The organism is Pseudomonas sp. B14(2022), assembly GCF_012030485.1.
Lineage (GTDB): Bacteria > Pseudomonadota > Gammaproteobacteria > Pseudomonadales > Pseudomonadaceae > Aquipseudomonas.
Genome location: NZ_JAAUVM010000008.1, coordinates 230,687 through 273,399, shown reverse-complemented (window position 1 = coordinate 273,399; position 42,713 = coordinate 230,687). Strand labels below are relative to the sequence as shown.

Below are 42,713 nucleotides of genomic sequence, written 5' to 3'. Positions count from 1 at the left end.
AAGCCCCCTCCCACATTCAGACCGAGGCGTGTCAGCCCACGCCTACTTCAACCACGCGACTTTTGGCAGTCGCCCATGCGACCGAAATCTGCCGGATGTAAACAGCTCAACTGTGGGAGGGGGCTTGCTCCCGATAGCGGAGTTTCAGTCAACAGATTCATTAGCTGATCCACCGTCATCGGGAGCAAGCCCCCTCCCACATTCAGACCGAGGCGTGTCAGCCTACGCCTACTTCAACCACGCGACTTTTGGCAGTCGCCCATGCGACCGAAATCTGCCGGATGTAAACAGCTCAACTGTGGAAGGGGGCTTGCTCCCGATAGCGGAGTGTCAGTCAACAGATTTATTAGCTGATCCACCGTCATCGGGAGCAAGCCCCCTCCCACGTTCAGACCGAGGCGTGTCAGCCCACGCCTACTTCAACCGCGCGACTTTTGGCAGTCGCCCATGCGACCGAAATCTGCCGGATGTAAACAGCTCAACTGTGGGAGGGGGCTTGCTCCCGATAGCGGAGTGTCAGTCAACTGATTTATTAGCTGATCCACCGTCATCGGGAGCAAGCCCCCTCCCACGTTCAGACCGAGGCGTGTCAGCCCAGACCTATTTCCACCACTCCAGCATTCAACCGCACCGGCCACACCCGCAAACGCTGATGCGGTGCCTCCAGGCATTGGCCGTCGTGCAAACGGTAATGCTGCTTGTAGATCGGTGCAGCCACCACCATGTCGCCCTTGATGCTGCCGACCAGCCCACGACCAATCACATTCGCACCGGATTCCGGGTCGTGGTTGTCGATGGCGTACAGCGTCTGGTCCTGGGCGCCGGGCAGGTAGAACAGCGCGACTTGGGCGCCGTCCAGCCACACCACCACGCCGGAATTACTCACCAGGTCGGTCTCGTTGCACACGCTTTTCCAGGTGGCAAGGTTGCGCTGCGTGTTGGACTGGCTCATCAGGCAAGCTCCTCGGTGACGGGAATCAGGTTGAGTTCGGCGGCCATGATCGGCCGACGCTGGCCGCGTTCCTGGACAAAGTGGATGTCCGGGTCGGGGCGTTTGTCGTTGACGAAGGTGCGGAAGCGCTTGAGTTTTTCCGGGTCCTTGAGGGCGTTGGCCCACTCGCATTCATAGCGGTCGACCACCAGTTGCATCTGCGCTTCAAGCTCGGCGCCCAGGCCCAGGCTGTCGTGCAGGATCACGTCCTTGAGAAAATCCAGGCCGCCTTCCAGGCTTTCGCGCCAGACCGAGGTGCGTTGCAACTTGTCGGCGGTGCGGATGTAGAACATCAGGAAGCGGTCGATGTACTGGATCAGCGTGGCGTCATCCAGGTCGGTGGCGAACAGTTCGGCGTGGCGTGGGCGCATGCCGCCGTTGCCGGCGATGTAGAGATTCCAGCCCTTCTCGGTGGCGATCACGCCCACGTCCTTGCTCTGCGCCTCGGCGCATTCGCGGGTGCAGCCGGACACCGCGAACTTGAGCTTGTGCGGCGAACGCAGGCCCTTGTAGCGGTCCTCGATCAGCAGCGCCATTTTCACGCTGTCCTGCACACCGTAGCGGCACCAGGTGCTGCCCACGCAGGACTTCACCGTGCGCGTGGACTTGCCGTAGGCGTGGCCGGTTTCAAACCCGGCCGCGATCAGCTCGGCCCAGATGTCCGGCAACTCGTGCAGTTGCGCACCAAACAGGTCAATACGCTGGCCGCCGGTGATCTTGGTGTAGAGGTCGTATTTCTTCGCCACTTCGCCAATCACGATCAGTTTGTCGGCAGTGATCTCGCCGCCCGGAATACGCGGCACCACCGAGTAGGTGCCGTTCTTCTGCATGTTGGCCATGAAGGTATCGTTGGTGTCCTGCAAAGGCACCAGGGACGCGTCCATGATCGGCTGGTTCCAGCACGAGGCCAGGATCGACCCCACCGCCGGTTTGCACACATCGCAGCCGGTGTGGCCGCGGCCATGCTTGGCCAGCAGTGCTTCAAACGTGAGCACCCCTTCCACACGCACCAGGGCATACAACTCCTGGCGGGTATAGGCGAAGTGTTCGCACAGGCTCTTGTCGACGCTGACGCCACGGGCAATCAGCTCGTGCTCGAACACCTGCTTGAGCAACCCGGCGCAGCCACCGCAACCGGTGCAGGCCTTGGTCTGCGATTTGAGCAGGCCGAGGTCGCTGCAACCGGCGTCGATGGCCGAGCAGATCGCACCCTTGTTGACGTTGTGGCACGAGCACACCGTGGCCGAGTCCGGCAAGGCGCCTGGGCCGAGGGTCGGTGCGCCGCTGGACGATGGCAGGATCAGGCTGGCCGGTTCGGCCGGCAGCGCGATGCTGTTCTGCATGTATTGCAGCAAGGTGTCGTAGTAGCTGTTGTCGCCGACCAGCACCGCGCCGATCACGTGTTTGCCGCTCGCATCCACCACCAGGCGCCGATAGCTGGCGGTCGCCTCGTCGATGAACTGGTAGCTGCGCGCACCCGGTGTATGGGCGTGGGCGTCGCCGATGGAGCCCACGTCCACGCCCAGCAGCTTGAGCTTGGTGGACATGTCGGCGCCGACAAACGGCTCAGCGGTGTGCTCGCACAACAGCGCGGCGACGCCACGGGCCATCTGGTAACCCGGCGCAACCAAGCCGAACAGACTGCCGTTCCAGGAGGCACATTCGCCAATCGCGTAGATATGCGGGTCGCAGCTCAAGCACTCGTCGTTGATCACCACGCCGCCGCGCGGGCCAATGTCCAGGCCGGCCTGGCGGGCCAGGGCGTCCTGGGCGCGGATACCGGCGGAGAACACGATCAGGTCGGTTTCAAGGAATTCGTCATTGGCAAAGTTCATGCGGTAGCGGTACTGCTCGCCGGCACTGATCGATTGAGTGGCGCGGGACAGATGCACACCGACGCCCAGCCGCTCGATCTGGGCCTTGAGCGCCAGACCGCCAAAATCGTCCAGCTGCACCGGCATCAGGCGCGGTGCGAACTCCACCACATGGGCTTCCAGGCCCAGGCTTTTCAGGGCGTTGGCGGCTTCCAGGCCGAGCAGGCCACCGCCCACCACCACACCACGGCGCGCATTGGCGGCAGCGGTGCGAATGGCGTCGAGGTCTTCAAGGGTGCGATACACCAGCCGCGAGTCGCCTTCAGCGCCCTCGATCGGCGGCACGAACGGATAGGAACCGGTGGCCAGCACCAGCTTGTCGTAGCCCACGCAGCCCTGGGCGGTGATCACTTCACAGCGTTCGCGGTCGATCTCCAGCACCGGTACACCCAGGTGCAGGGTGACACCCGGCGTCTGGTACAACGCGGCGTCGGACAACGCCAGCGACTCGGCATCGCGGCCGGTGAAGTATTCGGACAGATGCACGCGGTCATAGGCACGCATCGGCTCTTCGCTGAACACGTGCAGCCGGTAGTGATCCAACGCGCCGCGTTCGATCAGTTGCTCCACGCAATGGTGGCCGACCATGCCATTGCCGACGACGATCAGGGTTTTCATCTGTTTGTTCATATCAAGCACCCGACAACGTTCATCACGGTTTAAAAAGCAAAAAAAAACGCCTGAAACCTTACGGTTCCAGGCGTCTTTGCCTGTTCTTATGCGGGATCGGATCGGCGACTGCGCCGGATCTACCGCTTTATGCCCCTGTTGTCGATCGTCGTTGACCGAGGTGGGTTGAGGGGGAGCTTGCAGGGTCTGTGCCAATTGGCCGCAAGCGAGCACTCGCGGCGGCGACAGGCAATCAACTGCACAAAGCACACCCAATTTCGCCTCCAACTGGTGCGCCTTGCTTCAAAAAAGCGCACGTTCAAAGGATCACAAATGCTTCTATGGTGAGCGGGACTGTTGTGGCGAGCGGGCTTGCCCCGCGTTGGGTGGCGAAGCCGCCCCATTACTGCCACTGCTTGCTTCCTGTAAGGACTGAGGTGCCTGGGTTTGGGGCTGCTGCGCAGCCCAACGCGGGGCAAGCCCGCTCGCCACAATTAACCTGCGCTTAAGAAATTGGCGCGTGACTTGCTAGGAACACACACAGAGCAGTCAACGCTGATTGCCCATTCACGACAAAGGCGCCGTGCAATCCCCGTTTCCAACGGAGGGTTGCAGGGCGCTTTTTTGTTGGCGGGCAGAAAAAGTTTCGAGGGTTACGGATGGCAAACCAAAGCGTACGCAGTGTGTGTCCCTATTGTGGTGTGGGCTGCGGCATCATCATGCAGGTCGAGCACAACAAGGTGGTCAAGGTCATCGGCGACAAGGCCCACCCCACCAACTTCGGCCGCCTGTGCACCAAAGGCACCACCTGCGGGCAGGCCATCGCCGAGTCCGGGCGGATGGAGAACGCCTACCTGCGTGAGAAGCGTGACCACGACCCGGTGCGCATCGCCATGGACACCGCCATCAGCGAAACTGCCGGGCGACTGCGTGGCATCCTCGACAACCACGGGCCGGATGCGCTGTCCTTCTATGTGTCCGGGCAAATGTCCCTGGAAGCCCAATACCTGATCAACAAATTGGCCAAAGGCTTTGTGCGCACCAACAACGTCGAGTCGAACTCGCGGCTGTGCATGGCCAGCGCCGGCAGCGGCTACAAGCTGTCCCTCGGTTCCGACGGGCCGCCGGGCTCCTATGAAGACTTCGACCGCGCCGACCTGTTCTTCGTGATCGGCGCCAATATGGCCGACTGTCACCCGATCCTGTTCCTGCGCATGATGGATCGGGTCAAGGCCGGGGCGAAGCTGATCGTGGTCGACCCACGGCGCAGCGCCACGGCGGACAAGGCCGGCCTGTACCTGCCGATCAAACCCGGCACCGACCTCGCCCTGCTCAATGGCCTGTTGCACCTGCTGGTCAAAAAAGGCCACACCGACCCGGCCTTTATTGCCGCGTTCACCGAGGGCTGGGAGGCCATGCCCGGCTTCCTCGAGGACTACCCGCCGCACACGGTCGCCGACATCACCGGCCTGGCCGAAGCGGATATCCGCCAGGCCGCCGACTGGATCGGCCAAGCCGCCGAGTGGATGAGCTGCTGGACCATGGGCCTCAACCAAAGCACCCACGGCACCTGGAACACCAACGCCCTGTGCAACCTGCACCTGGCCACCGGCGCCATCTGCCGCCCCGGCAGCGGGCCGTTTTCCCTCACCGGCCAACCCAATGCCATGGGCGGCCGTGAGATGGGCTACATGGGCCCTGGCCTGCCGGGGCAACGCTCGGTGCTGGTGGAGGCCGACCGCGCATTTATCGAAGACCTCTGGCAGATCCCCGCAGGCAGCCTGCCGCGCCAGGTTGGCAGCGGCACCGTGGCGCTGTTCGAGCAGATGAGTGCCGGGCAGATCAAGGCCTGCTGGATCATCTGCACCAACCCGGTGGCCAGCGCGCCCAATCGCCGCAAGGTCATCGAAGGCCTGCAAGCCGCCGAACTGGTGATCACCCAGGATGCCTTCCTCGACACCGAGACCAACCGCTACGCCGACATTCTGCTGCCCGGCGCGCTGTGGGCCGAGGCCGAAGGGGTGATGATCAACTCCGAACGCAACCTGACCCTGATGCAAAAAGCCGTCGAACCACCGGGCGAGACCTTGCCCGACTGGCAAATCATCGCCAGGGTGGCCTGCGAGATGGGCTTTGCCGAAGCCTTCACCTATGCCAGCGCCGCCGAGGTCTTCGACGAGATCAAGCGCGCCTGGAACCCCAAGACCGGCTATGACATTCGCGGCGCCAGCCATGAACGGCTGCGCGAGCAACCGCTGCAATGGCCCTGCTCTTCAGACGCGGGCGCGGACCGCAACCCGATCCGCTACCTGGATACAGGCAAGCTCAGATTCGCCACCGAAAACGGCAAGGGCCAGTTCCTGGCACGCCCGCATAGGCCGCCGGCAGAGATGCCCGACGCAGCCTTCCCTTTCGTGCTCAACACCGGCCGTTTGCAGCACCAGTGGCACACCCTGACCAAGACCGGCAAGGTCGCCACGCTGAACAAACTCAACCCCGGCCCCTTCGTCGAACTGCACCCCGAAGACGCCGCCAGCCTGGGCATCAAGGACAAGGACCGCGTGGAGGTGCGCTCCCAACGCGGGCGTGCCGTACTGCCTGCGGTGGTCACCGACCGCGTGCGCCCGGGCAACTGTTTTGCGCCTTTCCACTGGAATGATGTATTTGGCGAAAACCTGGCGATCAACGCGGTGACCAACGACGCGGTCGATCCGATTTCCCTGCAACCCGAGTTCAAGTTCTGTGCCGTGGCCCTGGCCCGGGTCGAGTTGATCGATCACCAGTTTCTCGATAGACCGGCCACGAATGACCTTTCCCCCTTAGCAGAGGACCTCGCCATGTCGCGCCTCGACGCCTTCGCCGATATCGCCGGCCTCCGTAACGTGCCAGCGCCGCCACTGAGCGACAGCGAGCGTACTTACCTCGCAGGTTTCCTCAGCGGTCTGCGCTCCGACGCCGGGCGCCAGGCCGCCGGTGTACCGGTGATGCCAAGCCATGCGCCGCTGGCCAAGGACACCCGACTGTGGCTGGACGGTTTGCTCGGCGGGCTGTTCAGCCGTGCAGAAGCCAGCGCCGTCGCAGCACCGCCCTCCCCGGCCGTCACCCTGTTATGGGCCTCGCAGACCGGTAACGCTGAAGCCCTGGCCGAGCGATTCGCCAAGCGCCTGCGCGACGCCGGCATCAGCGTGGAACTCAGCGCCATGGCGGACTTCCCGCCCAGCAAACTGCTGAGCACGCAAAACCTGGCGCTGATCAGCAGCACTTTCGGCGACGGCGACCCGCCGGACAATGGCGAAGGTTTCTGGCACAGCCTCAGTACCGCCGAGATCCGCCTGGAGTCGCTGCGCTTTGCGGTACTGGCCCTGGGCGATCCGAATTACGACCAGTTCTGCAAACACGGCAAACGCCTTGACCAGCGCCTGCTGGAGCTGGGCGCGACCCGCCTGCTGGAGCGCGTGGATTGCGACACCGAATTCGAAGAACGCGCCTATGCCTGGCTGGCACAGCTGCAACAGACCCTCAACCCGGCCAAGCCCGCGACGCTCGCCCCACCCGCCACCCCGGCGGGCAAAACCAAGCTGCATGGCTCACGGCTGCTGCTCAACCGGCACCTGAACCCGCAGAGCACCCACAAGGAAACCCGCCAGTTCGCCCTGGACCTGACCGACTCCGGGCTGAGCTATGAAGCCGGTGATGCCCTGGGAGTGATGCCGCGCAACTGCCCGGAACTGGTCAGCGAACTGCTCGACCTGACGCGCCTGGATGCCAGTGCCTGCGTGAACATCGACACCTTCGGCGATGTACCGCTGCACCAGGCATTGACCCAGCGTTTCGAAATCGCTCGCCCCAGCAGCGACACTTTGGCCTTTATCGCTGAGCGCAGTGCCAACCCAGGCCTTAAACGCCTGCTGAGCCCTGAGCACAAGGCCCAACTGCAGGATTGGCTGTGGGGCCGGCAACTGGTGGATGTGCTGCACGAGTACCCCATCGATTGCTCGGCGGACGAACTGCTCGGCACCCTCAAGCGCCTGCAACCACGTTTGTATTCAATCGCCTCCAGCGCCAAAGCCTACCCGCAGGAAGTGCACCTCACCGTCGCTGCCGTGCGCTATGGCAAGCGCAAGGGCGTGTCCTCGACCTTCCTCGCCGACCGCGCCGCAGACAGTGAGGTGCCGTTGTTCGTGCAGCCGTCCAAACACTTCCGCACACCCGCCGACGGCGCTGTGCCGATGATCATGATCGGCCCCGGCACCGGCGTGGCGCCATTTCGCGCGTTTTTGCAGGAGCGTCGGGCTCTGGGGCATCAGGGCCGCAACTGGCTGTTCTTTGGCGAGCAGCACGCGGCCAGCGACTTCTATTACCAGGATGAACTGCAAGGCATGCAGCGCGACGGCCTGCTCACCCACCTGAGCCTGGCGTTCTCCCGCGACCAGGCGCAAAAGATCTACGTACAGGACCGCATCCGCGAACAAGGTGCCGAGCTGTGGCGCTGGCTGCAGGACGGCGCGCAGCTGTATATCTGCGGGGATGCCAGCCACATGGCCAAGGACGTCGACCAGGCGTTGCGCCAGGTCGCGCAAACCCACGGCGGGCTTGGCGTTGAGGGCGCGATGGAGTACTGGCGCCAGTTGAGCGAACAGAAGCGTTACCTGCGTGATGTCTACTGATTGGATACAGAACAATAAGCACTTTGTATTGTGTACAAAAAACCCTAAAGATTTACCAGCATGGGGCCGAAACAGCGGTGATAGCAAATCGCCGCGCTGTTTTTCCTGAGCCGACGATTTGACCACCCTCTGCGCTGATGGTCGTCTCGATGAAAATAAAAAATAAGCTGGTGCTGGCATTTGTCTCTGTAGCGTTTATTCCGGTAAGCCTGGTGGCCGTGATCTCCGTGATGAACACACGGACCCAGGCGGTGGATCAGTTTATCGACGGCAGCACCCGGGAAATCCGCCAGATCGATGGCAATATTCGCCAGTTCTTCGACGGCACGCTGCAGAACGTCGATCAAATGGCGACCGATCCTGTATACACCTCCGTGGCCACGCTGAAGAACTACCAGCCCGCCGACGCGCCCAGCCAGCCGATGCCGGCGGCGGCGCAAGACGTGATCAACCGCTTTGCGCGCTTTGGCGCCACGCACCCGGCCGCCGCCATCCTGTCCATCGGCCTGGAAGACGGTACCTACGTCAAATGGCCGGATGATCCGCAACTGGCCAAGTACGACCCACGCACACGCCCCTGGTACAAGGCCGCGATGGCCAGCCCCGGCAAGACCGTGCGCACGCCGGCTTACTACTACGACAAAGACGATGTGGCGCTGGTGGGCACTGCCCGGGCGTTGCTGGATAGCGCCGGCAAAGCCAAGGGCGTGTTCGTGGTCAGCGTGTCGCTGAAGAACCTCACCGAACTGGTCAAGAGCATCAAGCTCGGCGAAAGCGGCTACGTGATGCTGATCGAAGACGGCGTGGTGCTGGTCGACCCGCGCGACGCCGCCCACAGCTTCAAGCCGCTCAAGGACCTGGGTGCCGCCTATGCACACTTGGCCGAGACCTCCCAGGGCTCTACCGAAGTGGAAATCAACGGCGTGCGCTACATGGCCAACGTGTGGACCTCCCCCGGCCTGGGCTGGCGCTATATCGGCCTGATCGAACACCGCGAAGTCATGGCCGAAGCCACGCGCATGACCTACCTCACCGCCATCATCGTCGGCGTGCTGGTGTTGATATTCGGCGTACTCGCCGCGGCGTTTTCCAAAGTGATCGTCAAGCCTATCGGCCAGGTCAGCAGCGGTTTGCAGTCGATTGCCGAGGGTGAAGGCGACCTGCGCCACGCACTGCAGGTGCAGGGCAAGGATGAAACCGCCGAACTCGCCGGCTGGTTCAACAAGTTCCTCGCCGCGATTCGCCAATTAATCCAGCACATCGGCGCGGCCTCGACCAATTTGCACAACGCCTCCAAGGTCAACAGCGAAGTGGCGCACAACATGAACGAAGCCGCCGGGCGCCAGCGCGAGGCGGTGGAACTGGTGTCCACCGCATTCAACGAAATGGTCGCCACCGCCAACGAAGTCGCGCGCTCCTGCAGCAGCGCGGCAGAGTCGGCGGAGAACGGCCATCGCCGCGTGGCCGAGGGCAAACAACAGATCGAAGTCACCACCGATAACGTCAACCGCCTGGGCCGCCGCTTGACCGAGTCGTCCGACGCCATGGTTGAGCTGGAGGCCGGCAGCCGCAGCATTAACCAGATTATCGGCACCATCCGCGCGATTGCCGAACAGACCAACCTGCTTGCACTCAACGCCGCCATCGAGGCCGCCCGTGCCGGCGACCAGGGCCGTGGTTTTGCCGTGGTCGCCGACGAGGTGCGCGCGTTGGCCAAACGCACCTCCGACTCCACCGGCGAGATCGAGCACCTGCTCGGCACCCTGGAAAACAAGACCCAGGAAGTCACGCAAAAAATGGGCAGTTGCCTGGACCTGTCACGGGCCAGTGTGTCGTCCATCGAAAGCGCGCGCGACAGCTTTGAAGGCATCCAGCTGTCGGTCAACGAGATCCGCGACCAGAACCTGCAAATCTCCGCCGCCGCCGAGGAACAACACAGCGTGGCCGAAGAGATCAACCGGCATATCCAGCAGATCTACGACGAAGCGCGGCTGGTGGAAAGCCTGGCCAACTCGGCGCAGGACGATTCGGGGCGTCTGTCGAATCTGTCGGATGAGTTGAATGGCCTGGTGGGGCGCTTCAAGTCCTGATGATTGTCGCCATCTGATACCCATATAGGCGCAGACGGCCTCCCCAGCAACCGTCGAGCCTCGCCAGGGCTCGACAGCTACGCAGTGGCTGCGGGTGAAGCCATCCAGTCCAGAAAAGCTCGAAGCCGCGTGGTGAAGTTTTCCATCGTGGCGCCAGGGTTCCTGGCCTCAAAGAGAAAGAATGCGATGTGAGTGACCCGCTGCGGATACCCCCGGACGAACATCGCCACATGCTCTTCGAGGGTCTGCGGCCATGTCGACGCCTCTTTCGAGCGCAGTACATGAGTGGACCTGATCAGTTTGCGTGAAGCCTCGCGCTGCAAGCGAAGCCGCTGCATCTCGGTATCGGCGCACGCGATGCGCGTGAGGTAGGTGCTCAATACGGCATGGAAATCGCCATTTACCGCCAGCGCGATGTCACGGGACGGCCGAAACCGCTCGAAACGCACTGATAGATCTTCGCCCCACACACAGCGGCACTGGTGCTTGAGCCAGAAGCCCCAACTGTTGCGGTTTTCAGCCGCCAGCACCTGCGCCCGGTGACCGATATCGAAATCTATCTTGGTGATATGGGGATGCCGCTGCTCCAGTGCACAGCGGACTGCCTCCAAGCGCGCCAATAGATCCGCGGTTGCCGGCTCGCGCAGCACCAGGGTGAGATCGAGGTCAGAAGCACCCGCAGTGGCGTCGCCCCTTGCGACACTGCCATAGAGATAGATGCCGTCCAGGCCCAGGTCTTCCGTCGAGAGCGACGCACAGACATCCGCAAGCAATGGCTGGTATTCACGCTGCACGGGGGTGTCGGCGACGGTGAGGATAAATCCGTCCGCGTCGATGCCTGTAGAAAGGGTATTCATGGGCGATGCACCTCAATCACCAGCCCCTCCTCCTCACTCGGCACGCAGAAATGCTGGGTGATCAGCTCAAACTCGGCATCGGTCGCCGCAAAATCGTGGTCGCCCCGGGCATTGCGCGCACGCAGCCTCGCGCGGCAGGTGGCGTCGTCCAGTTCGAGGTAATGCAGGCGGTGCGGCACCTCGGCGGCTTGCGCCAGCCCCAGCAGCCATTCGCGATTGGCCAGGGTGTTGGCCGGAAAATCCAGCACCACGTTGACGCCGGACTCAAGCAGGCTGACCACCAGCGGCCCCACCACCCCGCGAATCCGCTGGGCACAGCGCAGGTAGTCGGCGATCGAGAGGATTTCACCGGCGTACAACTGGGCGAGCCAGGTGTCTTCGCTGAGCAGGATGGCTGCGTGTTCGGCCACCAGGGTCTTGGCCAGTGTTGACTTGCCCGAGGCGATCTTGCCGCACAGCAGGTGCAGGGTTGGCATGGGGACGGCTCCTTATGTCAGGCGTTGAGCATGCCAGCTTTCAGGCTGACGCTTAATATTTCGACACGAATTATGCTGAACTATCTGACACGTAAGGCGTTCATTTCCTATGCGCAGCCCCGACCAGGGGCGTTGTACAACAAGGAGCCGCCTTACCATGACAACCCTTCCCGCCTACCGATACACGCCGGGGCCGCTGCATGCGACCTTGCTGGCCGGCACCGTGCCGCTGTTTCTTGGTGCCTTGCTCAGCGACATTGCCTACACCCAGACCTACCAGATTCAATGGGCCAACTTTGCGTCCTGGTTGATTGCCGGTGCTCTGGTTTTCTGTGGGCTCGCGTTCCTGTTTGCGCTGGTCAACCTGCTTCGCGCCGAGCGCAAGGCGGGGCAACCCACGCGGTATGTCCTACTGCTGTTAGCCACCTGGGTATTAGGGCTGGTCAATGCCTTTCAACATGCCAAGGATGCCTACGCCTCAATGCCTGCCGGGCTGATCATGTCGGCCATCGTCTTGCTGCTGACACTGGCGGCCACCTGGACCGGCCTGCGCTCAGGAGGTGCCAAATGAAAACGTCCCACACCCTGAGCGTATTGAGCGCCGCGCTGTTGCTGAGCGCCTGCGGCGGCGAAGGTGACAAGACCCAGGCCCGTGGCCCCGACCCCAAGTTGCCGGAGCAGCAAAGCAGCCTGTTGCCGAGCATGAAGATCGCCGAGCCCACCCCGTGGGGCGATCAGAAACCCAAGGTGCCCGAAGGCTACAGCGTCACGGCCATCGCCACCGACCTCGCCATCCCGCGCCAGACCCTGGTGCTGCCCAACGGCGACATCCTCATCGCCGAAGGCCGTGGCGGCAGCGCAGCCAAGCTCAAGCCCAAGGATGTGATCGCCAGCCTGATCAAGGCCGAAGGCAACACCAAGGTCAAGGGCGGCAACCGCCTGACACTGCTGCGTGATGCCGACGGTGACGGCACCTACGAGTTGAAGACGGTGTTCGCCGACAACCTCAACGCGCCTTACGGCCTGGCGTTTGCCGACGGCAAGCTCTACGTGGCCAACCAGGATGCGCTGGTGCGTTTCGACTACACCGATGGCCAGACCAAGGCCAGCGGCGCGCCGGTCAAAGTCACCGACCTGCCGGCGCAGATTAACCATCACTGGACCAAATCCCTGGCGGTGAGTGCCGATGGGCGCCAGCTCTACGTGGGGATCGGTTCCAACAGCAACGTCACCGAACGTGGCATGGAAGTGGAAATCGACCGCGCCATGGTCTGGCAGATCGATGCCGCGACCGGCGCGCACAAACCTTACGCCACCGGCCTGCGCAACCCCACGGCGCTGACCATTCAACCCGACTCCGGGCAACTGTGGACGGTGGTCAACGAACGCGACGAACTGGGTCCCGACCTGGTGCCCGACTACCTGACCTCGGTGAAAGAAGGCGCGTTCTACGGCTGGCCCTACAGCTATTGGGGCCAGAACGTCGACCCGCGCGCGCAACCGCAGAACCCGGCCAAAGTCGCCGCCGCGATCAAGCCGGATTACAGCCTCGGTTCCCACGTGGCCGCACTCGGCGTGGATTTCTCCATCCCGGCCATGGGCGAGCAATTTGCCGACGGCGTATTCGTCGGCGAGCACGGCAGCTGGAACCGCGACAATCCTGTGGGCTACAAGGTGATCTTCGTGCCGTTCAGCAATGGCAAGCCATCCGGTGAGCCGATAGATTTCGCCAGCGGTTTTCGCGGTGACGACGGCAAGACCCGTGGGCGCCCGGTGGGGGTGACGGTCGACCCGAAAGGCGCGCTGATCATCGCCGATGACCTGGCCAATACCGTGTGGCGGGTGACGCGTAACCCATAGCGGCACATGACAGGGGCGGTGTCGCCCCTGTCAGCCCTCATCCTGCAATTGCACCTCCAGCCAGTCGAGCAATGCCGTGATCTCGGCTCGACTGCCTCCTCCCTGCTGCCTATACACCGAAATGGCCTCCGGCAAATGCACGCTCTCGGTACAGGGCCTGACCAGCGCCCCCGTTTCAATCAACTTGGTCGCGGTACGCCGCCAGCCCATGGCAACACCGTGCCCCTCCACCGCAGCCTGCAACATCAGCGGGTAACTGTCGAAGGTGACTCCACGCGTATCCCCGGCCACGGCCTGGCCGAATACCTGCAACCAGCGGTCCCACTCCATCAAGTGCGGAGGATGGGAGCTGTGGTGCAACAAGGTGCACGCCTGCAACCCCGCGAGCGACAGCGGTGGTTTCGTGCCCAGATAGCCGGGGCTGCACACCGGGAACACTTCGTCAGCCGCGGTGAACATCAGCGGATGGGCGCCACTGGCGCGCCCGGTACTTTGCAAGGCCACGTCGAAATGGTCGGTGAACTCGGTCAGGGGGCGGGTGGAGGTCACCACCTGGATTTCGATATGCGGGTATTGCTGGTGGAACGTCGACAGGCGCGGCATCAGCCAATAAAACGCTTCGCACAACTGGCACAGCAGCACCACGCGATGACTGTGCGGTGACACCCGCAGGCTGGCGGCACTTTCACTGATGCTGCGCAGCGCCTCGCCGACCACCCTGCCCAGTTCCCGCCCCTCTTGGGTCAGGAACACCGCTCGGTTGCGCCGACTGAAAAGCTTCACGCCCAGGTTGTCTTCCAGCCCGCGAATCTGGCGGCTGATGGCGGCCTGGGTGATGTGCAGCTCATCGGCAGCCTTGGAGAAACTGCCCAGGCGTGCCGCTGCTTCAAACGGCAACAGACTGGCCAGGGGCGGTAGGGTCTTGCCGAGTGTATTCATAATCTGAGGTTATATATCCAGGGCCGAGAACTCGTTTGTAGCACACCCACCCGACTGGGCACCATGGATCCATTACCTGAATGGATGCCCCAGATGAACGCTGCACAGACCTCTATTGCCGCCGGCGTACTGCTCGCGGTTGTTGCGACATTGGGCTGGGCGTTGAACTTCATCACGCCCTACGTCACCGGCGACTACAGCCTCTATGACTTGATGGCCGTACGATTTCTGGTCGCCGGCATATTGGGTGTCATGGGGGTGATCCTATGCCGGGCACAGTTGCACATGCTCGGGCCCGGCCAGCGATGCCTCGCCGCAGCGCTCGGGGCGTTGGGGTGCCTGGGCTACGGCGTGTGCATCGCCGCAGGCGTGATGTTCGGCGGGCCGGTCATGACCCCGGCGTTTGTCGGCACGGTGCCGGTGTTGTTGGCCCTGGTGGGTAACGCCAGCACCAGGACCGTGCCGTGGCGCCGGCTGGCAGCCCCCTTGTCATGCCTGACGGTGGGCCTCTTGCTGTCGAACATCAGCAGCGTTCATCAACCTTCATTGGATACAAACGCCTGGTGGGCGGGGCTGTTTTTTTCCCTGAGTGCAGTTGCCCTCTGGTTGTGGTTCAGCGTGATCAACCAACGGCAACTGACACACCTTGCGGCGCAGGCAACCGGCCTTTGGACCGCACTGATGATGGTGGGCAGCGGTGTCGCCACCCTGTGCCTGCTGCCGTTCATCCATGAGCTTGGCGTGTTCAAGCTGCCGACGCTCGGCTTCGGCCTTTCCCAGGCAGGCCCGCTCTATGCCTGGAGCCTGGTGATCGCGGTGATGTCCACCATGGTCGGCGCCTGGGCCTGGAACGCCGCGACCCGACGCCTGCCGATGGTACTGAGCGGCCAATTGATCGCCCTCGAATCACTCTTCGCCACCCTGCTCGGCCTGTGGTTTCACGGGCGGTGGCCCACGCTCATGGAAGCCGCGGGCCTGGGCGCGGTGCTGATCAGCGTGGTCATGGCGATTCGGATCATATTGACGAACCCTCGGGCGACGGCCTGCCCGAACCCCAACAGCAGCCACTGACCGACGGAAGAGGAGCCCACCTTGAGTTTCGGCCAGCAATTGGTCAGCCAGACCTGGGCACGCGCGTTGTAGAAAAGGCGCTTGAAGGAATGGGTCTCGACACAACGTTATGGGTGATTCGACGGACCTGTGGCGAGCGGGCTTGTCCCGCGTTGGGCTGCGCAGCAGCCCCAAAACCAGGCGCAGCGGAGTGTCTGATGCACCGCATTCGTCTTTATTAGGGGCGCTTCGCACCCCAACGCGGGACAAGCCCGCTCGCCACAGAGGTAGTGGGGTCTGGGTTTACAGGTCAGTGATTTCCTTGTGGCGCGGCACCAGCGTCTTCATCACGCTCCAGGCCACCAGGTACGCCAGCGCGCAGATCGCGAACATGATCATGTAGCCGGTGTGAATATCATTGATGGACTTGTAGTAGTCGAACACCCAGCCGCCGATCTTGGTCATCACCACGCCGCCGATACCGCCGGCCATGCCGCCAATGCCGACCACCGAGGCCACGGTTTTCTGCGGGAACATGTCGGACACGGTGGTGAAGATGTTGCACGACCACGCCTGGTGCGCCGAGGCACCCACGCCGATCAGCAATACCGGCACCCAGAAGCTGATGTAGCCCAACGGCTGCGCCAGCAACACCACCAACGGGAACAGCGCGATCACCAGCATGGCTTTCATGCGGCCGTCATAGGGTGCGTCGCCACGGGCCATGAAGTAACTGGGGAACCAGCCGCCGCCGATGCTGCCGACCATGGTCATGCTGTACAGCACGGCCAGGGGCATGACGATATCGGCGCCTTTCATGCCGTATTGCGCCGACAGGTAGGTGGGCAGCCAGAACAGGAAGAACCACCACACGCCGTCAGTCATGAACTTGCCAAAGGCAAACGCCCAGGTCTGGCGGTAGGTGAGCAACTTGAACCACGAGACTTTCTTCGCCGCCGCACCTGCGGGGGCCGCAGTCAACGGCTGCGCGCTCTGGTCGCTGCGGATATAGGCCAGCTCTTCGGCCGACAGGCGTTTTTGCTGCTCCGGCTTTTCATACACCGCCGCCCACACCGCCACCCACACAAAGCCCAGCATGCCGATGACCATAAAGGCCGCTTCCCAGCCCCACATCCCGGCGATCAGTGGCACACAGATCGGCGCCAGGATCGCGCCGACGTTGGCGCCGGAGTTGAAGATCCCGGTGGCCAGCGAGCGTTCTTTCTTGGGGAAATACTCGGCGGTGGCCTTGATCGCAATCGGGAAGTTACCCGCCTCGCCAATCGCCAGCACCGCACGGGACAACATGAAGCCGGCGATGGACACCGGGATCACCGCCAGGCCGATCGCACCGCTGAGCGCGGCGATGCCCTCGCCCATCGGCACCGAGAACGCATGCATGATGGCGCCGGTAGACCAGATCGCAATCGCGATCACGTAGGCGGCCTTGGTGCCGATCTTGTCGACAAACCGACCGGCGAAGAGCATGGAAATCGCATACACAAACTGGAACACCGCCGCGATATTGGCGTAATCGGTGTTGCTCCAGCCAAATTGCGTCGACAACTGCGGCGCGAGCAGGCTGAGCACCTGACGGTCGAGGTAGTTGACGGTGGTCGCGAAAAACAACATCGCGCAGATGGTCCAGCGATAGCTGCCTACCGCTTGGCCAACGCGCTGGGCGTTGATGGGCTCGATCAAGTTCATGGCATCACTTTTTATTTTTGTTAGGTAGGACATATGTAACGTCATATGTCGTCGTACAACTGTGGCTTTTATATCGGGCTACCTACCCGCTGTCAATGTGAAAAGTTACGGCTTTTGCAGGCTATCCGACGGATGTGAAAAGTGTCAGGTGCGGCTAGGTTGTAGGACGACAAACGCGCATGACCCGGCTCGGCGCTTTGCCGGGCACATCATCGAGTACACCGAACGGCTGCATGCCGACCTTCTCCAGCACGCGGATCGACGCCGCGTGGTCAGGGCGCACCAGGCCGAACACTTCCGGCAATCCGAGGGTGTCAAACGCCAGCGCCAGGGCATCGCGTGCCAACTCAGTGGCGTAGCCCTGCCCCCAGGCCTCCACCGCGAAGCGGTAGCCCAGGTTGATGCGCGGTTGCGTGAGGTAGTTGAGCGGCGCAATACCGCCGAAGCCGATGATGCAGTCCGGGGCTTGCTGATGGGCAATTGCCCACCAGCCATAGCCGTGGGTGGCCCACTGTGCGATCCACTGGTCGAGCAAGCGCTGGGCAGCGGACAGACTGGGCATGGGGCCCGAGGGATTGAAGAGGTTGGTCTGCGGGTCGCCGAAGATCGCGAACAATCGCTGTACGTCACTCGGGAGTGGCTGACGGTAGATAAGACGCGAGGTGGTAGCCGGCATCGGGATCATTCCTCTTTAGAACTGTGGCAAGCCCGCTCGCCACAGGGTAGGTGCTCACCCCGAAAACCCAGGCGATTGCTGGCAAACTGCGCCCCAAGCAAAAAAACGCAAATAGTGGTGAATTATTTCATGTCCGCTTGTATCTGAACTGACAGAGCGGTGCCATTGCAACGATGGCACCTCCCCTGTTCTGTTTTAGAGTGGTCCGCATGAAATTACGTAAGAAAGGCGTCAAGCCCATCGGTTTGAAAGACATCACCATTGTTGACGATGCCAAGATGCGCAAGGCGATCACCGCCGCCGCACTGGGTAACGCCATGGAATGGTTCGACTTTGGTGTCTACGGGTTTGTCGCCTATGTATTGGGCAAGGTGTTCTTCCCCGACGCCTCGCCCAGCGTACAAATGATCGCGGCACTGGGGACCTTCTCCGTGCCGTTCCTGATTCGTCCCCTGGGCGGCCTGTTCTTCGGCGCGCTGGGCGATAAATACGGACGCCAGAAAGTCCTCGCCGCGACCATTGTGATCATGTCGCTGAGCACCTTCGCCATCGGCCTGATTCCCGGATACGCCTCCATCGGCATCTGGGCGCCGATCCTGTTGCTGCTGTGCAAGATGGCCCAAGGCTTCTCGGTGGGCGGTGAATACACCGGCGCCTCGATCTTCGTCGCCGAATATGCGCCGGACCGCAAGCGCGGCTTCCTCGGCAGTTGGCTGGACTTCGGCTCCATCGCCGGTTTCGTGCTCGGTGCCGGCGTCGTGGTGCTGATCTCCAGCGTGCTGGGCGAAGCCGACTTCGAGGCCTGGGGCTGGCGCCTGCCGTTCTTCCTGGCCCTGCCCCTGGGCATGATCGGCCTCTACCTGCGCCATGCGCTGGAAGAAACCCCGGCGTTCCAACAGCATGTCGAAAAGCTCGAACAGGGAGACCGCGAAGGCCTGACCCATGGCCCGAAAGTGTCGTTCAAGGAGATCGCCACCAAGCACTGGCGCAGCCTGCTGACCTGCATCGGGATCGTCGCGGCCACCAACGTGACCTACTACATGCTGCTCACCTACATGCCCAGCTACCTGTCGCATAACCTGCACTACAAAGAAAACAGCGGCGTACTGATCATCATCGCGATCATGGTCGGCATGTTGTTCGTGCAGCCGTTCATCGGTTTTGTCAGCGACAAGATCGGCCGCAAGCCCTTCATCATCGCCGGCAGCATCGGCCTGCTGTTCCTGTCCATCCCGGCATTCATGCTGATCACCAGCGGCAAGATCGGCCTGATCTTCGCCGGCTTGCTGATCCTGGCCATCGTGCTTAACTTCTTCATCGGCGTCATGGCCTCCACACTGCCGGCGATGTTCCCCACACACCTGCGCTACAGCGCGTTGGCCAGTGCGTTCAACGTTTCGGTACTGATCGCCGGTGTCACCCCCACCGTCGTGGCCTGGCTGGTGGAGAGCACCAACGACCTGTACATGCCCGCCTACTACCTGATGGTGTTTGCGGTGGTCGGCCTGATCACCGGCCTGACCATGAAGGAAACCGCCAACAAACCCCTGCGCGGCGCAGCACCGGCGGCGTCGGATATGGCAGAAGCGAAGGAATTGCTGCAGGAGCATCACGACAACATCGAGCAGAAAATCGAAGACATCGACGCCGAAATTGCCGAACTGGAAGCCAAGCGCCAGAACCTGGTGCAGCAGCATCCGCGTATCAATTAAGACCTGACCAAGCGTGGCGGCAAGGGCCGCCACGCCACTGGAGTGTTCAACCATGCTTCCAAGCTTCACCGCCGCACACGCGTTACTCAGCGCCGACGAACGCGCTGCCATCGCCGAAATCGAAGCCACCACCAGCATCCTGCAATTGGTCACCCGCCTGACGGGCATGCGCTTTGCTGGCATCGCCAAGTTCACAGACCTGGAATGGATCGTCTGCTCGGTGCACGACACTGCCGACATGGGTATTCACGTCGATGACGTGCTCGACCTGGAAACCACCCTGTGCAGCGAGTTCTGTATCAACCCCCAGACCTTGTTCATCCCGCATGTCAGCGACAATGGCCGCTTCGCCTCACGCCCGGTGGTCAAGCAATACGCCATCGAGAGCTACGCCGGCGCGCCGATCTTCCTGCCTGACGGCCGCCTGTTCGGCGCACTGTGTGCGCTGGATTCCCGGGCAATGCTGTTTGACGACCCCAACCTGCCGGAAACCCTCAGCCTGTTTGCGCGGCTGATCGGCTGCATCTTCTACGCTAACTTGACGCCCGCGGATCAGTGACAGGCGCCTTGCCGCGCAGCGCGGCCATATCGCGCTTGGGCGGCACGCCAAACAGCCGGCTGTACTCGCGGCTGAACTGCGACGGGCTCTCATAGCCGACCTTGAACGCCGCGCTGGACACGTCCCGGTGCTCGTTCAACATCAAGCGCCGCGCCTCGTTGAGGCGCAGCCACTTCTGATACTGCAACGGGCTCATCGCCGTGAGTTGACGAAAGTGATGGTGAAAGGTCGCCGCGCTCATCTGCACGCGCGCGGCCAGTTCTTCCACGCGCAGAGGCACGTCGTAATTGAGCTTGAGCCAATCGATCGCCCGCGCAATCCGATAACCCTGCCCGTCCACGGAACAGATCTGGCGCAATCGGCCGGCCTGGTCGCTATGCAACAGCCGGAAGTGAATCTCGCGCTGGATCAAGGGCGCGAGCACCGGTATCGCTTCGGGCTCATCAAGCAATTCAACCAGGCGCGCAAATGACGCGAGCATGGCGCCGGTCACGACACCAATCCCCACGCCTTTCATCACCGCCCGCTCCCGCGTTGGCGGCAACGCCCCCTGGGCGATCAGTTCGGCGAGGATGCGCAGGTCCAGCTTGAAGGTCAGGCCCAGGCACGGGCGAGTCGGGCTGGCCACCAGCACTTCAGAATTGGCCGGTATATCCAGCGACGTGACCAGGAATCGTGCCGTGTCATACGGGTACCCCTCGCCGCCGACCCACAACCGCTTCTCACCCTGGGCAACCAGCACGATGCTCGGCTCGACCATGCACACCACGGGTGTCGCGGGCTGCTCACGCCGATAAAAGCCCAGGCCGGGGATGGGCATGGGGTAGTCGCCGGGTACGCAGACCCTTGAGCCGATGGCGTGGACCAGCACGTCCAGGGGCGTTTGATTGATCTTCATAAAGGGCCCTTTTCTCTGATCGCTGGACTTTACCCCGACCGGCCCGCTTGCGTCCCCGGCAACCCGACAGACTCAGAGGATCAGGCAAGTAATCCAGTGGAACGCACTACAGAACCCTGGGCCACGCCGGGAAAATGTGCCGACCCCCTTCTCAAGGATCCATCCATGAAAAGCCTCTTGCTCACCCTGAGTCTGCTGGTGATTTCGTTCTCTTCTCTGGGAGCCGACATGTCCAACGGTGCAAACAACTTCTACACAAGCGACAAGGTGACCGTCGAAAATGTCACCTTCAACAATCAATACGGCATGCCGGTGGCGGGCAACCTGTTCGTGCCCAAACAGCTCGCCCCGGCCTCGAAAAATGCCGCGCTGATCGTCGGCCACCCGATGGGGGCCGTCAAAGAACAGAGCGCCAACCTCTACGCCACCAAAATGGCCGAACAGGGCTTTGTCACTTTGTCGCTGGACCTGTCGTTCTGGGGCGAAAGCGCAGGCCAGCCGCGCAATGCGGTGCTACCCGACCTCTACGCCGAAGACTTCAGCGCCGCCGTGGACTTCCTCGGCATCCGGCCGCTGGTCGATCGTGAGCGCATCGGCGTGATCGGCATCTGCGGCAGCGGCAGCTTTGCCATCGCGGCGGCCAAGATCGACCCACGCCTCAAGGCCATCGCCACGGTCAGCATGTACGACATGGGCGCCGCCAACCGCAACGGCCTCAAGCACGGCATGACAGCGGAGCAACGCCGGCAGGTGCTGGTGCAGGCGGCCAACCAGCGTTACGTGGAATTCCAGGGCGGCGAGACCCTATACACCAGCGGCACGCCGCTCAAGCTGACCGGCAACCCGATTGGCGATGAGTTTTTCGATTTCTACCGCACACCGCGAGGCGAAGTCACACCGGCCGGCGCCTCGCCGCAGACCACCACCATGCCCACGCTGACCAGCAACGTGAAGTTCATGAACTTCTACCCGTTCAACGACATCGAGACGATTTCGCCTCGCCCGCTGTTGCTGATTGCCGGTGCCGATGCGCACTCCCGCGAGTTCAGCGAAGACGCCTACAACCGGGCCGCCGAGCCCAAGGAGCTGGTGATCATCCCGAATGCCGGCCACGTGGACCTCTACGACCGGGTCAACCTGATCCCCTTCGCCAAGCTCACCAGCTTCTTTAAAAGCAACTTGAAGTGATCTCGATAAATCCTCACGCGCCCCGCTGGGGCATAGGCTTTGGTTCAACGCTGAACGCCCAGCAGATAGGGCTGTTGTGGCGAGCGGGCTTGTCCCGCGTTGGGGTGCGAAGCGCCCCTGATGAAGACGAATGCGGTGTATCAGACACTTCTCTGCGCCTGGTTTTGGGGCTGCTACGCAGCCCAACGCGGGGCAAGCCCGCTCGCCACAGGAAGCAGATGCAGGAGTGGAGCGAGTACGGCGACAGCGTTCCGGTGAAGCCAAACCCTCGGGGGCGCACGGCGCTGAAGCGCTAATTATTTTGCCCAGACAGCCGATACCCAGGCATATCCCCTACTTGCAGCGACGTCCTGCGGGAAATATGCCGAACTCTCTCGCCCCCATTGTGCGCAAGCTCTCCAATCGCACCAGCCTGTCGCTGGCACGTACATCGCTGTTCAATTTCGTGGCGTTGCTGGCCCTGGTCTTTGCAGCCGCCGCCTACTCCCTGGTGTACCTTGCGCGCGAACTGGACCATTCCGAACAGGAGGAAAGCGCGTTCTATACCCGCAAAGCCATGCAGTCCCTGGAAAAATCCCTACGGGTGACCGTCAAGGACTACGCCTTCTGGAGCGATGCCTACAAGCACCTGCACATGACAGTGGACAGCGATTGGGCCTACGCGCGCGGCAACGTCGGCGCCACGCTGTATCAGGACTTCGGTTTCCAAGGCCTGTTTGTGGTCAACAACGATAATCGAACGGTTTACTCGGTGATCAAGGGCGAGCAGCAAAGCATCGAGCTCTCGCAGTGGCTCGACCAACCCTTGACCGAGATTATCGAGCAGGCGCGTGCCGGGGCTGAAAACGAAACACCGGTCACGGCGTTCATCAATGTACGCGGCAGCCCGGCACTGGTGGCCGCCGCCGCGATCACGCCCGGCACCGATCCTACGGTAGAGCCCGATGGCCGGCCTGCCTCGGTGTTGATCTTCGTCGACGTCCTCAACAGCGCCAAGCTGAGTGCAATCGGCGCTGACTTCGGCGTGGGCAAGCTGCATGTGGCCACGCCCGACGACATCGGCAAGACCCTGGTTTTCCCTCTGGGCGATAACGGCGCGGCCGGCAGCCTGCGTTGGGAACCTGCGCGACCCGGCCTGCGCTTGATGAGCGTAGGCTTGCCGCTGCTGGGGCTGGCCGCGCTGCTGGTGTGCCTGATGACCTGGGTGATTCTGCGCCGCGCCACTGCCGCCGCCCTCGCCCTGGATGCCAGCCACACCTCACTGCTGGACAGCCAGAACGCCCTGGCCACCAGCGAAGCACGCTTTCGGGATGTGGTGGAGGCAAGTTCCGACTGGGTCTGGGAAATCGATGCCGATTGGCGTTTTACCTACCTGTCGGAACGCTTCGAAAACGTCACCGGCCTGGCCCGGCAAGCCTGGCTCGGGGCCGCGATGAGCGACCTGCTGGACACCGAAGCCGGCCTGCTGTCGCAATGGCTGAGCACCCCGGGTCGGCGCGTGGACGTCAGTGTGCAGTGCCGCTATATCGATGCCCAGGGACAGGAGCGCACCACCCGGCTGTCGGCGCGGGAAATGCCCTGCGGCGGGTTTCGCGGCACGGCCACCGACGTGACTGAAGAAGTCGAAGCACGTCGGCGCATCGAGTACCTGTCTCAACACGACGCCCTGACCGGGCTGCCCAACCGCACACGCCTGCAGGCGTTCCTGGACGGCAAACTCAAGGCCCTGCCCAGCGCCGAGCAGCCGCTGGTGATGCTCAGCCTCGACCTGGACCGCTTCAAGCCGGTCAATGACCTGCTCGGCCACGCCGCCGGTGATCGGGTGCTCAATCAAGTGTCCGGCCGCCTGGCCGCCTGCGTGCGCCACGGTGACCTGGTGGCCCGTATCGGCGGCGATGAGTTTGTGCTGATCCTCAGCGATGCAGGCAGCCAGGAGGAAGTCGAAAGCCTGTGCCTGCGCTTGATCGAGTCCATCGAGCAGGCAATCAGAATCGACGAACAAGAGGTGTTTATCAGCGCCAGTATCGGCATTGCCATGGCGCCCACCGATGCCCGCGATGCCACCGAACTGCTGCGCTACGCCGATATCGCGCTGTATGAGGCCAAGGCGGCCGGGCGCAATACCTGGCGCTTTTACTCCGGGGAAATGAATACGCGGATCATCGAACGGCGGCGCCTGGAGAGCGATCTGCGCTTTGCGATCAAGCACGCTGAACTGCGCCTGCACTTCCAGCCGCGCTATCGCATCGCCGACGGGCAGATGGTCGGGGCCGAAGCACTGGTGCGCTGGCAGCATCCGGTACGCGGGCTGATCGCCCCGGACACCTTTATTCCGATTGCCGAAGAATCGGGGTTGATTCTGTCGCTGAGTGACTGGGTACTGGAAACCGCTTGCGCATGCGCGGCGCAGTGGCCGGACACGCTGTTCGTCTCGGTGAACCTGTCACCCACCGAGTTCAAGCGCGGCAATCTGGTGGAGCGCGTGCGCCACGCCCTGGACGCCTCGGGTATCGACGCTGCGCGCCTTGAGGTGGAAATGACCGAAAGTGTCATGCTCGAGGACGCCGTCGGTGCGCTTGAGGTGATGCGCACGCTCAAGCAACTGGGCATCCGCATTGCCATGGATGACTTCGGTACCGGCTATTCGTCCCTCAGCTACCTGCGTGCGTTCCCGTTCGACGGCTTGAAAATCGACCGCAGCTTCCTGACCCGGCTGGAGGAAAGCGAGGATGACAAGGCGATTATCCAAGCCATTGTCGGCTTGGGCCGTGCCCTTGCCCTGACGGTAACGGCCGAAGGCATTGAAACCGCTGAACACCTGGCCATGCTCAAAAGCGTGGCGTGTGAGGAAGGCCAAGGCTACTTCCTCAGCCGACCGCTGGATATCGACGCATTCAACAGCTTGCTGGACGACTACTGCGCCGACGTCAGCGGAAAAAATGACTCGGGGTCTTGCCAAACTGTTTCTTGAACATGCTGGTAAACGCACTCGGGCTTTCGTAGCCCAGCTCCAGGGCCACATCGATAATCTTCTGTCCCACCGCGATACGCTCCAATGCCAGCAGCAGCCGCGCCTGCTGGCGCCATTGGCCGAAGGTCATGCCGGTATCCTTGCGGAACAGGCGCTGGATGGTTTTCTGGTCGAGCGCCAGGCGCTCGCTCCAATCCGCCACGGTGGAGGCATCGCCCGGGTCATCCTGCCACGCCAGGCAGATCTGGTTGATACGCGGGTCGGCGGGCTGCGGCAGCGACAGCGGCAAAGCCGGCAATAGCGCGAGTTCGTCGAGGATCAGGTGCATGATCCGCGCATCGCGGGAGTCTTCGGCATAGGGCGGTTTCAAGCTCACGGAGGCCTTGATCAGCTCGCTGAGCAACGGCGAGATACTCACCGCCTTGGTCTCGGTCGGCAGGTTGGGGAAGCTGTCGGGGCGAACAAACACGCTGCGCATTTTCAGGGCGCCCACGCAGCGCAGGGAGTGCACGTGCCCGCAGGGCATCCAGAAGCCGCGATTGGGCGGCACCGTCCATTGGTTGTGCGCCGAATGCACCACCATCACGCCTTCGGTGGCGTAGAGTAATTGATGCTTTTCGTGGCTGTGCTCGGGTATCACCCAGTTTTCCGGATAATCGGTGGCCGAACTGATGACAGCCCAGTCGCCCTCATCGATCTCCTGCAGAAATTTATCCAGTGATTTGATCATTTCGCCCTTTTTACGATGGTTGCCTCCCGAATTACGCGAGACAGGCATTCTTGGCGAATCTAGCATAAGCTCTGAAACAAATTGAAATGGGCAGCGAGCTTAAGTACTCGCTGCCCCAGTTCGCTGCCTTGTATGGAATGCCTGTATGTCGACCTTGACCGCATCATCTGCTGCCACCTCGAGTCCGCCTCAAGTAAGCCCGTTAGTCATGCGCATCCTCGGCGCCTGTGCCCTGGCGCACCTGATCAATGACCTGATCCAGGCCGTATTGCCGTCGATCTACCCGATGCTCAAGGCCAATTACGGGCTGAGCTTTACCCAGGTCGGCCTGATCACCCTGACCTTCCAACTGACCGCGTCCCTGCTGCAACCCTGGATCGGCTACCACACCGACCGGCATCCCAAGCCGTGGCTGCTGCCGGCAGGCATGGTCTGCACCCTGGTCGGCATCCTGATGCTGGCGTTTGTCGGCAGCTTCCCGGCGATCCTGCTGGCGGCAGCCCTGGTGGGCGTCGGCTCATCGACCTTCCACCCGGAAACCTCGCGCGTCGCGCGCCTGGCCTCCGGCGGGCGCTACGGCCTGGCGCAATCGACCTTCCAGGTCGGTGGCAACGCCGGCAGCGCGTTGGGGCCGTTGCTCGCGGCGGCGATCATCATTCCCTATGGTCAGGGCAACATCGCCTGGTTCGGGCTGTTTGCCGTGTTCGCGATCCTGGTGCTGTATGGCTTGAGCCGCTGGTACCGCAACCACCTCAACCTGTTCAAGCTCAAGCAAGGCGGCAAAGCCACCCACGGCTTGTCCAAAGGCCGCGTGACGTTTGCCCTGGTGGTGCTGGCGGTGCTGGTGTTCTCCAAATACTTCTACATGACCAGCCTGACCAGCTACTTCACGTTTTACCTGATTGAAAAATTCCACCTGTCGGTATCGAGTTCCCAGATGTATCTGTTCCTGTTCCTCGGGGCTGTGGCCGTGGGCACCTTCGCGGGCGGGCCGATCGGCGACAGGATCGGGCGCAAGAAAGTCATCTGGTTCTCGATCCTCGGTGCCGCGCCGTTCACCCTGGCCCTGCCCTACGTCGACCTGTTCTGGACCGCCGTGCTCAGCGTGGTGATCGGTTTTGTTCTCGCCTCGGCGTTCTCGGCCATCGTGGTATTTGCCCAGGAACTGGTGCCGGGCAATGTCGGCATGATCGCCGGGATCTTTTTCGGCCTGATGTTCGGCTTCAGCGGTATCGGCGCGGCGCTGCTCGGCCTGCTCGCCGACAGCCACGGCATTGAGTACGTCTACACACTGTGCTCATTCCTGCCGCTGGTGGGCATCCTGACGATACTGCTGCCGTCGACCAAAGGCGTCTGAACCGCCGATCATCGAATAGCTGTATGCCACTACCTTTTGTGTTCTGAAAACCCTGTGTGTGCGCTTACAATTCCGGTTTAAACGCACACCCAGGCAGACCCGGCACGAAATGACGCTCGACCCTCCTACGATTCTGGCACTCACCGTTGCCCTGGCCGCCGCTGCTGCCCTGTACCTGGCCATAGAATGGCGCAGCGTACGCGAACCTTCGCTGCTGTTCTGGAGCGCCGGTTTCGCCACCATCACCGTCGGTTCCACCCTGGCCCTGCTGCGCATCAATGGCTATTTGCTCATCGGCATCTGGTTTGCCAACGGCTTGCTGGTGAGCGCGCATGTCCTGTTTTTGCTCGGTGTCGCGCGCTTTACCCACGTGCGCCTGTCACCACTGTGGCTGCTGATGCTGGCCGTGTGGCTGGGCATGCTGATGCTGCCGACCGACCTGCCGTGGTCCAAAGCCATGCTCGGCGTGCAGTCGCTGCTGGTCGCACTGCCGACCTTGCGTGCGAGTTTCCTGCTGCGGCCCCACGGCCGGTCATTGAGCATCGGCGCGGTGCAACTGCGTTATGTGCTGCTGGTCCACGGGAGTTTCTACGTGGCCAAGGCGCTGTCGGTGATGATCCCCGGCACCTTGATCGACCTTGCGGCATTCAAGGGCGAGATCATCCAGGTGTCCCTGGTGGAAGGCGCGATGGCGATCATGCTGATTGCGCTGTCGATGACCGGCTCCGAACGCTACCGCCGCGAACAGCAGATCGCCCGCCTCGCCGCCCGCGACCCGCTCACCGCCCTCTACAACCGCCGCGCCCTGGACCTGCGCGCCCCGCGCCTGCTGGCCCAGGTGTCGGCGCAACAACCGGGCGCCCTGCTGCTGATCGACATCGACAACTTCAAGTCGGTCAACGACCTCCACGGCCATACCGCCGGCGACCGCGTGCTGATCGCCTTGAGCGAGATGATTCGCGCAGTCGTGCCCCGAGGCGCGCTGGCTGCACGTTTGGGCGGTGATGAGTTTGTGATCCTGCTCAACCCGGCCTCGACCGAGCAGATCGTCGAACTGGGCAGCAGCCTGCGCGAGCAGTTTCAGCAACTGGCCGCGCAGACGTTCGCCACGCCCGCGCCCGTGACCCTGAGCATCGGCGCCACCCTGTTCGACCAGCCGCCGGCCAGCCTCGCGGCGCTGATCGAACAGGGGGACACCACGCTGTATGAGTCCAAGCGTGGCGGGCGGGATAGCATTCGGTTGGTGGATCGGACGGGGTCTGGTTCCTACAGCGAAAGGTCGTAATTGACCGCCACACTGCACCCCGTCATTGCGCCCAGCCCGAACAGGCACGCCACCCCCAGCCCATACGCCAGCGTGCGCCACGGCTGCCATCCCGCCAGATACATCAGCGTATGGGCCATCCGCGCCAGGGTGAAACCGCCGAACAACCAGGCTGTGGGCGCACCGGCAGTGCCCAGCGCCACACACAACCCGCCGAGCACGAAGAACAACGGGATATTCTCCAGGTCATTGGCCCAGGCCCTGGACGCCCGACTCACCTGGGGTAACTCCACGGGATGTGCAGCACGCTTGAAGACTGCCGCATCTTCGCGGTTGGTGAAGGCCAGCCCGCGAAGCCGGAAAAAACCCTGATAGCAGGAAATGCCAAACATCTTCAGGCACAGCACCAGCACGCACAGGGCGTAGATGTTCAACAGCTCATTCATCCCGAAATCCCTTCAGCACGATGTAGAGCAACGGCCCCACCGAGACGAACACCGCCGTCAGCAAGAAGTACGGCAGCACCGACGCCAGCGACCGTCCCCGCGACCGTGCATCCCGGTACATCCACACACAGGCCAGCACGGCCATCAGGTACAGGTCGGTTACTACCTGCGCGGTGTCCGGGCGCGATACCAACTCTCGTCCGAAGGCCAGCAACGATTGCTCGGCCGTGAGCAGCGTGAACAGGGTGTACAGCGAAAAGCCCAGCAGAGCGGCGAGTGCCAGATAAGGTTTGTGCATGGTCTGTTCCTTGACGTGATCAAGGCCCACCCTAGTGATAAGGTTGCCTTCCTCGCAATGACCTCGGAGGTCATCGTCACGCCATGGATACCCCCGCTACTGCCGGCGAACACTTGCGCCAGCTACGCCGACAGGCTGGCCTGAGCCAACTTGACCTGGCCCTGATCACCGGCGTTTCCCAGCGCCACCTCAGTTGCCTCGAAACCGGCCGCGCCAAGCCGAGCCCAGGTACGTTGCAGCACCTGCTAACCGCACTGGAAACACCGCTGGAACAGTGCAACCGCGTGTTCCTCGCCGCCGGCTTCGCGCCCCGCTATACCGCTACTCCGCTCGCCGCGCCGGCCATGGCTGCGATTCGCGAGGCGGTCAGCCATGTACTGCACGCCAACAACCCGGCCCCGGCGATCCTGCTCGGCAGCCACTGGGAAGTACTGGCGGCGAATGCCAGTACTGGTGTGCTGTTGGGGCTCGTGGGGGTCACGCCGCCAATGGAAGGCCTGAACCTGCTGACCACCCTGCTGCAACCCGGTGGCCTGGGCGACCACCTGATCAACGCCGAAGAAATCCGCACCCTGGCCTGGCAACGGGCAAGCCGCGAAGCGTTGGGCAACCCCGTATTGGCCGCGTTACTGGCGAGCTTGCCCGCCCCCGCCCACGCTGCGCCGCCCGCTGAAATGCCGCCGCTGGTGGTGACCCGCCTGCACTCCAGTCGGGGCGAACTGAGCTTCCTGTCCACCTTCACCACCTTTGGCATGCCCCAGGACATCACTCTCACCTCCCTGCGCATCGAACATCTGATTCCCGCGGACGACGCCACCTGGCAGGTGATGCGTGCCGCCTATGGGGAAAATGCCGCACTGGTTTTGTGAAATATCTGTACGTAGACTGCCGCCATACCTCAACTTAAGGCGGCGAAGAAAACGTCATGCAAGTTACCGAAGTCTCCATTGCCCAATTGCGCGCGGCGCTCGAATCCGGCCAGACCACGGCCGTTGAACTGGTGCACGCTTACCTTGCGCGGATCGATGCCTACGACGGCCCGCAGACCGCTACCGCACTCAACGCCGTCGTCGTGCGTAACCCCGAAGCCCTGAAGGAAGCTGAGGCTTCCGATGCACGCCGGGCCAAGGGCACAACCTTGGGACCACTGGATGGCATTCCCTATACCGCCAAGGACAGCTATCTGGTCAAAGGGCTGACCGCCGCCTCCGGCAGCCCGGCGTTCGCCAAGCTGGTCGCCCAGCGCGATGCATTCACCATCGAGCGTCTGCGCGCCGGTGGCGCCATCTGCCTGGGCAAGACCAACATGCCGCCGATGGCCAATGGCGGCATGCAGCGCGGCGTGTATGGCCGCGCGGAAAGCCCGTATAACGCCGACTACCTCACCGCGCCGTTCGCCTCCGGTTCATCCAACGGTGCCGGCACCGCCACCGCCGCCAGCTTTGCCGCCTTCGGCCTGGCGGAAGAAACCTGGTCCAGCGGCCGTGGCCCGGCGTCCAACAACGGCCTGTGCGCCTACACCCCGTCCCGTGGGGTGATTTCGGTGCGCGGCAACTGGCCGTTGACCCCGACCATGGACGTGGTGGTGCCCTACGCCCGCACCATGGCCGACCTGCTGGAAGTGCTCGACGTGGTGGTGGCCGACGACCCGGACACCCGTGGCGACCTGTGGCGCCTGCAGCCGTGGGTGCCGATCCCCGACGTCGCCTCGGTGCGCCCGGCGTCCTACGCTGAACTGGCGGTCAACACTGAAGCCTTGGCCGGCAAACGCTTCGGCGTGCCGCGCATGTACATCAATGCCGACCCCGAAGCCGGCACCAGCGAAAAGCCCGGCATCGGCGGGCCGACCGGGCAGAAGATCAACACCCGTGACAGCGTCATCGACTTATGGAAAGACGCCCGCCGGGCGCTGGAAGCCGCCGGCGCCGAGGTCGTCGAGGTGGATTTCCCGCTGGTGTCCAACTGCGAAGGCGACCGCCCCGGCGCGCCGACCGTGTTTACCCGTGGCCTGGTGTCCAAGGAATTCCTGCACGATGAACTGTGGGAACTGTCGGCCTGGGCCTTCGATGATTTCCTGCGCGCCAACAATGATCCGGCCCTGAACCGCCTGGCCGATGTGGACGGGCCGAAGATCTTCCCCCACGACCCCGGCACCTTGCCCAACCGTGAAGACGACCTCGCGGCCGGCATGGACGAATACGTGCGCATGGCCGAGCGTGGCATCACCCCGTGGAACGAGATCAGCACCGTCCCCGATGGCCTGCGTGGCCTTGAGCAAACCCGGCGGATCGACCTGGAAGACTGGATGGACGGCCTCGGCCTTGACGCGGTGCTGTTCCCGACCGTGGCCGATGTGGGCCCGGCGGATGCCGATGTGAACGAAGCCAGTGCCGATATCGCGTGGAGCAATGGTGTATGGGTGGCCAACGGCAACCTCGCCATCCGCCATCTGGGCGTGCCTACCGTTACCGTGCCCATGGGCGTGATGGCGGATATCGGCATGCCGGTCGGGCTGACCTTTGCCGGGCGGGCCTATGAGGATTCGGCATTGCTGCGGTTTGCGGCGGCGTATGAAGCCACCGGCAGCAAACGCCTGATCCCGCCGCGCACGCCGCCGCTGGCGACAAACTAACTGATTCACTGTGGGAGGGGGCTTGCTCCCGATGAGGGAGTGTCAGTTGATGCATCTGTGGCTGAACTACTGCCATCGGGAGCAAGCCCCCTCCCACATTTGGATCTGCATATATCAGGTAGATCTCGGTCTGCTTTTGCTCTGGCTTTTGCAGTCTTCGAGCCGACCGGAGTTGTGACTGGTGTACTCGGTTAAGTGTGGGAGGGGGCTTGCTCCCGATGAGGGAGTGTCAGTTGATGCAACTGTGGCTGACCCACTGCAATCGGGAGCAAGCCCCCTCCCACAGTTCTAACCGCATTTCAAGTCAGGCCATATAGGGCACGGCAATCAGCAGGATTACCGTGCCATGGCAGGCCGTTGCAGCCAACACGCCATGACGCATACGCACCAGCGCGCAGGCCAGCCCTTCGATCAGGGGTAAACAGCAACACCGGCCATCCCAGTTGGGTCACGCTCAAGGCCAGGAAGGCATGGCAGGCGGCAAACACCACGCCACTGATCATCAGTCGCGCGCGACCGCAATCATGTCGATCTCCACCGCCGCCGACTTCGGCAACTGCATCACCCCCACCGACGTGCGCGTATGCACCCCGGCACTGCCGAGGATCTCGTGCAACAGGTCGGACGCGCCGTTGGCCACTTCACTCTGCTGATCGAAGTCCTCGGCGCTGCGCACATACACGGTGATACGCGGGATGGCCTTGACCCGGCCCAGCGAACCGAGCGCTTGCTTGAGCAGGCCCAGGCAGCGCAATGCACTGATGCCGGCAGCGATTTGCGCCTGGGCCAGGGTCAAGGTGTCACCGACTTTACCCGGCAGCACGATCGTGTCGCCGACGCGAGGAATCTGCCCGCTGATGTACAGGTGGTTGCCGTCGCGCACCAGCGGCGTGTAGTTGCCGCCGACTTTGAACTCATCCAATTGATAGCCAAGGCGTTGTTGCACGGCCTGGTATTTTTCATCCGGTGTCATGGGCGCGAGTCCTCGTTGCGACGCTGCCACTCATCCACCACGTCGCCCATCGTCTTGGGTGTTGGGTTGCGAATCCAGGCCATGAAAGGCCGGTCGAACTTGAACCCCGCGCCGCAGTGCTCACGCATGAAACGGCGTACGTTCTGGGTGTTTTTGTAGTGTGAAGTGACAGGCGTGCTGCGGGTGATGGGGGCGCTGTGCCAATCGAAGTCCATTTGCGTAACGCTCTGATGTTTCGGGAGCACGCAGCATAGCGCTAAATGGCCACTGTGAACGCCGGTGAACCGACGCTGACAGTGGATCTTTTTCAGCGCCTATCAGGCGAAATCCGCCCCTCGGGTATTGACGAACAACGCGTAGATCGAATGGCTGCCGGCCATGAACAGGCGGTTGCCTTCGCGGCCGCCAAAGCACAGGTTGGGGCAGCGTTCCGGCAGCGAGATATGCCCGATGGCCTTGCCCTGGGGATTGAATACGCGCACGCCGTCGAGCTTCTCCAGGTCGGCCTTGGGGTCGCCATTGCCGCCCCAGCCGCACCAGAGATTGCCGCTCTCGTCGCACTTGATGCCGTCCAGCGCTGCGTATTCAAAGCCTTCGATATGCTTTCGCCGCTCTCCCAGGGTGCCGTCGTCCTTGACGTCAATAGCCCAGATCAGCCGATTGGGCTTGGCCCGCCCTTCCACCACGTAGAGGGTCCTTTCATCCGGCGCAAAGCACAGGCCGTTGGGACCGTTGAGATCGTCGATCACCCGCGTGACCTTGCCGCTTTCAGCGTCGATGCGGTACACGCCATGGGGTTGGGTGGGGGTGATCTTGTGGCCTTCGTAGTTGTTGCCGGTCTGGAATGGCGGGTCGCTGAACCACACCGAACCATCGCGCTTGCACACGATGTCGTTGGGCGAGTTGAAGGGCTTGCCGTCAAAGCTGTCCGCCAGCACGGTGATTCGGCCGTTGTGCTCGGTGCGGGTAATACGCCGCCCCTCGCCAGAGGTGGTCGAACCTTCGCACACCAGCAGGCGACCCTGACGATCGCGGCACATGCCGTTGGAGAAGTTGGCGTTTTCGCGGTACACCGACAGGCTGTCGGTCACCTCATCCCAACGCACGATGCGGTTGTTGGGGATATCACTGAGCAGCAGGTAGCGGCCATCGCCGATCCACACCGGCCCCTCGGCCCAGCGCAGGCCGGTCGCCAGGCGCTCAACGCTGGCATTGAACAGGCGCAGCTCGAGGAAACTGTCGTCGAGCACCTTGATCAGCGGGTCCGGATAACGCTGACTCAACGGCTCGGCAGCGTCTGCCAGGCGAGGCAGGTTACCCAGCACCGCCACCGACGCGGAAACCGCCAGGGATCGCTTGAGAAAGCCCCGGCGGCTGTGTTCGGGCCGGGCAGGCGAAGGGGGAAAATCCATAGGTATCTCCGTTATTTTATTGTTAGATGGGAGACTAGTTTTAACCTGTGATGAGACATCGTACAAGATTGAAAATCTCATCCAACCCTTACAAACCAAGGAACTGCGCAATATTCTAAATTTTACTTTCCAAACCCCCTGCGACTATAGCAATGTTGTACGATGACACGTTCGGTAACGTGTTGCCCGCACACCACCCCAACAACAATAAGGAAACACCCATGCAAAACGTCAAAGTGCTGATCGGTTTTCTGTGCCTGTTCAGCGGGTATGTGGCCGCTGCCCCTGCCGCCGACAAAGACGTCGCCCAAGCGGTCGACCACCTGACCCAGGCGATGCTGCATAAAGACCTCAAGCAGCTCCAGAGCTTGACCGCCGAGAACCTCACCTACGGCCACTCAAGCGGCAAGATCCAGAACAAGCAGGAATTCATCGCCGACATCGAGACCGGACGCAGCGGCTTCAAGACCCTCGAAATGCAGAAACAGACCATCACCTTGAGCGGCGACACTGCACTGGTACGCAACCACTTCTCCGCCCTGGCGGTGAACAGTGGCAAAGAAGTGCCGACCGAAATCGAGAACTTCCAGATCTGGCAGAAGCAGAAAGGCCACTGGCTGCTGATCGGTCGCCAGGCGTTTAAATTCTGATGGCTAGCGGTGAGCCATCAGGCTCACCACTGCACCACCTTGCGCACCTTCACCAACGCCTCGCGCAGCGCCGGCATGTCCACCGAGCCCAAGGCCAGGCGCAACGCGTGGGGCACGTGGGCCGAAACGGCGAAGGGCTCGGCGGTGGAGACGGAAATACCGTCGCGCTGCAAGGTCATGGCGACTTGATCGGCGCGGGCCTCTTCCGCCAGGGGCAGCCACAAGAAATACGATGACGGGTGGCTGGTGTAGGCCACCCCCTTGAGCACCTGCGCCGCCAAGGCTTGCCGCGCCCGCGCATCCTGGCGCTTTTGGGCTTCCAGTTGCGCCACCGTGCCGTCCTCGATCCAGGCGACCGCAATCGCACTCATCACCCCCGGCACGTTCCAGGTGGTGGCCATGATGGTGCGCTCCAGTGCTTTCACCCAACCCGAAGGGGCAGCGATAAACCCCACGCGCAGGCCGGTCGCGACACTTTTGGACAGCCCGCCCACGTAGACCGTGCGCTCCGGCGCCAATCTCGCCACGGGCAGCGGCACGTCCTCGGCCAGGAACGCATAGGCCGCATCCTCGATGATCATCAGGTTGTGCTGACGGGCAATCGCCACCAACTGCTCACGCTGCGCCAGGCTCAGCACCCAGCCCAACGGGTTATGCAGGGTCGGCATGCTGTACACGGCACGCACCGGGCGCTTGCGACACAGGCTTTGCAGGTGATCCAGGTCCGGGCCGTCGGCGGTGACCGGGACGGCGACGATCTCCAGGTGCAGCGTCTCGGCCAGCACCTTGAACCCTGAATACGTCAAGGCGTCGACGGCGATCACATCACCGGGCTTGAGCAAGGCCATCATGGTCACGGCCAACCCGTGCTGGGCGCCGCTGACCACCAGCACCTGTTCGGCCTCGACCGTCAGCCCTCGGCTCAACAGGTGCCGCGCGACGGCGGCGCGCTCATGCGGGCGACCGGCGTGGGGCTGGTAACGCAGCAGCGCTTCAAGGTCGCCGGACAGCGCCAACTGGCGCAATGCGGTGCGCAGCAAGTCGGCCTGGCCCGGCAAGGACGGGTAGTTGAAATTCAGATCGAGCATGCCCGCCGCCACACTCATCTGCCCGCTGCCCTGCCCCGGCGGCAGCGAGATTTCGCGCACAAAGGTGCCCCGGCCTGTCTCGCCACTGACCAGGCCCATGGCCTCCAGCTCGGCGTACACCCGGCTGGCGGTGACCAGCGCCAGGCCATGCTCGGCGGCCAACTGGCGGTGGGTCGGCAGCCGTGTGCCGGGGGGCATGCTGCCTGAGCGAATGGCCTCGGCAAAGCTGTCGACCAACGACTTGTAGCGGGCGCGGGGCATAAGCGATGTATCCATGACAATTTTTTGATTGTCTTTATCTTCGACCCTAGGATGCCTCCCACGCAACTCATCCTTTTCGGGCGCCCCTCATGGAACGTACTTCTCCCCTCAGCACCCTGGATACCCGCACTCAAGGCTGGATCAACGGCTTCATCGGCGTGGTGATCTTCAGCGGCTCGTTGCCGGCCACGCGCCTGGCGGTGATGGAATTCGACCCGGTGTTCCTCACCCTGATCCGCGCTGCCATTGCCGGCCTGCTGGGGCTGGTCTTGCTGGGTCTGTTCAAGGAAAAACGCCCCGCGCGCCATCAATGGATGCCCCTGGCCATCGTCGCCCTTGGCGTGGTGATCGGTTTCCCCCTGCTCACTGCGCTGGCGCTGCAATACGTGACCTCCGCACACTCCATCGTCTTTATCGGCCTGCTGCCGCTGGCGACCGCCGTGTTTGCTGTACTGCGCGGCGGCGAGCGTCCGCGCCCGGTGTTCTGGCTGTTTTCGATCCTCGGCAGTGCGCTGGTGATGGGGTACGCCTTTGCCCAAGGCGTGAGCGCCGCACCGGCAGGTGACGTGCTGATGCTGCTGGCAGTGCTGGTGTGCGGCCTGGGGTATGCCGAAGGCGCCAAACTGTCGCGCAGCCTGGGCGGCTGGCAGGTGATCTGCTGGGCGCTGGTGGTGTCGTTGCCAGTGGTGGTGCCGCTGAGCCTGGCGCTGGCACCGTCAAGCGTCAGTGGCATCAGCCTGCCGGCCTGGCTGAGCCTGGGCTATGTGTCACTGTTCAGCATGTTGATCGGTTTTGTGTTCTGGTATCGCGGCCTGGCCCAGGGCGGCATCGCTGCCGTTGGCCAATTGCAACTGCTGCAACCGTTCTTCGGTCTGGCGCTGGCAGCGGGCTTGCTGCATGAACAGGTCAGCCTGGGCATGCTGCTGGTGACGATTGCGGTGATCGGCTGCGTGGCCGGGGCCAAGCGGTTCGCGCGCTAACGCTGGGGCGCGACCATCTTGAACTTGATGTTGATGTCGTTGGACACCACGCTGTTGCCGGCCCATTCGCCTTCACCGATCCTGAAGTCGCCGCGCTTGAGGATGAACTCACCGTCGAACACGCCAATGCCATCCAGCTCCTTGAGCACTACGTTGACCGCCACCGGGCGCGTGGTGCCCTTGATCGTCAGGTTACCGCTGATGTTGAAGCGGTTATTCCCCAAGGCCGTGACACCGGTGGACTCATACACGCCCACCGGATAGGTCGCGGTATCGAACCACGAGGCCCGTTGCAGCTCATCGTTCGCCTCCGGGCTGCCGGCATCGATACTCGCCAGCTGGATCTTGAGCAAGGCATGGCCGGTTTCGGGCTTTTGCGTGTCAAAGCCCAGCGTGCCTTCAAAGTCGCCGAAGGTGCCATACACCCGCTGCCCCAACTGCGTATAGGTAAAGCTGATCTGGCTGGCGGTGCGGTTGACGTCGGTGTACTCCGCCGCCTGGGCACAGCCGATGACACCCAGGGCCAGGGCCAACGTGAGAATTCGACGCTTCATGCCACGCTCCGCAAAAAAATGGATGTATTCCCATCAGGTGCCGGTCCTGCTAAACAGGCTAGTCGCTTACAACAATAAGGACGCTGCATGCCCACCCCTTCTCTACAGGACATCACCGCGCCGGAAGGCATCTGCTACGGCTGCGGCGGCAGCAATCCGCATGGCTTGCACATCAAGAGCCGCTGGGACGCCGATGGTGTCCATGTCGTCGCCGAACATCATCCCGAGGCAAAATACAGCGGCTGGCCCGACCTGGTCTACGGCGGCTTGATCGCCATGCTGGTGGACTGCCATTCCAACTGGACCGCCATGGCCTACCACTACCGTGCCGAACAGCGCGAACCCGGCAGCCTGCCGCGCATCGACTGCGTCACCGGCAACCTGGGCATCAAATTTATCAAGCCCACACCGATGGGCGTGCGCCTCACGTTGCGCGCTCGGGTCGAAGGCGAAGTGGGCCGCAAAAGCCGCGTGGTCTGCGAGGTGTACGCTGGAGAGGTGCTCACGGCAGTCGGCGACTCGCTGTTCGTGCGCGTCGACACCCGCGAACTGGCTGCAGCCGCCCATGGCCGTGAAAGCTGATCCTGGTCTACATTGACTGGCACCGCTAATCGAGGACCGAACCGATGACTCGTCTCACCGCGAAAGACTTTGCCCCCGAACTGCTGGAACTCTACGACGGCTATGCCCACGGCAAGATCAACCGCCGCGAATTTCTCGACCGCGCCGCGCTGTTCACCTTTGGCGGCCTCACCGCTTCGGCCCTGCTGGCGGCCCTGAGCCCCAACTATGCCCTGGCCGAACAGGTGAAATTCACCGACCCGGACATCGTTGCCGACTACATCACCTACCCCTCGCCCAAGGGCAACGGCACCGTGCGTGGCTACCTGGTGCGCCCGGCCAAGGCCGCCGGCAAGCTGCCGGCCGTGGTGGTGGTCCACGAAAACCGTGGCCTCAACCCCTACATCGAAGACGTCGCCCGGCGCCTGGCCAAAGCCGGGTTTATCGCCCTCGCGCCGGACGGCCTGAGCTCGGTGGGCGGCTATCCCGGCAACGATGAAAAAGGCGTGGCGCTGCAACAGGCAGTCGACCCGACCAAGCTGATGAACGACTTCTTCGCCGCCATCGAATGGCTGATGCGCCACGACAGCAGCACCGGCAAGGTCGGCATCACCGGCTTCTGCTATGGCGGCGGCGTGACCAATGCAGCGGCGGTGGCTTACCCGGAACTGGGCGCGGCGGTGTCGTTCTACGGGCGCCAGCCGCAAGACAAGGACGTGCCGCGCATCAAGGCGCCGATCATGCTGCATTTCGGCGAGCTGGATACGCGGATCAACGAAGGGTGGCCGGCGTATGAAAAGGCCCTGAAGGCTGCCGGCACGACTTATGAAGCGTATATCTACAAGGGGGCCAATCATGGTTTCCATAACGATTCGACACCGCGTTATGACGAGGCGGCGGCGAATCTGGCGTGGGAAAGGACGCTGGGCTGGTTCCGTAAATACCTGGCCTGAATGCAGTCAACATGTGGGAGGGGCTTGCCCTGATGCCTGTCAGTTAAGGAGTAGAAAGTTTGATAAGCGCTTGCCCCCTCCCACAGTGATCGTTCCCACGCTCCTCCAGCAACCAGTCCTTGAATGCCAGCATCGCCGAGGTCTCGGCCCGCGACTGCAAGCGCGTCAGCCAGTAGCTGCCGGTGCTGATGCCGACGTCGAAAGTCTGGCGAATCACATCACTCTCCAGTTGCCGCGAAAACATCAGCGCCGGCGCCAGCGCGACGCCTATGCCTTGCAACGCCGCTTCCATCATCGCCAGCGACGAGTCGAACACGATGCTGCGCGGTACCAGGGTGTCGGCGGGCAACCCGGCAGCCTGGAACCACAGGTTCCACTCATCGGCGCGGTAGGAGCGCAGCAGCGTGTGTTTCAACAGGTCGGCCGGCGTGTGCAGCTGCTCGGCAAGCGCGGGCACGCACAATACGCTCAGCGGCGCCTCAAGTAAGTGGCAGGCATCGGTGCCGTGCCAGGCACCAGCACCGAAGCGAATCGCGTAATCCAGGCCTTCGGCCGCCACGTCGACACGGTTGTTGTGGGTGGACAGGCGCAGGTCGATGAACGGGTAGCGGCTCTGGAAGTCCGGCAGTCGTGGCAGCAGCCAGCCGACGGCGAAGGTGCCAACCGCTCCCACCGTGAGCACCTCGCGGTAATGCCCGCCCTCGAACTGACCTAAGGTATGGGCAATGCGGTCGAACGACTCGCGCACCACCGGCAGCAGGGTTTCACCTTCGCGGGTGAGCATCAGCCCGCGCGGCAGGCGCTTGAACAAGGTGACAGTGAGCTGCGCCTCCAGGCTTTTGACCTGATGGCTGACCGCCGCCTGGGTCACGCACAACTCGATGGCAGCGCGGGTAAAGCTCAAATGCCGGGCGGCCGCTTCGAACGCGCGCAAGGCGTTCAACGGTAAATGGGAGCGGAGCATATCGACCCTAATATTTCTAATGGCTGCTGCGAGATATCATCGTTTGCCCAGGGCTGGCGAACTGCCTACATTTGCCTCGCCCGCGCAGGCTCTTCATTCAATCGATCATTCTCATGGAAGCGTTATCATGCCCCAACATTTATTGTCTGGCGTGCGTAATTTCACCGCCCTCGCGGTCTTTATCGCCGCCGGCAACTGCCTGGCCGCCACCGACCTGCAGGCGGTGGTGGATGCCAATGTAAAACCGCTGATGCAGCAGCAGTCGATTAACGGCCTGGTGGTCGGCGTGGTGCGGGACGGCAAGGCGCAATACTTTAACTACGGCGTCGCGGCCACCGACACCCGCCAGCCGGTCAGCGAAAACACCCTGTTCGAAGTCGGCTCGGTGAGCAAAACCTTCACCGCCACTCTGGCCGGTTATGCCGTGGCCACCGGCGCACTCAAGCTTTCCAACCCGGCCAGCCACTACCTGCCGGCACTGGGCGGCGGCAAGTTCGACCACATCAGCGTGCTTAACCTCGGCACCTACACCGCAGGCGGCTTGCCCCTGCAGTTCCCCGCTCAGGCGGATAACAGCCAGCGCATGATCAGCTACTTCCAGCACTGGAAACCCGACTTCGCTCCTGGCACCCGGCGCCTGTATTCCAACCCGAGCCTGGGGTTGTTCGGCTATCTGGCGGCGCAGAGCCTGAAGCAGCCGTTCGATCAGGTGATGGAGAAAACCCTGTTGCCCGCACTCGGGCTCAAGCACACCTTCATCAAGGTGCCGCAGAGCCAGATGAGCCTGTACGCCCAGGGCTATGGCAAAGATGGCAAACCTGTGCGCGTCGGCCCCGGCGCCATGGACAGCGAGGCCTACGGCATCAAGACCAGCGCTGCGGACTTGCTGAAGTACGTTGAGGTGAACATGCACCCGGCGAATCTGGATAAAACCTTGCAACAGGCGATTACCGTGACTCACACGGGTTACTACAGCGTGGACGGCATGATCCAGGGCCTGGGTTGGGAAATGTACCCCTACCCCATCCAGCTCGATGCGTTGATTGCCGGCAACTCCACACCCATGGCAATGGAGCCGCACACCGTCGACTGGCTGACGCCAGCGCAAGCGCCCCACGCCGACACCCTGGTGAATAAAACCGGTTCCACCAATGGGTTTGGCGCCTACGTGGCGTATGTGCCGAGCAAAGGTTTGGGCGTGGTGATATTGGCGAACAAGAACTACCCGAATGCCGAACGGGTAAAAGTCGCCCATGCAATCTTGAGTGCGATGGACCAATAGAGCCGGACGCAAAACCAATGTGGGAGGGGCCCTGTCCCTCGCACCTGTTGACCCTGGATGGCACCAGTGAGATGGGCATCATCACCGGCCCCGTGGAAGCAGCGGGGTTGCAGGGACTGCACTTCAGCACCGATAAGCTGGTGCGTGAGCCGCAAGCGCTGCCGGGGACGATCCGCGCACTGATCGCGACCTTGATGCCGGAAAACGCCTAAGCTCAATAGTCACTTTGCCAGAGGAGACTCCCCATGCAACTCGAAGGATCCTGCCACTGCGGCGCCGTGACGTTCAGCCTCACCAGTGCCCATCCCTACCCTTACCAGCGTTGCTATTGCTCGATCTGCCGCAAGACCCAGGGCGGCGGCGGTTACGCGATCAACCTGGCCGGCGACTCCAAGAGTTTGCAGGTGCGCGGACGCAAACAGATTTCGATCTACCACGCCCGGCTCAAGCCGGAGGGCGCCAGCCGTGCGCATGCGAGTAGCGCCGAGCGGCATTTCTGTTCGCAGTGCGGCAGTGCGCTATGGCTGTTCAGCCCGGAGTGGCCGGAGCTGATCCACCCGTTTGCCTCGGCCATCGACACGCCGTTGCCGGAGCCGCCGGCGCATACGCACCTGATGCTGGGCTCGAAGGCGCCGTGGGTCGAAGTCAGCGTGCCCAAGGGCGATCTGCAGTTTGATGAATACCCCGAAGAATCCATCGCACAGTGGCATGAACGCCATGGGCTCAGCCGTTAACAGTCTTTGACAGTTTCCCGACAAAGTTCGCAAAGATTGTTGGACGGCCCTTCCCTAGCATTCGAGCATCCAAACAGCCATTCGGGTGCTCCTCATGTTTCGCAGATTGCGCGGTATTCCGCTGCTGGGTTGCCTGCTGGGCAGCCTCGGTTGCCATGGGCAACCGCCGGCACCGCCGCCCATTCAGAAGGGTGACTACGGCGCGATCATCCGCTACCTGCAAGCCCGCATTCCCCGGGCGATCGCCCAAGAGCATATCGCCGGCCTGTCGATTGCCCTGGTCAATGGCCAGGAGCTGATCTGGGCCCAGGGCTTCGGCCTGGCCGACAAGGCCAGGGGCGTACCGGTCACGCCCAACACGGCGTTCCGTGCCGGTGGCATTTCCAAGCTGCTCACCGCCACGGCCGCGCTGCAATGTGTGGAACAACAACGGCTGGCGCTGGATGCGCC

The 42,713-nt window shown here is 62.7% G+C and carries 37 protein-coding genes and 3 pseudogenes (1 of these 40 cut by a window edge); 22 read left to right on the top strand and 18 right to left on the bottom strand.

Annotated features, from left to right (window positions below; all coding sequences use genetic code 11):
- Positions 1-589 precede the first annotated feature (589 nt).
- Together nirD and nirB are read right to left on the bottom strand one after the other, a co-directional pair.
- Entirely contained in the window at positions 590-952 is a 363-nt protein-coding gene (gene nirD, locus HCF10_RS15000) for a nitrite reductase small subunit NirD (RefSeq protein ID WP_167655862.1), read from the bottom strand.
- Positions 952-3,495 (bottom strand): nitrite reductase large subunit NirB, encoded by a 2,544-nt coding sequence (gene nirB, locus HCF10_RS14995; protein WP_167655861.1) that lies wholly within the window; start codon positions 3,493-3,495, stop codon positions 952-954. The genes nirD and nirB overlap by 1 nt, the downstream gene beginning before the upstream one ends.
- A gap of 638 nt (positions 3,496-4,133) precedes the next feature.
- Here nirB and HCF10_RS14990 point away from each other — a divergent pair.
- The 3 genes and pseudogenes from HCF10_RS14990 (at position 4,134) to HCF10_RS32045 (ending at position 10,231) form a co-directional block, all read left to right on the top strand.
- Positions 4,134-8,141 carry a bifunctional nitrate reductase/sulfite reductase flavoprotein subunit alpha gene (locus tag HCF10_RS14990; protein ID WP_167655860.1) on the top strand — a complete coding sequence of 1,336 codons (4,008 nt, stop codon included), beginning with the start codon at positions 4,134-4,136 and terminating at the stop codon, positions 8,139-8,141.
- A 137-nt stretch (positions 8,142-8,278) separates the two neighbouring features.
- A pseudogene (locus tag HCF10_RS32050) lies at positions 8,279-9,376 on the top strand (cache domain-containing protein); the annotation flags it as partial.
- Positions 9,377-9,463: 87 nt separating this feature from the next.
- Positions 9,464-10,231, top strand: a complete 768-nt coding sequence (locus tag HCF10_RS32045; protein ID WP_370737674.1) for a methyl-accepting chemotaxis protein — start codon at positions 9,464-9,466, stop codon at positions 10,229-10,231.
- 77 nt (positions 10,232-10,308) lie between these two features.
- Here the strand turns inward: HCF10_RS32045 and HCF10_RS14980 are convergent, their stop codons facing one another.
- Both HCF10_RS14980 and HCF10_RS14975 read right to left on the bottom strand, forming a co-directional pair.
- Positions 10,309-11,088, bottom strand: coding sequence for a nucleotidyltransferase domain-containing protein (locus HCF10_RS14980; protein ID WP_167655858.1), 780 nt, complete (start codon positions 11,086-11,088; stop codon positions 10,309-10,311).
- The gene (locus tag HCF10_RS14975) at positions 11,085-11,564 is read right to left on the bottom strand and encodes an AAA family ATPase (protein ID WP_167655857.1); all 480 of its coding nucleotides are present in this window, start codon (positions 11,562-11,564) and stop codon (positions 11,085-11,087) included. Before HCF10_RS14975 ends, HCF10_RS14980 begins: the two co-directional genes overlap by 4 nt.
- 157 nt (positions 11,565-11,721) lie before the next feature.
- Here HCF10_RS14975 and HCF10_RS14970 point away from each other — a divergent pair, with 157 nt between their 5' ends.
- Both HCF10_RS14970 and HCF10_RS14965 read left to right on the top strand, forming a co-directional pair.
- Positions 11,722-12,135, top strand: a complete 414-nt coding sequence (locus HCF10_RS14970; RefSeq protein WP_053138898.1) for a DUF2231 domain-containing protein — start codon at positions 11,722-11,724, stop codon at positions 12,133-12,135.
- Entirely contained in the window at positions 12,132-13,424 is a 1,293-nt protein-coding gene (locus HCF10_RS14965; RefSeq protein ID WP_145337594.1) for a PQQ-dependent sugar dehydrogenase, read from the top strand. Before HCF10_RS14970 ends, HCF10_RS14965 begins: the two co-directional genes overlap by 4 nt.
- Before the next feature lie 30 nt (positions 13,425-13,454).
- Here the strand turns inward: HCF10_RS14965 and HCF10_RS14960 are convergent, their stop codons facing one another.
- Positions 13,455-14,363, bottom strand: a complete 909-nt coding sequence (locus HCF10_RS14960; RefSeq protein ID WP_167655856.1) for a LysR substrate-binding domain-containing protein — start codon at positions 14,361-14,363, stop codon at positions 13,455-13,457.
- Positions 14,364-14,456: 93 nt separating this feature from the next.
- Between HCF10_RS14960 and HCF10_RS14955 the strand changes: the two genes are divergently transcribed.
- The gene (locus tag HCF10_RS14955; RefSeq protein ID WP_167655855.1) at positions 14,457-15,434 is read left to right on the top strand and encodes a DMT family transporter; all 978 of its coding nucleotides are present in this window, start codon (positions 14,457-14,459) and stop codon (positions 15,432-15,434) included.
- A gap of 282 nt (positions 15,435-15,716) precedes the next feature.
- On the opposite strand, the gene HCF10_RS14950 is transcribed toward HCF10_RS14955, so the two are convergent.
- Together HCF10_RS14950 and HCF10_RS14945 are read right to left on the bottom strand one after the other, a co-directional pair.
- The gene (locus HCF10_RS14950) at positions 15,717-17,120 is read right to left on the bottom strand and encodes an MFS transporter (protein ID WP_145337591.1); all 1,404 of its coding nucleotides are present in this window, start codon (positions 17,118-17,120) and stop codon (positions 15,717-15,719) included.
- Between the two features lie 154 nt (positions 17,121-17,274).
- Positions 17,275-17,796 carry a GNAT family N-acetyltransferase gene (locus HCF10_RS14945; RefSeq protein ID WP_145337590.1) on the bottom strand — a complete coding sequence of 174 codons (522 nt, stop codon included), beginning with the start codon at positions 17,794-17,796 and terminating at the stop codon, positions 17,275-17,277.
- Between the two features lie 209 nt (positions 17,797-18,005).
- On the opposite strand from HCF10_RS14945, the gene proP reads away from it, so the two are divergent.
- Together proP and HCF10_RS14935 are read left to right on the top strand one after the other, a co-directional pair.
- The gene (proP, locus tag HCF10_RS14940; RefSeq protein ID WP_131696096.1) at positions 18,006-19,508 is read left to right on the top strand and encodes a glycine betaine/L-proline transporter ProP; all 1,503 of its coding nucleotides are present in this window, start codon (positions 18,006-18,008) and stop codon (positions 19,506-19,508) included.
- Positions 19,509-19,560: 52 nt separating this feature from the next.
- Positions 19,561-20,067 (top strand): GAF domain-containing protein, encoded by a 507-nt coding sequence (locus tag HCF10_RS14935; RefSeq protein ID WP_145337588.1) that lies wholly within the window; start codon positions 19,561-19,563, stop codon positions 20,065-20,067.
- Here HCF10_RS14935 and HCF10_RS14930 read toward each other — a convergent pair.
- Positions 20,042-20,965, bottom strand: a complete 924-nt coding sequence (locus HCF10_RS14930) for an AraC family transcriptional regulator (protein WP_167655854.1) — start codon at positions 20,963-20,965, stop codon at positions 20,042-20,044. The two genes, HCF10_RS14935 and HCF10_RS14930, sit on opposite strands and share 26 nt — an antisense overlap.
- A gap of 165 nt (positions 20,966-21,130) precedes the next feature.
- Between HCF10_RS14930 and HCF10_RS14925 the strand changes: the two genes are divergently transcribed.
- Together HCF10_RS14925 and HCF10_RS14920 are read left to right on the top strand one after the other, a co-directional pair.
- Complete coding sequence (locus tag HCF10_RS14925; RefSeq protein ID WP_167655853.1) at positions 21,131-22,153, top strand: alpha/beta hydrolase; 1,023 nt, start codon at positions 21,131-21,133, stop codon at positions 22,151-22,153.
- Positions 22,154-22,514: 361 nt separating this feature from the next.
- A complete protein-coding gene (locus tag HCF10_RS14920; protein WP_167655852.1) occupies positions 22,515-25,124 on the top strand; it encodes a bifunctional diguanylate cyclase/phosphodiesterase in 2,610 nt (869 codons plus the stop codon).
- Here the strand turns inward: HCF10_RS14920 and HCF10_RS14915 are convergent.
- The gene (locus tag HCF10_RS14915) at positions 25,081-25,902 is read right to left on the bottom strand and encodes an AraC family transcriptional regulator (RefSeq protein ID WP_167655851.1); all 822 of its coding nucleotides are present in this window, start codon (positions 25,900-25,902) and stop codon (positions 25,081-25,083) included. The two genes, HCF10_RS14920 and HCF10_RS14915, sit on opposite strands and share 44 nt — an antisense overlap.
- A 97-nt stretch (positions 25,903-25,999) precedes the next feature.
- Between HCF10_RS14915 and HCF10_RS14910 the strand changes: the two genes are divergently transcribed.
- Positions 26,000-27,211: an MFS transporter gene (locus tag HCF10_RS14910; protein WP_167655850.1), complete on the top strand. Its 1,212-nt coding sequence runs from the start codon at positions 26,000-26,002 to the stop codon at positions 27,209-27,211.
- A gap of 109 nt (positions 27,212-27,320) precedes the next feature.
- A complete protein-coding gene (locus tag HCF10_RS14905; RefSeq protein ID WP_145337584.1) occupies positions 27,321-28,496 on the top strand; it encodes a GGDEF domain-containing protein in 1,176 nt (391 codons plus the stop codon).
- On the opposite strand, the gene HCF10_RS14900 is transcribed toward HCF10_RS14905, so the two are convergent.
- A complete protein-coding gene (locus HCF10_RS14900) occupies positions 28,478-28,921 on the bottom strand; it encodes an MAPEG family protein (protein WP_131696088.1) in 444 nt (147 codons plus the stop codon). The two genes, HCF10_RS14905 and HCF10_RS14900, sit on opposite strands and share 19 nt — an antisense overlap.
- Positions 28,914-29,219: a DUF2834 domain-containing protein gene (locus HCF10_RS14895; protein WP_131696087.1), complete on the bottom strand. Its 306-nt coding sequence runs from the start codon at positions 29,217-29,219 to the stop codon at positions 28,914-28,916. Before HCF10_RS14895 ends, HCF10_RS14900 begins: the two co-directional genes overlap by 8 nt.
- A gap of 83 nt (positions 29,220-29,302) precedes the next feature.
- Here HCF10_RS14895 and HCF10_RS14890 point away from each other — a divergent pair, with 83 nt between their 5' ends.
- Together HCF10_RS14890 and HCF10_RS14885 are read left to right on the top strand one after the other, a co-directional pair.
- Positions 29,303-30,088: a helix-turn-helix domain-containing protein gene (locus HCF10_RS14890; RefSeq protein WP_167655849.1), complete on the top strand. Its 786-nt coding sequence runs from the start codon at positions 29,303-29,305 to the stop codon at positions 30,086-30,088.
- Between the two features lie 56 nt (positions 30,089-30,144).
- On the top strand, positions 30,145-31,851 hold the full coding sequence (locus HCF10_RS14885) for an amidase (protein WP_131696085.1): 1,707 nt from the start codon (positions 30,145-30,147) through the stop codon (positions 31,849-31,851).
- Positions 31,852-32,155: 304 nt separating this feature from the next.
- Here HCF10_RS14885 and HCF10_RS31430 read toward each other — a convergent pair.
- From HCF10_RS31430 to HCF10_RS14865, 4 genes and pseudogenes are all read right to left on the bottom strand, one after another.
- A pseudogene (locus HCF10_RS31430) lies at positions 32,156-32,354 on the bottom strand (CPBP family intramembrane glutamate endopeptidase); the annotation flags it as partial.
- Complete coding sequence (locus HCF10_RS14875) at positions 32,354-32,824, bottom strand: RidA family protein (protein WP_167655848.1); 471 nt, start codon at positions 32,822-32,824, stop codon at positions 32,354-32,356. The gene HCF10_RS14875 and the pseudogene HCF10_RS31430, both read right to left, overlap by 1 nt.
- Positions 32,821-33,039 carry a DUF6434 domain-containing protein gene (locus HCF10_RS14870; protein WP_131696083.1) on the bottom strand — a complete coding sequence of 73 codons (219 nt, stop codon included), beginning with the start codon at positions 33,037-33,039 and terminating at the stop codon, positions 32,821-32,823. Before HCF10_RS14870 ends, HCF10_RS14875 begins: the two co-directional genes overlap by 4 nt.
- A gap of 102 nt (positions 33,040-33,141) precedes the next feature.
- Complete coding sequence (locus tag HCF10_RS14865; RefSeq protein WP_167655847.1) at positions 33,142-34,236, bottom strand: SMP-30/gluconolactonase/LRE family protein; 1,095 nt, start codon at positions 34,234-34,236, stop codon at positions 33,142-33,144.
- Positions 34,237-34,457: 221 nt separating this feature from the next.
- Between HCF10_RS14865 and HCF10_RS14860 the strand changes: the two genes are divergently transcribed.
- Positions 34,458-34,886, top strand: coding sequence for a nuclear transport factor 2 family protein (locus HCF10_RS14860; RefSeq protein WP_024075865.1), 429 nt, complete (start codon positions 34,458-34,460; stop codon positions 34,884-34,886).
- Positions 34,887-34,909: 23 nt separating this feature from the next.
- Here the strand turns inward: HCF10_RS14860 and HCF10_RS14855 are convergent, their stop codons facing one another.
- On the bottom strand, positions 34,910-36,235 hold the full coding sequence (locus tag HCF10_RS14855; protein WP_167655846.1) for an aminotransferase-like domain-containing protein: 1,326 nt from the start codon (positions 36,233-36,235) through the stop codon (positions 34,910-34,912).
- Positions 36,236-36,324: 89 nt separating this feature from the next.
- Here HCF10_RS14855 and HCF10_RS14850 point away from each other — a divergent pair, with 89 nt between their 5' ends.
- Positions 36,325-37,215 (top strand): DMT family transporter, encoded by an 891-nt coding sequence (locus HCF10_RS14850; RefSeq protein ID WP_167655845.1) that lies wholly within the window; start codon positions 36,325-36,327, stop codon positions 37,213-37,215.
- Here the strand turns inward: HCF10_RS14850 and HCF10_RS14845 are convergent.
- Positions 37,212-37,769: a YceI family protein gene (locus tag HCF10_RS14845; RefSeq protein ID WP_167655844.1), complete on the bottom strand. Its 558-nt coding sequence runs from the start codon at positions 37,767-37,769 to the stop codon at positions 37,212-37,214. The genes HCF10_RS14850 and HCF10_RS14845 overlap by 4 nt on opposite strands.
- 87 nt (positions 37,770-37,856) lie before the next feature.
- Between HCF10_RS14845 and HCF10_RS14840 the strand changes: the two genes are divergently transcribed.
- Positions 37,857-38,351 (top strand): PaaI family thioesterase, encoded by a 495-nt coding sequence (locus HCF10_RS14840; RefSeq protein ID WP_131696078.1) that lies wholly within the window; start codon positions 37,857-37,859, stop codon positions 38,349-38,351.
- Positions 38,352-38,395: 44 nt separating this feature from the next.
- The gene (gene yghX / locus HCF10_RS14835) at positions 38,396-39,283 is read left to right on the top strand and encodes a YghX family hydrolase (RefSeq protein WP_167655843.1); all 888 of its coding nucleotides are present in this window, start codon (positions 38,396-38,398) and stop codon (positions 39,281-39,283) included.
- Between the two features lie 43 nt (positions 39,284-39,326).
- Here the strand turns inward: yghX and HCF10_RS14830 are convergent, their stop codons facing one another.
- Positions 39,327-40,247: a LysR family transcriptional regulator gene (locus tag HCF10_RS14830; RefSeq protein ID WP_167655842.1), complete on the bottom strand. Its 921-nt coding sequence runs from the start codon at positions 40,245-40,247 to the stop codon at positions 39,327-39,329.
- A 127-nt stretch (positions 40,248-40,374) separates the two neighbouring features.
- Here HCF10_RS14830 and ampC point away from each other — a divergent pair, with 127 nt between their 5' ends.
- The 4 genes and pseudogenes from ampC to HCF10_RS14810 all read left to right on the top strand — a co-directional run.
- Positions 40,375-41,529: a class C beta-lactamase gene (gene ampC / locus HCF10_RS14825; protein ID WP_167655841.1), complete on the top strand. Its 1,155-nt coding sequence runs from the start codon at positions 40,375-40,377 to the stop codon at positions 41,527-41,529.
- A 53-nt stretch (positions 41,530-41,582) separates the two neighbouring features.
- Positions 41,583-41,672 (top strand): annotated as a pseudogene (locus HCF10_RS14820) (LysR family transcriptional regulator); the annotation flags it as partial.
- Positions 41,673-41,774: 102 nt separating this feature from the next.
- Positions 41,775-42,263 (top strand): GFA family protein, encoded by a 489-nt coding sequence (locus HCF10_RS14815; protein WP_145337571.1) that lies wholly within the window; start codon positions 41,775-41,777, stop codon positions 42,261-42,263.
- Between the two features lie 94 nt (positions 42,264-42,357).
- Positions 42,358-42,713, top strand: partial view of a serine hydrolase domain-containing protein gene (locus HCF10_RS14810; RefSeq protein ID WP_131696073.1) — the start only. The gene runs 1,468 nt beyond the window's last position; the window shows 356 of its 1,824 coding nt (coding positions 1-356); the start codon lies at positions 42,358-42,360; its stop codon lies beyond the right edge, outside the window.

Excerpts from the sequence above, each read along its gene's own strand:
- nirD (WP_167655862.1), bottom strand. The coding sequence starts at position 952 with ATGAGCCAGTCCAACACGCAGCGCAACCTTGCCACCTGGAAAAGCGTG.
- nirB (WP_167655861.1), bottom strand. The coding sequence starts at position 3,495 with ATGAACAAACAGATGAAAACCCTGATCGTCGTCGGCAATGGCATGGTC.
- HCF10_RS14990 (WP_167655860.1), top strand. The coding sequence starts at position 4,134 with ATGGCAAACCAAAGCGTACGCAGTGTGTGTCCCTATTGTGGTGTGGGC.
- HCF10_RS32045 (WP_370737674.1), top strand. The coding sequence starts at position 9,464 with ATGAACGAAGCCGCCGGGCGCCAGCGCGAGGCGGTGGAACTGGTGTCC.
- HCF10_RS14980 (WP_167655858.1), bottom strand. The coding sequence starts at position 11,088 with ATGAATACCCTTTCTACAGGCATCGACGCGGACGGATTTATCCTCACC.
- HCF10_RS14975 (WP_167655857.1), bottom strand. The coding sequence starts at position 11,564 with ATGCCAACCCTGCACCTGCTGTGCGGCAAGATCGCCTCGGGCAAGTCA.
- HCF10_RS14970 (WP_053138898.1), top strand. The coding sequence starts at position 11,722 with ATGACAACCCTTCCCGCCTACCGATACACGCCGGGGCCGCTGCATGCG.
- HCF10_RS14965 (WP_145337594.1), top strand. The coding sequence starts at position 12,132 with ATGAAAACGTCCCACACCCTGAGCGTATTGAGCGCCGCGCTGTTGCTG.
- HCF10_RS14960 (WP_167655856.1), bottom strand. The coding sequence starts at position 14,363 with ATGAATACACTCGGCAAGACCCTACCGCCCCTGGCCAGTCTGTTGCCG.
- HCF10_RS14955 (WP_167655855.1), top strand. The coding sequence starts at position 14,457 with ATGAACGCTGCACAGACCTCTATTGCCGCCGGCGTACTGCTCGCGGTT.
- HCF10_RS14950 (WP_145337591.1), bottom strand. The coding sequence starts at position 17,120 with ATGAACTTGATCGAGCCCATCAACGCCCAGCGCGTTGGCCAAGCGGTA.
- HCF10_RS14945 (WP_145337590.1), bottom strand. The coding sequence starts at position 17,796 with ATGCCGGCTACCACCTCGCGTCTTATCTACCGTCAGCCACTCCCGAGT.
- proP (WP_131696096.1), top strand. The coding sequence starts at position 18,006 with ATGAAATTACGTAAGAAAGGCGTCAAGCCCATCGGTTTGAAAGACATC.
- HCF10_RS14935 (WP_145337588.1), top strand. The coding sequence starts at position 19,561 with ATGCTTCCAAGCTTCACCGCCGCACACGCGTTACTCAGCGCCGACGAA.
- HCF10_RS14930 (WP_167655854.1), bottom strand. The coding sequence starts at position 20,965 with ATGAAGATCAATCAAACGCCCCTGGACGTGCTGGTCCACGCCATCGGC.
- HCF10_RS14925 (WP_167655853.1), top strand. The coding sequence starts at position 21,131 with ATGAAAAGCCTCTTGCTCACCCTGAGTCTGCTGGTGATTTCGTTCTCT.
- HCF10_RS14920 (WP_167655852.1), top strand. The coding sequence starts at position 22,515 with ATGCCGAACTCTCTCGCCCCCATTGTGCGCAAGCTCTCCAATCGCACC.
- HCF10_RS14915 (WP_167655851.1), bottom strand. The coding sequence starts at position 25,902 with ATGCCTGTCTCGCGTAATTCGGGAGGCAACCATCGTAAAAAGGGCGAA.
- HCF10_RS14910 (WP_167655850.1), top strand. The coding sequence starts at position 26,000 with ATGTCGACCTTGACCGCATCATCTGCTGCCACCTCGAGTCCGCCTCAA.
- HCF10_RS14905 (WP_145337584.1), top strand. The coding sequence starts at position 27,321 with ATGACGCTCGACCCTCCTACGATTCTGGCACTCACCGTTGCCCTGGCC.
- HCF10_RS14900 (WP_131696088.1), bottom strand. The coding sequence starts at position 28,921 with ATGAATGAGCTGTTGAACATCTACGCCCTGTGCGTGCTGGTGCTGTGC.
- HCF10_RS14895 (WP_131696087.1), bottom strand. The coding sequence starts at position 29,219 with ATGCACAAACCTTATCTGGCACTCGCCGCTCTGCTGGGCTTTTCGCTG.
- HCF10_RS14890 (WP_167655849.1), top strand. The coding sequence starts at position 29,303 with ATGGATACCCCCGCTACTGCCGGCGAACACTTGCGCCAGCTACGCCGA.
- HCF10_RS14885 (WP_131696085.1), top strand. The coding sequence starts at position 30,145 with ATGCAAGTTACCGAAGTCTCCATTGCCCAATTGCGCGCGGCGCTCGAA.
- HCF10_RS14875 (WP_167655848.1), bottom strand. The coding sequence starts at position 32,824 with ATGACACCGGATGAAAAATACCAGGCCGTGCAACAACGCCTTGGCTAT.
- HCF10_RS14870 (WP_131696083.1), bottom strand. The coding sequence starts at position 33,039 with ATGGACTTCGATTGGCACAGCGCCCCCATCACCCGCAGCACGCCTGTC.
- HCF10_RS14865 (WP_167655847.1), bottom strand. The coding sequence starts at position 34,236 with ATGGATTTTCCCCCTTCGCCTGCCCGGCCCGAACACAGCCGCCGGGGC.
- HCF10_RS14860 (WP_024075865.1), top strand. The coding sequence starts at position 34,458 with ATGCAAAACGTCAAAGTGCTGATCGGTTTTCTGTGCCTGTTCAGCGGG.
- HCF10_RS14855 (WP_167655846.1), bottom strand. The coding sequence starts at position 36,235 with ATGCCCCGCGCCCGCTACAAGTCGTTGGTCGACAGCTTTGCCGAGGCC.
- HCF10_RS14850 (WP_167655845.1), top strand. The coding sequence starts at position 36,325 with ATGGAACGTACTTCTCCCCTCAGCACCCTGGATACCCGCACTCAAGGC.
- HCF10_RS14845 (WP_167655844.1), bottom strand. The coding sequence starts at position 37,769 with ATGAAGCGTCGAATTCTCACGTTGGCCCTGGCCCTGGGTGTCATCGGC.
- HCF10_RS14840 (WP_131696078.1), top strand. The coding sequence starts at position 37,857 with ATGCCCACCCCTTCTCTACAGGACATCACCGCGCCGGAAGGCATCTGC.
- yghX (WP_167655843.1), top strand. The coding sequence starts at position 38,396 with ATGACTCGTCTCACCGCGAAAGACTTTGCCCCCGAACTGCTGGAACTC.
- HCF10_RS14830 (WP_167655842.1), bottom strand. The coding sequence starts at position 40,247 with ATGCTCCGCTCCCATTTACCGTTGAACGCCTTGCGCGCGTTCGAAGCG.
- ampC (WP_167655841.1), top strand. The coding sequence starts at position 40,375 with ATGCCCCAACATTTATTGTCTGGCGTGCGTAATTTCACCGCCCTCGCG.
- HCF10_RS14815 (WP_145337571.1), top strand. The coding sequence starts at position 41,775 with ATGCAACTCGAAGGATCCTGCCACTGCGGCGCCGTGACGTTCAGCCTC.